Below are 57,671 nucleotides of genomic sequence, written 5' to 3'. Positions count from 1 at the left end.
AATGGCCACCGAAATAGGCAGCCATTCACCAAAGCATATATTGTCAAAAAAAATTATAATCCTGACAAAAAGGCCATAGTATCTACCCCGTCTGCATAGTCATCTAATTGGGGGTGCTGGGCAGCCCCAAATGGGGTATAGCCTTCCCCCACCACGCATTGCAGGTCTTCATTGACCGCCAGCAACGCCTGTAGTACGGTGGGGTCGTCGTAATATTGGTAATGTAGGACGCTCACTGCGGAGAACACACTTTCCTGCTCTTGTAGCAGGAGGGAACCACTACTCATATAAGGCGTGTTATTGAGCAGTAGCAGCGCCAGATTATAATCGTAATTGTTTTTGTATTTATGCAGCTCGCTCAGGTCGTTAAAGCGCTGGAGCGACTGGATCAGTGGCTCAAAGTGGTAGCCGCGTGGTACATAGATCTTAGTAACGTTGCGGCAGCCCAGGCCAAAATATTGGAGTATATCGTCGGAGAGCAGCTCTAGCTCCTGTACCGTTTCACGGCCCGTGAGTACGGCCACGGAAGTGCGGTTGCGGCGGATGATGTGGGGGTACCTGCCAAAGTAATAATGGAAATACCGCGAAGAATTATTGCTACCGGTGGCAATGTATGCGTCGCAGTCTTTCAGCATCTCCGCCACGGTAGTCTGGCCGGCCAGCGTAGGATACCATTCCTCCATTTTACTTAGGATATGGGGCAGCAGGATATTGTCTTTAGCCGACAGTTTAATGCGCACCCGGTGGCCGCTCACAAAGCCGCAGAGCCAGTCGTGGAAACTCACCAGCGGAATATTCCCTGCAGCCACGATGCCCACCGTTTTTGGGGTCTTCGTTTCCGGGTAAGGTGCCAGCCAGGGCTCCAGTTTATGGGCCTGGAGAAAATATCGGCAGATGTTTTGTATAGCAAGGTTGGTGAAAGCTGGCGTGAACCAGCCGTTGGCTTGTCCTGCGCGAATTTTAACTGCTTGCAACTCCGTATCGTCGCTGGCCAGGTATTGGCCCAGGTGTACGAGGGCGGCTATTTTTTGTGATCGGTCCATTAAACGTGTTAAAAATTCAATTTTTTTAAAGAGAGATATTCTATTTTTGTTGCAAAATTATGGCTTACTACCTTAAACAAAAAAGTTTATATCATGGCAATTAAGATAACCGATGAATGCATAAATTGTGGTGCTTGTGAACCAGAATGCCCGAATAATGCAATTTATGAAGGTGGCGTAGAGTGGGCCATTGCAGATGGAACCAGCGTAAAAGGCGCTTTTACTCTTATGGACGGCTCTACCATAGATGCTAGCCAACGCAATGCCCCTATCGCAGTAGATTCTTATTATATCGTTCCCAATAAATGTACTGAATGCCAGGGCTTTCATGAAGAACCCCAGTGTGCAGCCGTTTGCCCGGTAGATTGCTGCGTACCCGATGAAATGTACGTAGAAACCGTAGAAGGCCTGCTGGAAAAGAAAGCACACCTGCATATTTAACCACTGTATTTTTAGGAAGCATCGTATGAGAGGTCCGGCCACTGCGCCGGACCTTGTTTTATATAGTAGGGCAAGGTGGGCGTGCTGCCTGTTGTTTTGTTTAGTACATGTTATAAACCAGCCATGTATATGCCAAACAGTACTTGTATATTGTACCTGAAATTAAATTAACTTTACCCGCTCATAAAGGGATATGAAAAAGATTGCAATCGTAGCCGGTGGTTATTCCGGCGAATATGAAATTTCCATACAAAGCGCGGCTACCATTGCCAAACAACTGGATGCTACCCGGTACCAGCCTTATACTATCGTTATCGGCCATCGTAACTGGGCTTATACCGCCCCGGATGGTAAGGTGTATGAAGTGGATAAGAACGATTTTTCCCTCCCACTGCCCACGGGTAAGGTTACCTTTGACGCTGTGTTCATCGGCATTCACGGCACGCCTGGAGAAGATGGCCGCTTACAAGGCTATTTCGATATGCTGGGTATTCCTTACACCGGCAGCGGTAGTGTGTCTTCCGCTATTACTTTTAACAAGGCTTATTGTAATAAAATTGTGCGCGACCTGGGCATTGTACACATTGCCAAATCGGTACACGCCCTGTATGATCAACCCGAAACCTGGGCCAACTTACTGGATGTACTGCACCTCCCGGTATTTGTAAAACCGGCAGAAGGCGGCAGCAGCGTAGGCATGTCTAAAGTAAAAACGGCGGAAGAACTGCCCGCAGCACTGGAAAAGGCTTTCCGGGAGGATAAGCAGGTGCTGGTAGAAGAATTTGTAAAAGGCCGGGAGCTTACTATAGGCCTGTACCGGGGGGCAGACGGCGTGCTGCATCCGTTGCCCATCACCGAAATCGTTACCACCAAAGAATTTTTTGATTACGAGGCCAAATATACCCCTGGCAAATCCCAGGAAATCACCCCCGCCCAAACCTCCGCAGCGGTAACCTCCCTGGTGCAGCGCACGGCGATGGCTTTGTATAATAAACTCAATTGTAAAGGTATTGTGCGCGTAGACTTTATTTATGAAACGCACAGCGATCAATTATTTTTCCTGGAGATCAATACCATGCCAGGCCAATCAGAAAACAGCATTGTGCCGCAACAGGTGCGGGCCGCCGGTCTTACGCTGACCGAATTTTACGGCATAGTATTGGAAGCGTGCATGAAAAAATAAAACAGGTTTCATTTCATTACTCACCATAAGACTTTGCCGTGTTTGAATTTATTACCAAACGCTCTTTTTTTATTAACGTATTGGCCGCTATTGTGCTGATCGTTGTGTTGGGGGCTATTTTCTTTGCCACTTTGGGCATCATTACGCATCATGGCAAAACTATTACGGTGCCGGATATCCGGGGTAAAAACGTAAAGGAGGCCACCGAAATCCTGGGCAAAGCTGGTTTTGAAGCCACCGTACGCGATTCTATCTATGCCGATACCATCCCGGCCCTGTCTGTATACGACCAGGCCCCGGAAGGTGGTGCGGTGGAAAAAGTAGGCCGTACTGTGTATCTCACCATCAATAAAACGATCGCTCCCATGGTGCAGATGCCTGAATTGGTAGGCCTCACCTTTCGCAGTGCGCAGATGACGCTGGAAAGCCGCCGGCTTAAAGTGGGCGATACCAGCTACCAGCCAGATTTTGCCACCAATACCGTATTGAAACAGGTGCTGGGCGGCAAGCCCGTGAAAGCAGGTACAGAAGTGCCGGAAGGCAGTGCTATCTCCCTGGTACTGAGCAGCGGTACGGGCAATACGGAAAATCCTGTTCCAGACCTTACCGGCCTTAGTTTTGCAGAAGCCCGCGACGCCCTTACCGCCAGCAACCTGGGAATTGGTACCGTGCTGACCATGGGCGAGATATCCGATACTGCTGCGGCCTTTGTGGTGCGCCAGTCGCCCACCCGGGTAAATGCCCAGGGCGATATCAATACCGTGCGAGCCGGCGAAACCATTGATCTGTGGCTGAGCGCTGTGAAACCCAGCGCAGACAGTGTGCATCCCTGATGAAAAAATCTAACAAGCGGCTCTTATTGCAGGTGATGCAAAATGCTTACATTCGATGTCTGAAAATTGTTAAAAAGAACCACTATGCAAAATATTACTGCTGAAGAGCTGAAGGCCCGCCTTGATAATGGCGAAATCTTGCACATTATAGATGTGCGCGAACCGCATGAACACGAAGATTTCAACATTGGTGGCCTGCTGCTCCCTCTGGGCGATATCCGATCCTTGCAAACAGACCCGATTGATGATCTGAAGGAAGAAGAAGTAATCGTGTATTGCCGCAGCGGTAACCGCAGCGGACAAGCTTGCATGGTACTAGACAGCCTGGGTTTTACCAATACCAAAAACCTGGTAGGGGGTATGCTTAACTGGGAATCTGTGTACGGTCGCTAAAATTCGTTTATAGGATGCTGAAAGGGTGCCAGGGTCAAATTGCCCGGCGCCTTTTTTTATTTAGCGGAGGCAGACTAACAGACAGAGAAAAACAAAGGGAAACGCCGCCACCCCGAGGGCCAGCCAACAGGCGGTGTTGAATAGCAAAGATGTTGGGTACCGGAAGTATTTATTAAGAAAGCCATTGATCAGCCATATCAATACGATCATGTTTAGCAGGAAGATCAGGTCAAAGGTGAAGGATAAAGCCAGGTGCAGGTGATCGGCAAAGCTGCTGGGTGCCGCGTGTTGAGGGCCGCCCCAGCTCCATGTTACAAGGGCCAGCAGTACCTCCAGGGCCAGGTAACTCAGCAGGATTTTATGAACCGTTTTAACAGCAGGGAAGGAGAGGGTTTTCACGGGCGGTATTTTTAGGAGAGGATACGCAGCAGAAACAGCATCAGTACAGTGGGTAGCAACATGCAGAAAATAGCAAGCATGAAGCAGGTGCGGAAGGTGGGTACGTCTATCATCTTGCGCACTCGCAGTATTACAAATACACCAGCCAGCGATACACCCAAGATAGAAAAGACGGAGACGAAGGTTTCCCCAAGACCCCAATAAGACTGGTTGTAGCTGATGAACAGAAAATAACATACCACCAGCAGGGCTATCTCCAATAAGAAGTAGTAACCCATTATTCTTTTATAGTTCATGCCCGTATCAACTAAAATTCGCTGCGCAATATACTGTATTCTGCTTTTTAGTCAAAGCTGCATGCAGTAGTATCAGCGTTCAAAAAAACCGGCGCTACCGCCTACCCAGTTGTCTTGCGCGTTAAAATTTACCCCGATCATAGCGCTTTTACTAAGGCGCACCAAGCTATGAACCAGCGTGGGCCTGGGGTCGGCGTCGGGCCAGGCATACATAAGCCGCACCTCACATTTGGCAGGGCCGGTGGGGGTTTCTACGGCAGGGGCGTACTCTACTTTGCGCTGCAATATCCATTGCGTAGGATTTTCGATGGAGGCGATGTGCGCCGGTGTTACGTTAATGATAACACCCTGGCCGGCGTAGCTGAAAAGCGGTTTCAATACATAGTTTTCCAGGTCGGTGGGCAGGGTGGTTACCGTGTGCAGAAAACGGCTTTCCGGGATGTAAGTATGGTACAGCAGGGGCAGCGTGTATTTGCTGATGCGGTAAAACCAGTTGGGATGCGGTGCCCATGTTACGTCCAGCGGGCCAAAAAGATCGGGAATATGACCCAGGTTGAATTTTTGTTTTTCAAGGTCTTCAAAAATTACGCGGTTGTAGATGCGTTTCACCTGGGTTTTCACACCATCGCGCAGGTAAAATAAGGACCTGCCTTCCTGGATAAGATCCGATACGCATACGGGGCGGATACCTAACTGATTTTCAGTAGCATAGAAATCCACCAGCGTTTTTTGTTGCAGGGGTTGTACTTCCAGTAATATTACGTGTTCCGGAGCATGTCCGGCCAGGAAAGTATGTTGTAGAAAATCATAATAACGGCGCTGGTCCCAGCCGGCAGGGAAATTATCTGTGCTGGCAGGTATATCAAAATGGCGGCGAAACTGCCGGCCCAGTAGTTCCTGGAAAGCAAAGAGGCTGGGAAAGCCCTGTAATTCTATCAGCTGTGGTTCCAGCATACCCTGTTGGTTCTGGCATACGGCAAAATCAATGATCACGCAGTGGGCATGATCGTTTTCATTGGCCACCCGCAAATCCGCCGGGATAGCGGCTTCGGTGCGTTCTTTAAAATCCGGCTGAAGGATTACGTCAATGATATGATTGGCGGCATCCAGCATTTTTTCGCGTAGTATGGTGGGGATGAATACCGGCGTTTCGGCCACGCGGAAGGGCGGTGTGGTGCGGCCTTCCGCCGCGATGTCCGCTAAAAAGGCTGCGTATTTTGCGGCGGTAAACTGTGCATTATAAGCGGTTCTATATGGCGGGATCATGGGCGTGGTTTATAAGGGGTGAAGAAGATGCAATATCTTTAGCTTATGCTCTCCTGGGCAAATACTTCGTCCAGGAAGGCCGGGATAAAGTGATCGTGGGTGAACATGATCTTGTCTGGATCATTCAGCTGTTCTATCATGCTTTCATATTTTTCGGCACCGTGTTCTTTCACTACCTGCCAGCGCTTTTCGGGTTGCAGCAAGTGTTTGCGCATACCGGCGGCATCGGCTTCTGGATGAAACTGGGTACCCAGGAAATGCTCGTTAAAGCGAATGGCCATGGTGGCGCGTTCCAGTTGCACGTGGGGACGATCCTTTTCCAGTGCCAGCACTTGTGCGCCGTGCGCCGTCAGTTGTGCCGCATTGATCTCCACCACCTGCCAACTGCGGCTGTCTACAATATAAAATGGATCGGGCAGGGATTGGAAGATAGGCGCTGCCTGCCCGGCTGCCGTTTTATGTACGGGAAATACGCCAAAGGCCGGAGAACGGCGCAGGCATACTTTGCCCAGGTTCCAGCGCCGGCATAGCAACTGGAAAGAGTGGCAGATGGCCAGCATTTTCTTAGGTATAGCAGCGGTTTCATTGTAGGTTAGCAGCGCATCTACCAGGGCAAAATATTTTTGCTCCCACTCACTGCCTTCGCTGTCCAGGGGGCTACCCGGGCCTCCAGTGGATATATACAGGTCAAAAGAAAGGTCTGCCATTTCATGGCGTGTGCGCACCTCAAATTCCTGTGTTTCCAGGCGAATGCCCTGCCGTGTTCCATATTGTTGTAATACCTCACGGATACAGCGCATGCCTTCATTGGCCACGCCCTCATACATGTCTAAAATTGCTACACGTTTTACACTACTCATATGTTAAATTATACCGGGTGGCCGGTACAAAAGCAAGGTGGTGCGATGCGGCATCCAGCCTTAATTGTACGCAACGGTTTGTTCCCGGTTTTATACTTTATTCATTTTCCGTACGGGTACCTTACTCCCTTTTAAAACGGCTCTAAAAATTTTGCCTGGATAAGATCTACCACATCAATTAAGCTTCCGTTGCGGTTATAGGTGGCCAGTTGCGCATCGGCGCCAGTGCCTTGTGCCAGGATGTTGCGAGTATTTTCTACAATAGCACGGCTGCCCAGGTCGTCTACCACATCGTCAATAAAATCCAGCAGTTCATAAATGAGGGCGCGGGCATTCACTTCCATTTCTTTGCCAAAGTCTATCAGGTTGCCATCCAGTCCGTAACGGGAGGCCCTCCACTTGTTTTCGTTTACCAGCGCGCGGTTGTAGATAATAAAGTTCAGGTTTTGCATGCGCAGCTTGTAAATTTTGGCGCATACAGCCTGGAATAGTGCGGTGAGGGTAATGGTTTCCCGTATGGTAAGCGGTACATCGCAGATGCGGAATTCAATGGTATCGAAGAAAGGATGTACGCGGAGGTCCCACCAGATTTTCTTGGCATTGTCAATACAGTTGGTTTTGATCAGCAACTTAATGTAGTTGTCGTATTCTTCAATGCTTTCGAAATAGTCGGGAATGCCGGTGCGGGGAAATTTATCGAATACTTTGGTGCGGAAAGATTTGAAGCCGGTGTTGCGGCCTTCCCAGAAGGGGCTGTTTGTACTCAGTGCAAATACATGTGGCAGAAAATAACGCACGGAATTGGCAATGTGCAGGGCCATTTTCCGGCTTTCCATGCCCACGTGTACGTGCAGTCCGAAGATCAGGTTAGAGCGGGCGGCGTCCTGCATTTCATTTACAATTTCGAAATAGCGGGGATGGTCGGTGATCAGTTGTTTCTCCCATTTCGAAAAGGGGTGAGTGCCGCTGGCGCCAATGCCGAAGCCCAGATCGCCTGCAATATGGGCAATGGTATGGCGCAGCAGGGTAATGTCTTTGAGGGCTTCTTCAATGTTGGCGCAAATGTGAGTGCCTACTTCCACTACGGCCTGGTGCATTTCGGCTTTTACCTGGTCTTTGATGATCTTGTGGGCATGTTCCACGATAGCCTGCTCGTGAGAGCGTAGCTCGCGGGTGTGTGGGTCCAGTACCATATATTCTTCCTCTATGCCGAGGGTGAAATTTTTAGACATGTTGCTTAGATGAATTTCCAATAATCAATTCTCAACATCAATGCATACAGCGGGTGCGGAACTGGAATTTCGTGGTGCAAAGTACGTTGATCGGGTGGCATTTTCCAAGCAACAGTTTTCCTGGGAACCAACACTGCGCACAGCGGGTGAGGTACAACAAAAGAACCGGTGTAATGCGCTTACCCCACGTACCATAGCAAAACGGAAACTGCCATGCAGGTATGCCCCGTTTTAAAACCGGTTACTTTTTCTTTTTAGGGGGAGTGGCCGATTTGGCCGGTTTTTCTGCTGGAGTAGCTGCCGCTTTTTTGGCAGTGGTAGTAGTTTTCTTTGGGGCCGCTGCTTTTTTGCCCGGTTTGGCCGGCAGTTCCACAGCCTCTATGGGCTTGTCTTCCGAATGTTTAGCAGAGGGGGTAGCGCCATTAGCCCCGGCTGTTTTTAAGGGGCCTTTGGCGGGGGCTTCAGTAGCCAATGGGGTGCGGCCCACGGCATCGCGCAGGTAGTGACCCCAGGTCAGGTTGTCCTGTCCGGGCTTCTGGGCCTTGGCGCGGGCAATGGCATATTGGGCCACCGTTTCCACTACCCAATCGAAATTTTCCTGGCCAACGGAATGCACATCCGCATCCGGTGCGGGGTTGCAGAAGTCAATGGCGTAGGGAATACCATTGCGTACCGCAAACTCTACGGTATTAAAATCGTACCCAAGGTATTGATTGAGTTTAATAGCGTATTCCTCTATTTTGGCCAGCAGTGCAGCGTCTACATCATAATTAGCATTGTAGCGTTGGGCGGGCTCGTTGCGCGGGTCGTAGTGCATAATGCGTACATATTCTCCCCCAATCACGTATACGCGGAAATAACTATCGTAGATAATTTCTTCCTGTAGCATCATGACGAGCTGGCCGGTTTCTTTATGTTTATCGTAAAAGTCTTGTTGGTCCCAGAGCTTGTACACATTGCGCCAGCCACCGCCGGCAAAGGGTTTCATATATGCGGGAAAACCCACGTATTTAAAAATATGATCCCAGTTAAAAGGATATACCAGGTTGCGGAACGATTCGTGTTTGGTATCCACAGGCAGCTCAAAAGAGGGCAGCAGGGCGGTTTTGGGAATGGGTACGCCCAGTTTTATGGCCAGGGCGTTGTTAAAGAATTTTTCATCGGCGCTCCACCAGAATGGATTATTGATGACCGCCGCTCCACTCAGGGCGGCGTTTTTGAGGAAGGAGCGGTAAAACGGTACATCCTGTGAAATGCGGTCTATAATCACCGCATAACCTGCATCCTCACCCTGGATGACGCGGTCTATCTGCACCAGTTCCGCCGTGATGCCGGTGGCATGTTTACTATTGATCTTCTCCACCAGCGCCTGGGGGAAAGTGTTTTCCTGTCCGAAGAGGATACCGATTTTTTTCATGAGCTGAATTTAAATCCATTAAAGTGACATAAAGGAATTTGTTTACAAAGGCAGGGGAATAGCAATAGGCACCTAAAGTGGGTAGTTATAATCCCATTTAAGCATCACATGAGCGATAAATAATGGGGCAACTGCACCTTCCACAAGGGCCAGTCATGACGGGCTTGTGGCCGTATGTCCAGCCAGTGCTGAATATGTTTGGCCGACAGAATGCGTGAAAAGTTTTCGTTATCCTGCAGGCAGATGTCGTACTCACCAGTACCCAGTATAATGCCCATTTCCCACAGCGCCGGATCATTATTATTGGGTACAAAATCCACGGGGTTATTGTAAAACACGTTATCATCGTAGTAGCCGTCCATGCGGAAGCGGATGTCGAATACCCCGCTCAGGCTAAAGAGGTAAGACACCGCAGCTGGATAACGAAAAGCAAAGTTGGCCGCATGGTAGCCCCCAAAACTGCAACCTGCCACAGCAATGCGTTCGTAGCTGGTTTCCTGGCGGATGCGGGGCAGTAATTCTTCGTACAGCATAGCGTTATAACGGGTATGGTTATACGCTCTTTCTACAGGCGCTATTTGTTTGTTATACCAGCTCCATGCGTCTACACTATCCGGGCAATATACTTTTACCAGGCCGTTGTCGATAAACCAGGCAATGGCATCTATGAGTCCCTGGTCTTTGCTTTCATAATATTTCCCCATGGAAGTGGGGAAGAGGATTAACGGGTAGCCGCGATCGCCGTACACCAGCATGTCTATTTGCCGGTTCAGCGAGGGAGCATACCATTGGACATAATTTTCGATCACCGGCGTGTGTTTTTATAAATATACGCAGAAATGGGCGCGTTGTCAACAGGTAATTGCTGCCTTTATGTATGTAGAAAAAGGGCCGGATTTCCAGCAATGGTGATAGGTATACGGGGCTGGGCTGGGGCTTTTTTTTGTAAATTGCGCTCTATGAAAATAATGTCCGCGCGCCATACGCTCCATACTGGCCGCTTGCAGCGCGAGGTTGTCATAGATTGTTATTATGCTGCCGATACTACCGGCCCGGTGCAGTTACTTTTGCTCAATGATGGCCAGCATGCCACAACGCTGGACCTAGCGGCGAAGCTGGCCAAACAAATTGCAGGAAAACCTATACTGATAGCTGCCATTCATGCCGGTCCACAACGTTTACAAGAATACGGAACGGCCCGGCTGGTGAACGAGCGGGGACAGGGACTCAAGGCCACCGCCTATACCCGTTTTGTGATCCGGGAGCTGCTGCCTTTCCTGGAGCAGCAATATGCCGCCATGCAGTTTACCCAAAAAGCCTTCGGAGGTTTTTCCCTGGGAGGGCTTTCTGCGCTGGATATTGTATGGCAGCATCCCAGCGTTTTCCAGATTGCCGGCGTATTCTCCGGCGCGCTGTGGTGGCGCAGCCGGGCATTGGATGCGGGCTACAACGAAGCTACAGACCGTATTATGCATAAGCTAGTGTCGGGAAAAGGCTTCCAACCCGGTCTTCGCTTTTTTTTCGCATGCGGTACGGAAGAAGAAACCGCCGACCGGAATCACAATGGCATTATCGATGTGATCGATGATACCCAGGATATGGTTCGCATCCTCACGGGGTTGGGATATAAAGATGTGCGCTACCTGGAGATAGCTGGCGGCCGCCATGACGAGGCCACCTGGGGCCAGGGGTTGGATGCCTTCCTGGACTGGTTGTAAAAAATGCTATCATCGAAACGGGCAAGCCATGAGAGGCTTGCCCGTTTTAATAAAATACGCACAAAAAAACCGGGCCTTGCGACCCGGTTTTTTAATTAAAATGGTTTCCAATTATTAGAAGGAATACCGCAACCCAATCTGCATGTTGTAGCGGGAGTTAAAGTTAGAATAAGTCCACGGTTTGTTGGTGTACTTGTTCAAACCATACTGCGGGTTAAAGGTAAATAACGGATGGTTAGGATCTGTCCACAACTGACCGGTTTTGTTCGTAGCCACATTCAGCGGAGTGAACTCCTGGTTGCTAGCGTAGTAAGAATGGCCCCAATCTTTGTTCAGGAGTGCGCTGATATTAAACACATCGAGTGAGAGGCTGATGGTGTGGGTCTTGGCAATCCTGAACTCTTCCACCACCTTAAAGTCGAAGTGGTTTTCCCAAGGCAGGCGGGCGCCATTACGTTCGGTATTTTTACCCACATGGTCTTTCAGGTAGGAGGAGGCGTTTACATATTTCATCCAGGCATCATACTGCTGCTGTGCAGTCAGCGAATTACCACTGCCTATATTGTAAGAAGGCACAAAAGAATTGACGCTGCTAGGTACAAACAGCAGGTCGGAGCCAGCGGAAGCAGCTACAGATACTGAATTGGCAGTGCGGGTAGAACCATCGTCGCCGTTCAGATCTCCATACAGTACCCAGGATACCACCTGGCCAGAAATACCAGTGTATACCAGGCTAAGGTTGGTAGAAAACTTACCATATGTGAATTTCTTGCTCACAAAAGCCAGTACACGGGAACCCATATCGTAGTTGCTGTGCTCAAGATCCAGGTTGTTATTACCGTTTACGTTGTAAGCGTAGCGGTAGTTAGAAAAAGCTTGGGAAGATGTACCATCGTTCAGGGAATAACCGTGGCCAAAGCTGTAAGACGCACGGCCGTACCAGCCATGGCTAAAGCTTTTTTGCAGCACTGCACTCAAGTTATAGCTGTAGCCTTTGGTAGTATTGCCTAACAGCACTACGTTGCCAAAAGTGGGATCTACTTTGGCACCATAGAAAGGACGGGTCAGCCCTTCGGTAGTAACGGTACCGGAAGAAGGCGCCAGGTTGATATCTTTATACAGGATGTCCTGGATGGTTTTGGTAAAGATACCTTCGATGGTACCTACGAAACCATAAGGCAGTTTCTGGTCGATTGCCAGGTTGGCCCGGAAAGTACGGGGGTATTTAAAATTATGAGCCGTAACGTCTATTTCAGTGGCAGGTGGCACCGTGCCAGCAGCGGGTTTGGGCTGGTAAGGATGGGTAGGATCAAAAATGATCTGGGCATTTTGTGCAGCACTTTGGTTATAGTTAATGCTGCTGGATGCATACCCTGTCTGAGAATATTGGTTGGATATCCATACCAGCGGCACGCGGCCCGTGAAGATACCTACACCGCCCCGAAGTTGGGTAGTACCTTTGCCAGTTACATCCCAGTTAAAACCGATGCGCGGCGACAACAGTATGGTGGTTTTAGGTACTTTATTGGTGGCTACGTTATAAGAGGAAGCCAAAGTAGAACTGTTGAAGTACGGGTTGTCATCCGGTTTGTTGAAGAACACCGGTAGATCTGCCCGCAGACCGTAGGTTATCTTCAGGTTTTCGGAAATGCCAAATGCATCTTGCGCATACAGGCCAAACTGTGCCATGTGAACTTTTGCGATGGCCAGGTCGCCGTCGCCTTTATTAGAGTACTTGGTAACATAACTGTTTACACTACCAATGGCATTTGTTTCAAAATCCGCGATGGAATTATAAGTATAGCTGCCCAATACACCGGGCAGGAAGGTATTTTTGGTATTGTAAAACTGATTATCCGTACCGATGGTGATATTGTGCTTACCGGCATAGATGGTAAAGTTGTCGGTAACGGTGAAGTTATCCTGGCTCAAGGCATTGGCCTGGGAGTTGGTTTCTGTACCTAAATTATAGGTGGCACCGCCGTCGGAAATTTTAACCGAAGGGAAGGGAGAGCCTGGCGTAGCGCGGCTATCGCGGGTAGCGTTGTAAGTGAGGCGGGCTACGTTGGCAAATTTGCTGGAAATGGTGGAGTTCAGTTCCACCACGGTAGAGTTGTTGGTACTTTTAAACTTATAGCCATTGTTATAATAGCTCATGCTGCTGGTACCATCGCTGATCACGTTGCTCCAGCCTTTCAGGAAAGCATGACGTACAGTGAGTTTGTTTTTTTCGTTGATGTTCCAGTCTACACGGGCAAATATGGCATTAGACTGGCGCTCGGTGTTGATACCATTGTAAGCGCCGGGATCGTATCCGTACGTTTTCTTGACGAAATCGCTCAGGGCCTCAATCTTGCTTACGTCCATCGTGTTGGTAGCGGAAGCGCCGGGCTGGTTGTCGATGGGAGCGGAGCGTCTTTCGCCTTCTATGTTAATGAAGTAGAACAGTTTGTTTTTGATGATGGCACCGCCTACGCGTGCACCTACGGTCCAGTCGTGGAAGTCGCCATATTTGGAGCGGGTATCGGGGCTTTTACCTACGAAAGACTGGTTCTGGTTAAAGCCATATACGGAACCGTGTGTTTCATTGGAGCCAGAACGGGTTACGGCATTGATACCTCCCCCGGTGAAACCGCTCATGGTAACGTCGTAAGGCGAAAGTACTACCTGTACCTGCTCGATGGCGTCCAGGGGAATAGGGTTCAGACCAGCCTGACCACCATTGGTGCCGCTGCTGGCCAAACCAAATACGTCTGTCGCATTTGCACCGTCCACAGAGAACTGGTTGTATTTATTACTTTGGTTAGCGAAAGAAAGACCTGCGGTGGTACCATCTGCGTTAGAGCGAACCTGTGCCTGGGGGGTAAGACGGGCAAAATCGTTCACATTACGGGTGATGGTAGGCAGGGTTTGCAACTGCTGCTGGGAAACGTAGGTAGAAGTACCTTGCCTTTCCGGGCTGATCGCCGCATTTTTCTGGTAAACAATTTCTACTTCATTGAGGGATTTTGAATTGTCTTCCAATACAACATTGAGTTTGCCTGGTTCTCCCAATTGCAGGGAAATGTTGTCGTAAGAACGGCTCACATAACCGATATAGGTAATGTCGATTTTGTAAGGGCCGCCCACTTTCATGTTGGCAATGTTAAAACGGCCATCGTTTTGGGTAATGGTTCCGTACACTGTACCAGAGGGAACATGTACTGCCTTTACCGTAGCGCCGATGAGGGACTGGCCCTTGTTGTCTTTTACGGTACCAGTGAGACTACTTGTGGTGGCTTGGGCATAAACGGCGATGGTGGCAAAGGCCAACGCCAAGGTGAACAAAAGTTTCCTTATTCTCATAAGTGCTACATGATTTGATGACGCGGCAAAGATGCTAAAAACCTTTGTCATAATTTTAACAGGATATTAACAAATAGTTAAGACATCCTTAAAAATTTTACAGTTTAAGTAAGAATTATAGGTTTATTAAAGCTTGTATTAGAAAATTAAATAAAAAATGAAGAGGAAAGGTTAAAATTTGAGTTTTTCAAATTAAAAAATATTATATAGCAAAAAATTTATATTTGATTAAATGCCCTCGTTGGTCAAAATGTGTGATTTTAATGGGGGCAAAGGTGAACTATCCGGGAGGGTAGTGACTCATTTTTAACCGTTTGAATGTAGTAACTTTGACATTCAAACATTAAGTTTTAGTGGAGGAATGTTATATGCTGGATTCAATTGCATTGGCCATAGAAGATATAAAACAGGGCAAACTGGTAATCGTTGTAGATGATGAAGACCGGGAAAATGAAGGCGATTTTATTACCGCCGCCCGGAATGTAACACCAGAAGTTATTAATTTCATGAGCCGCCATGGTCGCGGCCTTATCTGCGCCCCGCTTTCTGAAGAGCGTTGCGAGGAGCTGAACTTACAACCCATGGTGGTGGATAATACGGCGTTGCACCAAACGCCTTTCACCGTATCGGTAGATTTGTTGGGGCACGGGTGTACCACCGGTATTTCGGCCTCCGACCGTGCCAAAACGGTACAGGCACTTATAAACCCTGATACCAAACCCGAAGAACTGGGCAAACCAGGCCACATCTTCCCGCTCAAAGCGCAAAAAGGTGGCGTAATACGGCGTTCCGGTCATACAGAAGCTACGGTAGACCTGGCCCGCCTGGCCGGTTTTGAGCCTGCCGGCGTGCTGGTGGAGATTATGAATGAAGATGGTTCCATGGCCCGCCTGCCGGAACTGATAGAAATCGCTAAAAAATTTGACCTGAAGCTAATTTCAATAAAAGATCTTATTGCTTATCGCTTGCAACAGGAAAGCCTGATCGAAGAGGAAGTGAATGTACATATGCCCACCAAATACGGCGACTTTGAATTGTATGCCTTTAAACAAAAGGACAGTGGCGAAATCCACATGGCCCTTAAAAAAGGTGACTGGAAAGAAGGCGACCCTGTGCTGGTGCGTGTACACTCGTCCTGCTTCACCGGAGACATCCTGCATTCTATGCGTTGCGACTGCGGAGAACAATTGCAGGCCGCTATGCAGATGGTGGAAAAAGAAGGGCAGGGACTTATTTTATATATGAACCAGGAAGGTCGTGGTATTGGACTCATGAATAAATTGAAAGCCTACAAGCTTCAGGAACAGGGCCGTGACACGGTGGAGGCCAACCTGGAACTGGGTTTTAAAAACGATGAGCGCGATTACGGTGTGGGCGCTCAGATATTGCGTAAGATGAAAGTGACTAAAATTCGCCTCATGACCAATAATCCGCGCAAACGGGTAGGCTTGAGTGGTTATGGCCTGGAAATCGTGGAGAATGTGCCCATTGAAATCCATCCGAATGTACACAATGCATTTTACCTGCAAACCAAGCGCGATAAGCTGGGACACGAAATTTTAAAAGGCACACTGTAAGCGTGTTTGCGATAATTTATCCGCAAGGCCGTTCCGAAAGGAGCGGCCTTTTTTAATGTTTGCGGAGCAAGGATGTTAGTTTTTCTTAGCACCACCACTGGTATCGATGATGTGGCGCGATTGCTCCTGCTTTACGCGCAGGGAATCTTGCTGGTGAAGCTGGCGGCGGTTGTAAAACAGCTCACGGAAACGATTGTACTCACGGATATAGGACAGGCCCAAACCGGCCTTGGTACGGTTGGCCAGGTAGTACACATCGTAATCACTTTTACTGAAGGCATTCACGCGGATGCGCCCATCGGCGGTAAGCAGGTATTCTAAGCGGAAGTCGCCGGCAAAGCGGTTGGAACTAGCTGTAGTAGCGGTTTTACCCCAATCATAGTCCCCACCCACGTAGATGCGGAAGCGGTTATTAAACAGGTTGCTGCTAATGCCTGCGCTTACCTGGTTACGGTCGTTGTTGCTATTGTCTACATTGGTAACATTATAAGCCCGGTAGTTCAGGTTAATGCCAATGCCATTGCTTTTGGTGAGGTTGCCAGTAATATTATTCAGGATAGCGGAGGCCTGTGCAGAGAGGGCCTGGCCCACGCTGTTCTTGCCGGTTACGCCTACGTTTACGGCAGAGGCCACTCCGGTGCCTGATTCTTCAGGGATGAACTGGTTGGCCAGTAGCAGGCCATACATTTGCAGCAGGGCTTTATTCTGGTCGCGGTTTATTTCGGCCAGTTTAGCGGCCACGCCGCTTTCGTAGGATACGCTGCCTACATCGGGCAGTTCAATTTTGTAATCGATATTAGGTTGCAGCAGCTCCCCGCGCAGGGTGAGGATGATGTCTACTTTTTCGGTACGCGTGGCCAGCTTGTCGGTGGCGGCAGTGCCAGGGGCCGACAGGTTATAGAGGCTCACTTTGGGCAGGGAGTAGCGGGCCGTAATATTCATACGGGCCGCATCAGGATCTCCGTTCCAGATGAGGGTACTATTTTTCTCAATATCAAACTTCCAACTGGTGAGGCGCTGGAAGGTAAAGTTGTAAGATCCGTTGTTAATGAGGTAATTGCCATATATGCTGAAATCACCATCCAGCGAGGCGTTGATGTTTAACTGGCCAGTGCCGTTGGCTGATATTACATCGCCGGTGCTGGCGTCCAGGATCACATCTACCTGTGCATCAGGATTGGCGGCGATCTCCAGTTTCACGTTCAGCTTTACGTTGTCTTTTTTCTTTTCCACTTTTACATCGTGGCCATATTGTTTGAAGGTAATGAAGTCGTATTTACCAATATCCTTACTCTCCGACATGGGCAGGTAAATATGGGTGCCGCTTTGGGGCCGTTCCACTACCCTTAATAACAAGTTGTTCATAGGGCCGGAAAAATATACTTTGCCACTGGCGGTAACGTCGCCATAGTACAGGTCATTATCGGCGGAGGTGGTATTGAGGAGAACAAATTTATTGGTACTGATGTCGAAATCGAAATTCAGTTTAGCAAAATGATCATGGGAAATGTATCCATTGCCCTGAGCAGTATTGTTGTTCTTATCCACCAAGGTGAATTTACCAAACTCGATCAGGTTATCGTCCATGTTAATACTCAGGTGGGGGATATGATAATACGTACCCAGGTAGGGTACTTTAACACCAATACTATCTACCGTAAGCTGTCCGGTAACGGAGGGCTGCGCGGTGGTGCCGCCCACTTTTAATTGACCATTGGCAATACCGGAAATGTTGGTTACATAATCGCTGATATAATGTTCCAGTAACCCTATGGAGGTGCCATCCAGGTCTATAGTGCCTTCCAATTTGTTATGAGCGCTGGAGAGGCCTGCGCTGCCATGTATGGCAAAACTGCGCAGCGGGTTGTCGGAGTGCAGGTCCACCGAAAGGTCCTGGTTATCGTGGCGGTAGTTGGCCTCCAGCACCAGTTTGCCAATAGAGTCATTGTCTACCCGGAATTGCTGGGCAGATATATTTGCCTGTGCATCCAGGTTGGCCGAAAGTTCACTGATATTGATATCGCCAGATACAATACCTTCTATGCGGGTATTCAGTGCCTCTACTGGAACGGCGTCGCCCAGGTTCAGGTTGTCCAAGCGTATATTCACGTGGGTGTCTTCCGGATTGTTTTCATTGGTAGCAATTACAATACTTTGATCATTGCGGGAAATACGCAGGTTTTTGATCGTAAGGAAATGTTTAGTCCAATAAATTTCATTGCCGGGTGTAATGTTCCACTGGCGGTCGTTGAAGGTGAAGTTGCTATTCAGGAAATTTATATGCGCCCCACCCTGCACGGTGATCACCTTGGCATAAAAGCCGTCCATGCTACTGCTGTCGGTGGCATTGAGGTCTATTTTTAAATAAGAGGTATCCTTGTGAGAACTGGCCAGGATAAGGGGGTGCTGGAACAATACATTGTTTTTATTTAACACCGTACCGATGCTGGTGCTGATGTTAATATGATCCAGGTTTCCGGTACTGCGCAAATGCAGGTCGGTGATGCCGTAATTGTCGTAACTGGCGCTTGGTATTTCTACGTCCAGTTTTACATCGCCCCCCTGCTGTTCGGTATTCAATGCTCCTGAAATAGTAGCGCCATTGAAGCCATGGGTGTGGGTATCGAAGGCGCGGATCAGTTTTTCCACCTGGCCAAATTCGAATGCAAAACGAAAGTCCTGGTGGATATCATTAATGTCGGGGGCCAGAAAATAGTTGGGGTAATATTTATACAGCAGCATCTGGAACGTTTGCGGTAGCTGGCGCAGGCTATAGTTGCCTTGGATGAAGCCATTCACTTCGTTGCCTTGAAGGCGCAGTGTCTTTATATTATTGCTGTCGCGGGAGGTGCGTATGGAGAGCGAGTCAAACTCTACGCGGCTTTTGTTTTTAAAGAGCGACACATCGTACACGCGTGCGGTGCCTTCGAAATCGTCGATATTGCCCCCGGCAAAATCCAGGGCCACCTGGGCCTGTAGGGAAATGGAGTCTTGGGTAAAATGCAGGGCTTTGAGATCGCTTTTGCGGATGTCGGAGTTAAATTTAAAGGAGGGCTTTTCTCCATTAAAGTCTATGGTGCCGGCAAAGTCCATGTCCAAATTTGGATCATTTACCGTTACCGATCCATTGAAAAACTTTCTGCTTAGGTCTCCCTTGGTGGTGATATTACTATAGGTATACCCGTAGAGGGTTATACGCTGTATATCGGCCTCCACCGAAGATTTCAAGGTAGAGAAATTAAAGCCGTTGCCATTTACTTTGGCGTTCATAGACACGGCATCCAGGTTAGGGATGTCCAGCAGCGCGCCTATATTAAAATTGTCCGTAGTAATATTCCCGGAGTACACGGGCACAGCGCTGGCGGTTTTGAAGTTAATATCTGAATTAAAATTGCCCAGGTTGGTATTAAATTTCCCATAGGCCACAAAGTCGTAAAAGAAACCTGTGAAACTGCCTGCGAAGGTAAGGTTACTGATGCGGTCCAGGCGCACATTGTCTACGTTATTGAGGTCAGGCGCATATTGTTTGATGTCGTTGCCATTGGTAGTCAGTGCGGAGATCTGTGCATCGATAAAGGTTTCGCTGGTATTGGGCAAGCCGCGTAGCTGTACATTGGCTTTCAGGTGGGTAGGGCCCGATTCCAGGTCCAGGTTTTTGCCGGAAAGGTTAGACACGGAACCTTTTACCTCACCATTTACTTTAAAATCCTTTTTCCAGGAGCCCAGCGCCGGTGCAAAATAAGCGATATCGTCGGAGGCAATATGGGCATCGCGAAAGTTGGCCTTCATCATGATAGAATCTACATAATAGCTCATATCATCCAGGCTGTTGTACTGCATGGTGTAGTAATCGCGGATGCGGCTACGGTTCGTTTGCAGGTCCAGGTGTTTAAACTCCATTTCTACGGGCGACATTTTCCAACGGCAGGTGAGTTTCTTCACAATGAAGCCGCTGCGTTCTTTGGTATCCAGGCGCATATCGGCCAGGATGCTGTCTTTCACCACTTCTCCATTGGTAAGGGAGAGGTTTATGCTGTTAAAGCGGATATGATTGGGTGCAAAGTAATCATGAAGTATGGCGGACGAATCTTCGAGGTCGTCCAGGCCAAAAAGTCCATCTTTTATTTGGAGGGATTTAAATACCACCGACCAATCGGTTTCATTCCAGCGCAGGGTGGGATGGGCCGGTTTTATAGTAGTATCGTTGAGTACCTGCTGCGGAGGCAGTGCATCGCGGTGGCGCAGGGGAGAGGAGGGATAATCGGTAATGATGAAGTTAAATTTATCCAACAGCACCTGCTGCAAGTCCAGGTGATGTTTGGCCAGGTCCAGGTTGCGGGCATCTGCATAAATGCGGGCAGCGGAGATCACCCAGTTTTCCCCGGTCCATTCATCGATTTGATGAATACGGATATTGCGCAGGTTCAGTTGCTTGAAATCGAGATCCACCCCTCCGCTGGTACTGGTGTCGGGATGGGGATTGGCAAAGGCGTCCAATAGGAATGCATAGTTCCACTGGTTGCTTTTAGGGGAGCGGTGCAGGTTGATATAACCATCGTCTATACCTACATACTTGATCACCGGTCGCTTCTGGAAAAAAAACCAATCGGTAATGCGTACGTTCAGCGAGCCGGCGTAGAGCAAGGTATCTTTATTGCGGTCTTCCAGCAACACGCCTTCCAGTTTCATGCGGTTGAACAGGGAAATATCCACATTTTTTACTTCCACCCGGGTTTTGAGTTGGGAAGAAAGGCGGTCTGTGGCTTCTTTTATGAGAAAGTTCTGTACAAAGGGAAGATTGATAAGAATAGCCACCATTACCAGTAAGGCTACGAAACTTAGCAGAACAATCCTCGATATTTTACGAAATTTTCTCAGTGATGATGGGTTTAGTTGGCAAAGATCAGTTTTCAGGGAGCAAATCCCAAATGAAATCCTGTGTCTTGAGGTTAAACGGTGGCGGGGCCGGGTATATTTTAGAATACGGGTGTTAAAGTATAGCCATCATTGCGTAGCAGTGCCAGCAGGCCATGGGGGGTAAGGAGGTGGTAGGCACCACAGGCAATGAATACGGGTTGTGCATGCATAGCCTTTTCTATCACGGGCATCCAGTGTTGGTTGCGCTTGATGGTGAGTAATTGCAATGCTGCGGCATCGGCCTTATTTTCCTGAGCAATGGCCATCATCGAGTCCAGCCGTTGGGCAAGGTAGGCGGTGCGCAGGCGTGCAAAGTTTGCACGGGCTTTGGCGGGATCGCGCACCACTTCCAGTATACCGCTGAGTTGCACACTGTCCGGAACCTCATCTATGGTACTCATTTCTTCGGCCACTGTTTCCAGGCCCAGTACTGGATGGCCTTTGGGCTTTACATAATTCATGAGCGCCATTTCAAGACTTCCCTGGGTTTTGCAGGGCAGCAGGTGCATGGTGAGTACCGCGGTAGGCGTAAAAAGCTTAAATTTTTCATAAGCGTCGAGGCTGGTGTGTAAGCTGTCTTTAAAATAGGCGGCGGTGAGCGCGAAATCTCCGGGGGTGAATAATTTTTTCAGGGAATATCCCTCGCCGCCCAGCAGGTGTTGCTGCATTTCCCCTACCATGGCGGGGTCGTCCATTTTCAGTTCCAGGTAAAGGGCCTGGGTGCTATCCAGGGCATGCATTACGGCGGGAGATAAGTTAAGGTCTTCCTGGCATAACACGTGCATGGTGCCAAACAGATAAGAAGGTTGGGAGAGACCATGACCGCTTATTTTCCAGAGCAGGGCGTTGTTTTCTTGTTGTTGGGAGAATGCAGGTAGGGTAAAGAGCAGGAAGGCAATCAGGTTATATTTTATCATGGGGTTATCAGTGGTCTGATTTTTTTGTTAATAAAATAAACTGGAAATCTTCTGATTGCACTTTCATATCAAAATGATCGGCGTCCAGTCGGGTGATGGTCACGAGGTGTTCCGATTTGCGAGAGCCATTGCTGGCAGTGATAGAAATTACCTTATCTCCGCTAAGCAGCGTATAGCGGCCAGAATCGGGTTTGTTATTGATGGTGGCAATAAATAAATGATTATCCAGAAACTGGTAATAGGCGTTGCTATAGTAGCCGCTTTTAAATTCCTTGGCTTGGTTTACCTGGGTAATATTGTAAGCGTCTTCCGGTGGCACCTGCACATCGTACACCCTCCATTTTTTGTGTTGCAGCATTTCATCGGTATGGTTGCAGGCGGTAAGCAATAGCGTGGCGCAAGTGGCCAGCAGGAGCCGGTATGGATTCATGCTACGGATAAATTTTAATAGCTGTAAATATATCAATTATTTTTTTGCGCCATCTTATCATTAAAAGCCTGAGACTGGCCTTCTCCTTTGGGGATAGACAGGCTTTGCCACTTCTCACCGGTTAGCATCTTACCGAGGTACACGATCTGGCCTACGTGATACGGGTAGTGGGAGAGCTGGCGGTTTAGGGCATCTATTACAGTGTGGGGTTCCTGGCGGATGTATATGATTTTTTCAAAGTCTTCGGGCTGCAGGTGGTCGATGGCTTGGAAAAGGCAGTCCCAGCCTTTGTTCCAATATTCCAACATACTGGCTTTACTTACCGTGGTATCGGGCTTAAATTCTTCATCGCGGTTGCGAAAAGGTTTTTCGCCGTCGGTAGTGAGAAAATCGGTGAAGCGCGACAGCATATTGCCCGCCATATGCCGGACGATAATGAAAATACTATTGGGATCGCCCGCTGGCTGCCAGTGGATATGAATTTCATCCAGTTGCGCAAAGGTATGCTCACCAAGGTTTTTGTAAATAAGCAAGCGTTTTTTTAGACTGTCTTTATACAGCGAGGCAAGTGTAGACATGGGTGGAATTTTAATGAAAAGCTTTCCTTAATAATAGGTATTAAAGTTACTGCCCAAAAGTATTTCCTAAAAGTGATTTTTATCACGCTTTATTGCTGGCAGACAAAATGTTGGTACCAGCAGAGGCTATGAGCACTGCGGGCATTATACCGGAAGCGACGGTTCAAGAATCTTCCAATTTAGCACAACCGCGTACTATGGCAGATGACCGTCAGTTTTATGTAACTTACTGGATCTACCCACTGTCGCACTGTTACGATGCTGTTCCGAAAAGCGAAATGGTTTTTAGATTGTTGCAGGTACATAAGAAAGTGGGAGATAAGGATCATCCTATGGAAGCTAGTACTATAAACCCCTCTAGTAATAACAAATGTAAGCGCTTTGCAAATCCAGTAGGGGGAAACGTAGGTATAGAAACCACAACTCCAACGTATAACTTACATGTTAAATGGTACATTAGGAGTAGTTGCAGCAGCAGTTTTGAGCAGTACCCTGAGGGTTTCAGGGAATGTTACTACTGGTGGAACATTAACACTAGGATCTATCCCAGCTTTAGCGTAACATAGGAATCGGGAATGCGGCCCCAACGATGAAATTAGACGTAACTGGTTCCATTCAGGCCACCTCCCTGGCACAAATCACTGCCCCTAATCAAACGGTTCCTCACGCAGCAATCTATGCCAACGTGGCCAATGGCCGATTCGCTGCAAAAGCAGGCGTAACGATCCCCAATGATACAAAATGTGTGACCACAACCGAAGTGAAAACCTTGGTTTGGCTACAGGAAAGTTATTTGCCCGCCACCGATAACCAGTTACCCATGTGGCAACAATTGGTACCTTATTTTACGAATACTATACAGATCAAATCTTTTCGGAAAACCTGCAGCAGCGGCTACACGGGTAACTTTGTATTAGATACTATTGTAGCCGGTATTTATGTTGATTCAACACAAGCACTCGCCGATAGTATAGCTTACGAGGCCCTGCTGGCGGATGGCCCTGTTAATGCCAATAATAAAGGCACTTGCACGATGAGCTGTTCGGAGGAAGGTTACAAAATGATTGATGAGATATGTACCTTGGGTACGAAGATCTGGACGGGTCGGCAGAGGATAAGCAACTTATGGTATTGTACCTATTATTATAGTTGGCCGGATGGCACCCAAAGTGCTACGTACACCACATCAGGAGCTATTTCGCCTTGTCCACCGCCCATGGAATAGCCGCAACCTGCACATCGAAGAATTACATTCCTTATCTTCACCCTAAACAACCAACAACTTTAATGCGCAGGCTCTTCTTCATTGCCTGTCTCTTGGCGGCCCTTGGCGCCCGGGGGCAGGCCTCCACGCTCCAATCGCCGCAACAATTTCTCGGCTACACGCTGGGTACCCAATATACGCCGTATTACAAAGTAGAGGCCTACTTCCGTTATATGGCTGCCAATGCGCCCAATGTACATCTTCAGCAATATGGTACCACCTACGAAAACAGGCCCCTGCTGCTAGCCATCGTATCTTCGCCGGATAACATGCAGCACCTGGATGACATCCGTCGTCAAAATCTGGCTGTGGCCAATGCACAAGGCAGCTTCAGCGAAAACGCACCCGTGATCGTGTGGCTTAGTTATAACGTACATGGTAACGAGGCCTCCTCCACGGAAGCTTCCATGCAAACTTTATATGAGCTGGTAAATCCCCGCAACGCCCGCACCAAACAATGGCTGCAAAACACCGTGGTGCTTATAGATCCCTGCCTGAACCCGGATGGGAGGGAGCGTTATGTAAACTTTTACAATCCGCTTCGCCGCAAACAGCCTGATCCCCTCCGCACTACCCGCGAACACCAGGAACCTTGGCCTGGTGGACGACCCAATCATTATTACTTCGATCTGAACCGTGATTGGGCCTGGCAGTCTCAGAAAGAGTCACAGCAGCGCCTTGCCGTTTATAATGAATGGATGCCTGCAGTGCATGTAGACTTTCATGAGCAATCCGTAGAAGGCCCTTATTATTTTGCCCCTGCTGCAGAACCCATGCATGAAGTGATTACGCCCTGGCAACGCAGCTTCCAGGTAACCATCGGGAAGAACAATGCGAAATATTTTGATGAACAGGGGTGGTTGTACTATACCAAAGAACGGTACGATCTTTTTTATCCCAGTTACGGCGATACCTATCCGCTGTACAACGGTGCCATTGGCATGACCTACGAACAGGCGGGGGGCAGCTTTTCCGGCCTGGCCGTGCTGCAACGGGATGGCGATACCCTGACCCTCACAGACCGGGTGGCACATCACTTCACCACCGGGATGTCTACCATCGAAGTAGCATCACAACAGGCAAAACAGGTGAATGATGCCTTCCATACATTTTTTGAAGAGGCCAGTCAGCACCCCAAAAGTGAATACAAAGCGTATGTGGTAAAGGCCGATGGCAATCCAGAAAAATTGCATAACCTGGCTGCCATGTTACAGGCCAATCATATTCTGGTAGGATATGGAGCCACCACCAGCACCGCCACTGGCTACAATTATTTCACCGGCAAAACAGCCGCTTTCAATATTGCCAAAGAAGATCTCGTGATCAGCGCCTTCCAGCCCCGTTCCACGATGCTGCAAGTATTATTCGAACCCAATTCCCACCTCACCGATTCTGTGACCTACGATATTACTGCCTGGGCTATGCCTTTTGCATATGGGCTTACGGCTTATGCATTAAAAACGCCACTCAAATCCGCCGCAGGGACTATTCCCGCCCGCAAATATCAGCACCTCGCTGCCAGTCATCCATACGCTTACCTGGCCAAATGGAACAGTATAAAAGACGTAAAATTCCTGGCAGGCCTGCTGCAAAAACATATTAAAGTAAGATATGCTGAAACGCCCTTCAGTGCGGGCGGTAAAACATATTCCGCAGGAACGCTCATTATTACCCGCAACGGCAATGCTGTTCCCGCTTTCGACACCAGCGTAACCTCCCTGGCAGAACAAATGCAGCTAGACCTCGACACTACCACCACCGGTTTCGTAGACAAAGGTTCCGATTTTGGCTCCAGCAAGAATCATTACATTAAGCCACCCCGGGTGGTCATGCTTTCTGGCAGCGATGCTTCTTCGCTCCGGGTGGGAGAGGTATGGCATTATTTTGAGCAGCAGATCGATTACCCCATTTCCATTGTGAATGAAGAAGACCTGGGCGACCTGGATTGGGAGGAAATGGATGTACTCATTCTGCCTGGTGGCAACTATCCTATGCTGGCAGGCAAAGCAGTAAGCGAGCGGCTACGCAACTGGGTAAGCGCCGGTGGCCGACTGATAGCCATAGGTAGCGCAGCCGCAGATCTTAGCGAATCCGGCGATTGGGGATTCCATCTCAAACACGAACCAGAACCGCTCCACCCAGATCCTTACCAGGCATTGAAACCGTATGCCAACCGGGAAAGGGAGGAAATTAAACAAAGTATTCCCGGCGCCATCTACCGGGTTTACCTGGATAATACCCATCCATTGGCCTTTGGCTATGGCAACGATTATTACACCCTAAAACTCACCGATGTTCTTTTTGATTTTACAAACAACGGCTGGAACGTAGGTTATCTTAAAAAAGATAGTTATCAAACTGGTTTCGTTGGCGTAAATACCAAAACGCACTTGCAAGACGGCCTGGTTATGGGCGTAAAAGACATCGGCAACGGCTCACTCATCGTCCTTGCAGACGATCCCATTTTTCGTGGTTTCTGGGAAAACGGTAAGCTTCTCTTAGCCAACGCCATATTTCTCGTAGGCCAGTAATCCTAAAAATTATAGCTAGCCGCACCAGTTCATTTATTAATATGTTGGCCGGCCCCCACCAAGAAGCCGGCCCTATTTATGACTATATTAAATGCCATCCATTACATTCGCTTTATACTGCATCCTACATCTTCCCCTTGATGATCTGTCACGGTTTTGCCAGTGGATATAGCTTCCAGTGCATGTTGTAAATAATGCACCTTCACCTGAGCGGCATTGCCCGGATTATCGTCAATCCCTCCCTTATACACGAGTTTGCTTTCTCTGTCGAAAAGATAACAATCCGGCGTATGATCCGCACCAAAAGCATCGGCCAGGTGTGAGTTTTGGTCTACAGCGTAGTACCAGGAAAAACCCTGTTCCCGGGCATAAATTTTCATATACTCTAGCGATTCATTGGATTGACGTTCCGCCTCATTAGAATTTAATAATACCACGCCTATCTGGTGGGCCTGGGCGAAACGACACACGGCATTGGTGCGGGCCTGGTTACGTAATACATAAGGGCAGATGTTGCTGGTAAACATCACCAGCAGGCCGTTTGCGCCCATGGCTTTATGAAGGGTGAGTTCCTGACCGGAGATTTCGCACAGTGGCTCATCTGCGTTGGGAAGAATAGCGCCCGTTTGCAACGCTTCTGTCCCGCGCCGGAAATCCAGGAAGATTGCTGAACCTAACAGCAAACCGACGGCAAGTGTTTTCATAGTAATAGGTTTTATAAAGGGTAACAATTACTATTGTAAAAATATGCTATTTGAATAATATATTAAAAAACTAAATATATTTTGTGAATATTAAATATTAAAATAACAGATTAATTAATTGATGGTGAAGGTATTATGAAAAATAATCCAAGAGGGTTTATACTTGAGGCAAGGACTGCCCTTTTGCTTTAGCGGAGTTTCGCATTTCCTTTAGTACCCGGATAGCCGCATTCAATTCAAAGCCAACTAGTAGCACAAAAGAGTTTAGGAATATATACAGCATTAGGATCATAATGGTCCCAACAGACCCGTAGATTTTATTGTAATTGTTGAAATGGTTCACATACCAGGAGAACCCAACGGTTACCAATATCATAAATACTGTAGCGAGCACCGCGCCTGGTGTCAGGTAGCGCCAGCGCTTTTCTACGGAAGGCCCGAAATGGTACAATATGGCGATAATGGAAAAGAACAGCAATACAATTATGCTCCAGCGCGCCACATTGAGCGTGGCCCTTACCTTCAGGTTGCTAATGCCCAGGTATTCCATTACATATCGTAATAAGGCGCCCTGCATGACCAATAACGCCAGAACAATGATAAACAGTAGCACCAAAAAGCAGGTAAGCCGCAACGCCATGAGCCGATTTTGATACCATTTGCGCTGCGTAAAACCTGGAAGATCTTTGGAAAAAGAGATAATAATGCCCATCACGGCATTAGATGAATAAAAGAATCCCACTATAAAGGAGATTGATAGCAACCCGTTATGATGGGTATACATGAAATCATGGATCACACCCTGCACAATTTTGAACGTGTTATAGTTGGGTGTAATATCCGCCGCGAGTTCGTACAGCGATTTTTCCAGGTTATGCATGGGTACAAAGGGTACCAAAGTAAAAAGGAAGATACTGAAGGGGGGGATAGACATCAGAAAGTTAAACGAAATGGCCGCCGCCCGACTGTTCAGGCTGCGGTTGCGCGTTTGGGTGCCGAAAAATTGCAGTGTTTCATACAGGGAGCTACCCTCGAAACCACGCAGGTAAAGACCCTGCGCAGTGCGCTTCATCCACCGCACCGGGCGGGCACTGCGTATGAGGTAACCAAGTTTAGTCATATTATTGCGAACGGGCGCGCTCTATCCGTTTAAAGCAACAAATGTAATAAATAATTGATTATCCAATCGTTAAGCTAAATTATTGCGATTTTTTTTCAAAGCAAATAAGCCGTATTATTTAAAAGTGCCTTTAAAGTCCCCGTGCATCCAGGGCGGCATGGTATTTCCGGGCGTTTTGCAAATGTTCTTCGTAAGTGGCTGCAAAAGCATGGTGGCCCGGCATATCAGCCCTTGCGCAAAAATATAAATAATCAGTATTGGGCGTATTTAGCACCGCATCGAGTGTTTTTACAGATGGTGTGCAAATAGGGCCTGGCGGCAATCCCTTATAGATGTAAGTGTTGTAGGGCGAATCAAAATGTGTGTGTACTGATAAAATACGGCGGAGGGCAAAGTTTTGAAGCCCAAATTTTACCGTTGGATCTGCCTGCAGGAGCATGCCTTTCCGGTAGCGGTTCAGGTATACACTGGCAATCAGTGGCTTTTCATCATTGGCATTGGTTTCTTCTTCCACGATAGCGCCCAAGATGGTTACCTCGTTTTCACTGAGGTTTAAGGCGCTGGCCTTGGCTTTTCGCTCATCGGTCCAAAAAGCATTGCGGGCTTTTTCAAATTTCTCGAATACTGTTTCGGCACTGGTGTTCCAGTAAAATTCGTAAGTATTGGGCAGAATGGCGCACATAACAGTATTGGTATCCAATCCAAATTGCCGCAGGTACACAGGATCATGTAGTATGGCACGCAAGGCAGCAGAATCTGCCTCCAGGTTCATGGAAACTTTGCGGACAAAGTCGTTTTCAGTACGCAGTTTATTAACGACCAATGTTACCGGCGATTGATGCCCGGAGCGCAATAGTTTTACAATGTCGAAGTTGCTCATCCCCCGGGTTACCTGATACCGGCCGGCCTTTACCCGGTTGGGATAATCCAGTTGCTTGGCTACCCAGTCGAAGCTTTTTTCATTACGGATGATATCCTGTTCCCGCAGCCCAGTCAGTACGTCGGTGTAATGGCTGCCGGTACGGATATAAAAATATTTTTTATCGACAAAGGTGCGGGTATTGGGCCCAAACACCCGGTAAGCGAAGTATACGGCTATCCCGGCCACTAGGCTGCAAAAAATTAATATGCTTCTCCTGATCCAGATCTTCCGGATGTTATCTTTCTTTTTCTGCTTGCTGACTTGCTTCGCCATTACGATTCTAAAAATTGGTGAATGCCTGTTGATGCTTTTTTGTTAATATACAACGCAAATGAATGTCATTTATTTTAAATGCATGGTGAAGACAATATTTTTATAATATGCTGATTATTAAATTTTTATAACAATTTAATTCGTATTTAATGGTATATTATTTTGACCATTTATTACTCATAAGCATTGCATCCCCAAAAAAAAGCCTCGCGTTTAACGGCGAGGCGATATTCAATAATTTTAATAAATAATTTTATTTTGAAGGCTGCTGCTGTGGCACTGGCTGGCTAGCTGGCCTTGTAGCGGGTGTGGTGCCCGGCATAACTGGGGCAGCAGGTGCACTCTTTGTGGTCGGAATGAAGGGCTGATTCTGAGAAGATGTTGTTCCACTTCCTGCAAAGAAATAGGAGGTAAGGCAAAGCACCAAAATAATAGCGGAAAGTATCCAGGTACCTTTTTCGAGTACGTCGGTCGTCTGCCGAACACCCATTACCTGATTGCCAAAACCACCCAGGTTACCGGCCAGACCACCACCTTTGGGGTTCTGTATCAATACGAAGAAACCCAATAGCACGGAGGCCAGCACGATTAATATTCCAAATACAATTAACATAAAGTGCTACTTATTAATATCTGATTGTAATTCGTTGATCTTTTGCGCAAAATAAGCGCTTTTGCCCGGATTAAGCAAACTTAATTTTTTATATATCTGAATAGCTTTCTGGTGTTGACGTTGCTTGGCCCAGATCTCCGCCAGGGTCTCCGATACGATGTCGTCGTCGAGGGTGATAGACCGAAGTGCCATCTTTTCTACGCGCTCGGAAATGCCTGATTCTTCCTCTTCCTCGTATAAGCGGTGCAACTGCTCGTGGTACCAGTCTTTTTTGTTTTTTTCGGCAAAGCTATCCTTCATGGTACGTAGCCAGTTGGTAAAGCTTTTCATTTCATGCTGGCCTTTTTCACTCATTGTTTCGGCCTCCTGTGGTTCTTGCAGCTTTTTATAAGCAAAATAATCATCGGTATACAGGGGCTGGAAGGTGAGGTCGGTTTCTTCCGGCATTTCCAGCGGGTAAATTTTGATCGGACCATCTTCGTAGGTATCCGCTTCCGGAACTACTGTAGCATGGTCTGCGGCAGGTTGCGGCACAGTTTCCCCTGCCGTATCCTCTCCATTTGCCTGCTGCTGCTGCGGAGGTAGCCAGGTGGTAATGAGGGATGGGGCTGCTTCCTCACTTTCGGCTGGTAAGGATGAAGGTACGGGCAGTTGATCGTTAATGACGTCGGAAACCAGTTGGATGTCTGCTTTGTTAATTGGTTCAGCGGGAGCTGCCTGCGCTGCAGGTTCTTCAGGCCATACCCCATTAGAAGCTGCGCTGGGTTGGGGGGCGGAAAAGGCTGGTGTTTCGTTTTCAGCGGTCTCGTTTTCATCATCCCAGGTACTGGCCTCGCCCGCAAGCGTGCCTTCCGGATAGGGAGGTATATCGTCTTCGGCAGTCTGCGTGGACAAGATGCCAGCTTCCTCAGTAAAATTTTCCTTAACAGTTGCTGGCGGCTCATGATGCGTCAATGAACTAATTTCCGACGCAGATGCTGCTACAGAAAATGCTGGCTGTTCTTTATCCGTCCTTAAGCTTTCCTTCGCTGCAATATCTGCTGCGGAAAATGCTGGCTGGGTATCTTGACCGGCCTCTATGATAGGCGTATCGTATGTGGTTTCGGGTTCATGTTGCACATTAATGCCAGCAAATGCAGGTGTTTCCTGTATAAAATCCGGTAATGACTGCAATTCCCCGGCAGCCACTTCCAAAGTGGATTCCAGGCCTTGCTGATTTTCCGTTTGCACAGCTGCTTCAATGGCGCCGGCTTCCAGGGTAGCCCTGAAGGTACCTTCGTTTTCCTGACTTACTTCGCCAATTACCGGTTCTTGAGGGTAAGTGGGCAAAGAGGCCATGTCGCCGTTTTCCAGCGTGGCGTCTATGGTTTCAGGGGAATCGGTATTTTGATCTGCCAGTGCGCCGGCAGCCGAAAAAGCGCCCGATTCCAACGTGTCTTTAAGACTGTCTGTATCGTTTTCTGTTACGGAAAATCTATTTTTAATGGCTTCCAGTTCATCCTGAAAACGGTGTACGTTGAAGTTTTGCAGGTGAGCGGCATCTTCCGCCATTTCTGACTGGTCGGTAGCGCCTTCTTCGGCAGTATCTTCCGATGCCAGCAGGCTTTGCCGGAAAGATTCCATGCGGATATGAAAATCACTGGGGGCATCCTCCGCTGTGGGAGTTTTCTCAGGTGAGGTTATCAGTTCGGTTTTATCAATGGCCGGTTCTTCAACAGGCAAAATAATTGCAATAGCGGATTCGGATGATTCTCGGGCTATTTGTTCTGCCAATTGCTGACGAAAGGCCTCCATTTCTTCATGAAAGGATAACCGCTGTTTTTCCGGCTCCGTTGCTTCGATGTGGGGCGGGGCAGTATCTTGTGGCAGGGTTATCATGTCTGGCGCGCTGATACTAGTATCATCAACGGTATTATCTGTAATGGGTGCCGCTGGCAGCGTAATTTCTTCAATCGAAGGAAATGGCCCTGCACTGTTTATTTCGTCGGTTGCCACATGGGGTAGTTCATCTGTTGTGGTACCCTTGTCTGTAGAAACGAATGGCGTTGCTTCCGCTATCATGCCGTCGTGGGTGGTATTATGCGTAGCCTCGTCCGGCACAATACCAGCACTCGCGGTAAGGTCGCCGCCGTATTGCACCTCTGGCACCGGGGCCAGATCGGGCGGAGATTGAATAAACTGGTAGAAATAATGAGGGGTATTGGTGTACAACAATGCCTTAATCACCGCCTCATGTTGGAGGTCGCTACTGCGTTGGTAGGCTCTTTTGGCCAACAGTACACGGGCTGCGGTGAAAAATGGGTAGTCGGTAACCAGCTTTTCCAGCTCCCACTGCGTCACTTTCTCCAGGCCTGGTTCCTTAAAAATATGTTGAATGATCCTTTCTACGGTCATACGTTAAATATAAATATTTTATTACCAGTTGGCAAAAGCACGGTTGAAAATGTCGTCCACCATCTGTGGCACAATGGTCTCGTCCAGCAATCCATTCTCCACTTCAGATGGCAGTTTACTGGCAGGAAAATCTGCCGAGCGGCTGAATGACTGCTGGTAGCCCTTTTTATCGCCCACTCTTTTGACAAAGGTAATGCTGATGGTCACGGTAAGGCGGGAAGTGGCGGCCTGCTCTACCTGGGTAACAGCGGCGTTGGTAAAGGTATACCCACTGATATAGCCCTTAAATTCGTAATCGGCATTCGGTTCATTTACCTGGGTAAGCTTGGTTTGGGAGGTGATCTTGGTTTTTAATGCCTCCGTCACTTTCTGGCTCAACAATGGATTGTTCAGCGGCGCGCGGTTTTCAATGAAAGTTACATTTACCGTTTTGGCCTCTGCGTCAATACTGGCGCCGGAAATAGAATATTTTACGCTGCAGCCGCCAAACAGCATCACCACGGCCACCAGGCCTATCAATCGTTTCATCCTGCCCATTTAATTTCGTGTAAAGGTATTTAAAAAAAGATGTATTGTTAATGAATAGATTATTAGAACGTTAGTTACTAATCTGCTACTCTGCAATATTATATTCTTTTAGTTTGCGGTAAAGGGTACGCTCGGATATTCCAAGATCGGATGCGGCGTCTTTGCGTTTACCCTTGTGTTTCTTGAGGGCTTTTATGATCAGTTCCTTCTCTTTGTCGGCAATGGAAAGGGTTTCTTCCACTTCTTCATGATGATCTATGGCAGTATGATCGCCCTGCAAAATGATGGGCTGCATAGGCTGCGACACGTTCAGGGCAGGCTGCAAATTATTGTTCTCTGCGGGCTGATAGCTATGCAGCACGGGATTGTCCTGGAAGTTGCTGTTGTGCGCCAGGTTTGGATTCTGCAGTACGTCGAAGAACATCTTTTTGAGTTCCGTTACATCTTTTTTCATGTCGAAAAAGAGTTTGTAAAGGATATCGCGTTCATTAGAAAAATCGCTGTTGCTACTATTACCGGCCGAGGGGGCTAGCATGGGCAGCCGGTTGGTCGCAGCCTGCTCTGGTAGGAAGCGACGCAGCTCTTGTGCATTCACCAATTTATTTTCTGAAAGTACAGAAATCTGCTCTGCCATATTTTTAAGCTCCCGCACGTTACCGCGCCAGGGATAGCTTACCAGTATCTGCCTGGCTTCATCGTCTAGCTGGATAGAGGGTGTTTTATATCTTTCTGCAAAGTCTACACAGAATTTACGGAATAGCATTGGGATGTCTTCCTTGCGGTCGCGCAGGGCAGGTACACGGATAGGCACCGTGTTCAGGCGGTAATAAAGGTCTTCCCGAAACTTACCATCTTGCGTAAATTCCAGCAGCTCGCGGTTGGTGGCTGCGATCACGCGCACATCTGTTTTCTGCACTTTGGAAGAGCCTACGCGAATGAATTCACCGGTTTCTAATACCCGCAGCAAACGGGCCTGAGTGCCCAGGGGCATTTCACCAATTTCATCGAGGAAAATAGTGCCGCCGCTCACGGTTTCAAAATATCCTTTACGGCTGTCTACCGCGCCGGTAAACGAGCCTTTTTCATGTCCAAATAACTCAGAATCGATGGTGCCTTCAGGAATAGCGCCACAGTTCACCGCAATAAAGGGATGATGTTTGCGAGCGCTGAGTGCGTGAATAACCTGGGAAAATACTTCTTTACCAACTCCGCTTTCACCATTTATAAGTACCGTGAGGTCGGTGTTGGCCACCTGCACAGCTACTTGAAGGGCGTAGTTAAGCGCAGGGCTATTGCCGATAATGCCGAATCTGTTTTTTATTGCTTGTAAGTCCATTGTCCTGCTGTTTGTGTGTGTTGAATAAATCAGGCTTTTACTTTGCTGCTCCGTGTGGGCGCTTTACAGCGCCGTGGCGGATTCCGCGATCAAGGTACCGGCGGTGCAATCAGTCACGGTAACGTGCACGTATTGTCCTTTCTGGAGATTACCTTTCGGGAATATCACTACTTTATTTTGATCATTGCGGCCATACAAATGCTCGCTGGAGCGCTTGGAAGTGCCTTCTATCAGCACTTTAAAGCTTTTGCCTACGTCTTTGCGCATGCTGTCCAGCGTGTGCTGGCGGTGCAGTGCTACTACTTCGGCCAGGCGTTGCTTTTTCAATGTTTCCGGAATATCATCCTGGTAGCGACGGGCCGCCAGAGTGCCAGGGCGCTCGGAGTAAAAATACATGTAGGCAAGATCGTATTTGGCGTATTGCATCAGGCTGAGTGTATCAGCATGGTCGGCATCTGTTTCAGTACAGAAACCGGTAATGATGTCGGTGGATAGTCCGCAGTCGGGTAATATTTCGCGGATGCGGTCTACTTTTTTGATGTACCACTCGCGCGTGTATGTGCGGTTCATCAATTGCAATATTCGGCTACTACCGCTTTGCAAGGGCAGGTGTATATAATTGCAGATATTTTCATATTTGGCCATGGTGAATAGTACTTCATCCGTAATGTCTTTCGGATGGGAGGTACTGAAACGCACCCGGAGCAGAGGATCTATCTCGGCCACGCTGGCCAGCAGCTGGGCAAAAGTTACAGGTTCGGTAATACCAGGCACACTGTCGGATGGCATCCAGTGGTAAGAATCTACATTTTGTCCCAGGAGGGTAACCTCCCGGAAGCCGCGCTCAAAGAGATCTCGGGCCTCGGCCACTATGGAAGCCGCATCGCGACTGCGTTCCCTGCCACGGGTAAAGGGTACTACGCAAAAGGTGCACATATTATTGCAGCCCCGCATAATCGATACATAACCACTCACACCATTACTGTCCAGGCGAATGGGGCTGATGTCCCCATAGGTTTCTTCCCGGCTTAGTAGCACATTCACGGCTTTCTGTCCAGTGTTGGCTTCTTCAATCAGGCCGGGTAGGGTGCGGTAGGCATCGGGGCCTACTACCATATCCACCAACTTTTCTTCTACCAGCAGTTTATCCTTCAGGCGTTCGGCCATACAGCCCAATACTCCCACGAGCATACCGGGTTTGGCTTTTTTTAATTTACGGAATTCTGTGAGTCGCTTGCGTACCGTTTGTTCCGCCTTCTCCCTAATGGAGCAGGTATTCAGGAGAATAAGGTCGGCCTCTTCTACATTACGGGTAGCGCCAAACCCTTCTCCCTGAAGGATGGATGCAACAATCTCACTATCGTTAAAGTTCATGGCGCAGCCATAACTTTCAATATAAAAGTTTTTCTGAAAGGGCGAGGTGCTTTCTTCATGAGGGGCATAGGCTTCACCCTGCCGGGTTTCATCATGCGCCTTTACAACAGTTTCTAACATTGGCCAGCCATTGAATTTAGGAGGGCAAAAATACGTTTTTTTAATAGAATAATGACAGATTGGCAGGGAATAAACCCTATTTTATGGGGTAGAAGTTATCCGCCCAGCCCAGTAGCTGGGAGATAGCTGCTGGTGGCCTGTTCAAGACAGGGGTAGCTCATTTTGGTAGCAACTTAATATGCATGCTGGTAAATAGGGCAAGGAATTTTCAGTATAGTATGCTAAAAAAATTAGTATTTTAGACTTGTTAAAGTAAATGGATATGGTTGAATTGGAAGATATACGCATCGGCAATTATTTTGCACACCAGCAAAAAGTGATCACGATCAGCGCGGAACATTATCAGCGGATTTCTATCCTGGCTGCCGAACTGGAACCTTTACGTTTAATTCCCCAGAAATTTTTTAGCCTGGGATTTGGAACGATCAGGGCGCAGGACTTTAATGGGTTTACTAAGTCCTGCAATAATGTGGAGGTGTTCCTGCGCGCCGCCCCGCAGCAACGCTGGACCTTGCAAGTGGGCAATACCCTAAGGGTGCGCTCAATAGAGCATGTGCATGAATTGCAGAATGTATGGTACTGGCTATTTGGTGAGTCATTGAAACGGGCCAGGGATTAGGGGGAAGCGCGGTATAGTTGCTGCACGCTTTTATAGATATTATTGGTTTGTTGCTCTTGTAATGCCGGTGGCATGGCAGTTGCCACAATATCCGCAAGCTACATTCATGGTTTATGATGTAATTTGTTAATATATTGTCAAGGCTTATTGTACGCAATATTAATTATGCTGGGCAATGCCTTTATTGGCTTCCAGCAACGGTTTGTTTACAGCTGTAGGTGCATTACCTTTTAGTGCATATGGCCGGTTAAATACTTCCTGCGATACCTTAAAATGACCTGCCAGCTTCCGGACCATATCTTTAGACAAACCCCGCCGGTAGTTTAAAATATCTGATAACAGACTTTTACTAATTCCGAGCAATGCTACCAGGTCTACGGATCGGAGGTTGTTTTCTTGCATGAGATAGCGCAGGATTTCAATGGGGCCTGCATGGGAAAAGCTATTGTGGGCTTCGTCCCATTTTTCAATGAGCAGGGTAATCAGCTCAATGGTATCTTGCTGCACGGGTGTTTTTTTCTTGATCATCACCAGCGCTTCCAGTTGCGTACAGTAATCATTGTACTGCGCCTCTGTTTTAATTACGGTAAAGGGTAATTTATCCATGATGAAATGTTTTTAAAAATTGCTCACGGTATATTGCAACCGATCGTTACATAATCGCGTATAGGCCGCATGGGTGCCTATCCAGCACACAAAAAGATGTGTTTCCTGCTGCCCAAATACATAGTGGCAAATCATGCGGTAATGGTTACCTCCTATATTAAAAACTACCTTATCCGTGCCATTGCCCAGCAAATCTGCACTGCCAAAGGTGGCCAGGATATCCGAAGGCTGTTCCCAACGTACAGATTTTATAATGGTAAGCCACCACATAAAAGCCGGCCTGCTAGCTGCATTATTCCGGGTAAAGTTTTCGATGGTCTGCTTCTTGACCAAGTGTACTTTCATTGTTTTCTCATTTCAAAGTTACTATTTAGTTCTCGGTTTGCGAACTTTTTCCCCATTTTTTTTTTTCTATACCCAGAGAAAGGTGAGCACTTTACATTTTCTGCTGGGCCCCATGTATTATATTTCCAGGTTGCTGCGGGGTGTACGGAAAATGTAAGAGGGGTTAAGGTATGTTTTCATAAGGGTCTGTTTTGAATTGGTTAAAAGGTCAATGGGTACCGATATTGGAAGTCTAACAACCGGAAAATAATTAATCATTCCAAAGCATTTCTTAATTATTTGTTAATGATGGGAAATAATAGTGCCATGGCTTGTTCTAAAGAGCTGTATTGCTTGAAGGAATAAATGCAGGAATTAATTTCAATTTTGTAATATTGTGCCATGCGGGAATAGCTCAGTTGGTAGAGCATCAGTTTCCCAAACTGAAGGCCGCGGGTTCGAGCCCCGTTTCCCGCTCTTATAATTGATGTCTTATTAATCTTTTATACATTTTTTAGCCATTCCCTTGGTTAATGTTTGTTAATTATTATACAATTCCGTTCCACTTTAGTAAGTACCGATAGCACCATGAAAAAACTAGTTATTTTTATTGGAATATTATTGCTTACCCCATTGATTGCAGGGCTGTACGGCATTTTGCATGATTAATTTACCTACACGGCGAGTCCTGAATATTTCACAAGGTTTAAGTTTATTCAATTTAATTTGCTGGATCAGGTAGATGTGTCACAACGCTTGCTGGTGGCCGATGTGGGGTTTCGTGCTACCTGGTGGGTGGGATGTTATTGGTGCGGTACAAGGTATAACAGGCCTTATGCAATATAGCTATCAGGCTATGATTAAGGCAATGGTGCGCGGTATTAGCATTAATCTGATTACTGCTGTAGTAGTTGGGCTGATAGGGCTAGGCGTTGGTTATTTTTATCTTTCAAAAAGAGGCGTTAGCTGGCACTTGCCGGATGGCTTGATGAGCAAACGTAATTTTATTGCCGTTGGGTCTATGCACAATTTCAGTGATCTGGGCGGCGCTATTGGCACTTTGCTAGGAGTAGGTTACCAGGTAAAATATTGGTGGGAGCAAGAGAAGCAAAGGAAAATAGCCCGGAAAATGAATTAATTCAACTTGCCAGCACATAAAAAAGCCCGTGCACCAGCCAAGGTACACGAACTACTATTTTTAGGGTGGAAGGATTATAATGCTTGCTGTAATCTCGTTTTTAACCAGCTTTCTCCCAACGGTATAAGCCAGTTGTTTTCTAATTCGGCCTTGGTTTGTACGGTATTGTTCAGATAAACGGTTTCCGGGGTAATCTTGCCCTTTTCCAATGCATACAGCAATTGTACCATGGGCAGTAATTGCACTTTGCCCTCTACCAGAAAGCCCAGCAGCAGGCGGTCAAATAAATTTACGTCGTACTGACGTTCTATGCTTTTGATAATGCGTACGGAGCTGTCGGTGCTGCATCCGCTTACGCCAGCCTGACTTTCATCTGCCAGGATTACAATTACCTGGTTGAAAAACAGCGTTCCCCATCCCTTCACCTGGTCGCCATGTGAAAGCCACTGCGAAGTAAATTGGTGCAGTTGCTCATTGATCTCCTTTGATTCCTGTTCGCTAAACGGGCGATTGCTCTGATATATCCATACCCGTGACTGTGGATGGAAGTCTGCGGGTAGTTGTTGTTGAATAGTTGCCATATGGTAAAGATACGAAAGATGAAAATCTGCCGTACCTGCTTTTTTCCGGGCCGGCTAAATCTATGAAAAGTACAGGTAAGGCCTTAGGCCATATCCTGGGCAATTAATTCGGCAATATCCAACACTTTCACACTGTCTTCCTGGCCCTGTTCTTTTACGCCGTCGGTGAGCATGGTCATGCAGAAGGGGCAATTAGAGGCGATCACGCTGGCGCCGGTGGCTACCGCTTCTGCCCCCCGTGCAAAGTTGATGCGGGTGCTGCCTTTTTCTTCCTCTTTGAACATCTGTGCGCCGCCTGCGCCACAGCAAAGGCCATTGCTCCGGCAGCGTTTCATTTCGATCAGTTCTGCATCGAGCAACTGTAGCACCTGGCGTGGCGCTTCGTAAATGTTATTGGCGCGACCCAGGTAACAGGAGTCGTGATAGGTGATTTTTTTGCCTTTGAAATCACCGGCTTCTTTCATTTTTATGCGGCCCGCGTCCAGCAGTTGCTGCAGATAGGTGGCATGGTGAATAACCTCGTAGTGGCCGCCTAGAGGTGGATATTCATTTTTCAGCGTATTAAAGCAATGAGGACAGGCTGTTACAATCTTTTTCACGCCATAGCCATTCAACACCTGGATGTTGTTGTAAGCCATCATCTGAAACAGAAACTCGTTGCCGGCGCGCCGTGCGGGGTCGCCGGTACAGCTTTCTTCTTTGCCAAGGATGGCGAAGGATATGGATAATTTATCGAGAATACTGGCAAAGGCCCGCGTGATCTTTTGTGCCCGCTGATCGAAACTGCCGGCACAGCCTACCCAGAATAACACTTCCGGTGTTTCGCCGTTGGCCATGTATTCGGCCATAGTTTTTATCTGCATAATCAAACATCATTAAAGGTGAAAAAGGGCGTTGCCTGCAATCATTCCAGGTTAAGCATTAGCCATGTATCCAGGCATCCCGGTCGTCGGGACTGAATTTCCAGGGGGCCATGTTGTTTTCAATATTGCTGAACATCCCGTTCCATTCGGCCGGGGCGCTGCTTTCCTCCATCACCAGGTGACGGCGCAGTTGTGAAATAATATGAAGGGGATTAATGCTCACCGGGCATTCCTGCACGCAGGCGTTGCAGGTAGTGCAGGCCCGCAACGCTTCTTCGCTGATGTAATCGCGCAGCAGGGACTTACCATCGTCCTGAAAACTACCGTGCTGGTGAATGTTTTTACCCACCGCCACTAGCCGGTCGCGTGTATCCATCATGATTTTGCGGGGGGATAGTTTTTTGCCGGTAATGTTGGCCGGGCAGGCTGCCGAGCAGCGGCCGCATTCGGTGCAGCTGTAAGCATCCAGCAGGTTTTTCCAGGTGAGGTCAAATACATCTTTGGCCCCGAATTTGGGTGGAGTGGCATCGCCTGCAGGAGCGGCGGCTGCCAGGCTGGGATCCATCATGAGCTGAACTTCATGTTGTACCGAAGGCATATTTTCCATGGTACCCTTGGGGTTCAGGTCGGCGTAATAAGCATTAGGAAAAGCTAAAATGATGTGCAGGTGTTTGGAATAAGGCAAGTAATTCAGAAATGCCAGCACCCCAATAATGTGCAGCCACCAGGCGCTGCGTTCTATAGCCACCAGCAAACCGGTAGACAGGCCTTCGAATATAGCGGTGAAATTACCAGATACCAGGAAATTCCCTGTGGCGGCATAGTGTTCCAAGCCCCGCGTTTGCAATACCTGGTCGGCGGTGTTCATGGTGAGGAACAGTGTCATGAGTACGATCTCGGTGATCAGGATAGTATTGGCGTCGCTGCGGGGCCAGCCATCAAGGTCGTGGCTGCGCAAACGGGGGATCTTCTTCACGTTCCGGCGGAGGAGAAATGCCGCACAACCCACGATCACTAGCACAGCCAATACTTCAAAAGCCCCGATCAGCCAGGGATATAGCCTGCCCAGCAGGGGCACAAACAGGCGATGTTTACCCAATAGCCCATCCAGCACAATCTCCAGGATCTCCAGGTTAATGAGGATAAAACCTGTATACACGAAAAGATGAAGCACTGCCACCAGTGGTTTGCGAAACATTTTCTTTTGGCCGAGTGCCAGCAGGAGCACGTTGCGCCAGCGTTGTCCGGGATGATCGGTAAGGTTTGCATCGCGCCCCAGCAGGATGTTGCGCCGGATTTGCCGCGCCTGGCGGGCAAACAGGAATACGGCCACTGCAAACAGAAGGAGGAAAACAAGTACCTGTACCATGTACATAGATTAGATTTGACGATCGAATATAATGTATTTTAGCTATGCAACTGCCGTGCTGGTGTAAAGCAGGGCTACGTGGAATGATGCGTAACAATGTGTGCAATTTATGTATTTTTACCCCTCGTAAAATCAAGGCTATGAGTACCCGCAATATAATTTTACAACAGGATAGCATCGACAAGAAGCTCGAACGGATTGCCTATGAAATCTATGAACAGAATAGTGAAGAGCAAGCACTGATCCTGGTGGGCATCTGGGACCGGGGCCTAATCATCACCCACCGTATTGCCAAACTGCTACGCAAGATTACCCCATTTCAGATTGAGGTAATTGAACTGCGCATAGACAAGCAATATCCTAGCGAGGTGACCCTTTCGGACACACCGGATTTCGATGATAAAGTAGTAATCCTGATAGACGATGTAGCTAATTCGGGCCGCACGATGTTATATGCCTTGAAACCCTTCCTGGCTTATCACCCCCGTAAGATACAGACTGCGGTACTGGTAGACCGTAAGCATAAATCCTTCCCGCTGTCGGTAGATTTCGTAGGCTACTCGCTGGCAACTACACGGCAGGATATGGTGATGGTAGATGTGGAAGGCGAAGAAATACGCAGCGCCTATCTTGTTTAAAAATAAATGGGATGCAGTTTAAATGTTCCGTGGCTGTTAATTTCCAGTGTAGGGGCGGGAAATTTCAGCATATTCAGTAATTGTAAGGCGATTTTAAAACCTTTGTGCCGGGTATGGATTTTAGTGAAGTCTATGTCTGGTGACAGGTAAAATTGCCTTATCCGATGCACGTTGCTATAGTCGTGATATATGCCGTTAATGTCTGTCCAGGTGTTGTCTTCTGCATTGTACATCCGGTCTGCGCCATATCCCGCAGCAACATTCAGCCAGGCCGGCCAATGACTGTTTGTTGCAAATGCCTTTACATTTACTGAAACCCAATAGGTTTGCGCATTATAATCCTTCAGGGTGCGCTGAAAAAAATTACTACCATAAATATTGTTCGCATGCCGGGCCACCACTGGGTCGTGATACTGCATGGTATGAGAGGAGAATTTTAATTGGATGCGTTGCTCATTCCATAAAAGTTCCTGGCTAATCATGGCACCTGCGCCCAGCACATTGGCAGTCATATCGCTGGGGGAAAAGCCCCAGTTGGTGGAAAAGCCGTCCATGACTTCTATCAGGGTTTGGAAAGCAAGGGCGCTCAGTCCGCCTATCCATATTTGTTGCTTGCGGGGAATGCCCGTCCAGCGCCAGGCTTCGCGGCTATATTTAGCTTCCAGGTAGGCGCTGTATACATGTCCACCTTTATCCATGCCCAGCCACTCATCTTCATCATTGAAGAAATGAAACTTACTCCGGGGATACCCCTTGTACCATACCTGGTCTAATGCCGCCAGGGTACCTCCATACACCGCCAATGAAAATCCACTTACCGCCACCACCCGCGTACGCACCGTAGTATCCGGCAGCTCCCAGAAGGACAACCGCTGGGCATGCAACGGCAATTGCAGCAGCAGGCACAAATAAAGAAGCCGGTGTTTCAAGCGGAACAAAATGTTAGGCAATGCGGTTTGTACAATACGTGATCTATGATGAACACAGGTGTTCAATAAGCAATGGTAATGGTATAAATAAGAGCTAAATTACAGGTATTTATCTTAATCATATTTAATTAAAAAGCGGCCATAAAGCCGCTTTTTAATTAAGGTGCCGGTTGTGATGCCGTAGTATTTTATTTCAATTTCATGTCTTCGATAATGCCTTTGATGCGTTTTTCAATCTGGGCATCCACTGCATCGAACTGGTCGGGGGCAGAGAGGGTTTCGTGTACGCTGAAATAAAATTTAATTTTTGGCTCAGTGCCGGAGGGGCGGGCAGATATCTTGCTGCCGTCTTCCAGTAGGAATTGCAGTACGTTAGACTTTGGTAGCACAATAGGTTCGGTGGCGCCGGTTTTCAGGTCTTTTATTTGCTGCAACTGATAGTCGAAAATACGGGCCACTCGCACACCGTCTATGGTGGAAGGCGGATTTTCGCGATAGCCGCGCATCATATCGTCTATTTCGGCCACCCCGTTCATACCTTTCTTGGTGAGGGAGATGAGGTGTTCCTTGTAGAAGCCGTATTTTACATACAGGTCTATCAGTTGTTCAAAAACGGTTTTACCCTGCGACTTAATGTAGGCTGTCATTTCGCAGATCATGGCCACAGAAGCTACAGCATCTTTATCGCGTACATTGTCGCCGATCATATAACCGTAAGATTCTTCTCCGCCGCAAATGAATTTCTCCGTTGGTTCTTTTTTACGGATCAGTTCTGCAATCCATTTAAAGCCCGTGAGGACATTGTAGCAATTGATATTGTTCTTCGCCGCAAATACATCGATCAGGTCGGAGGTTACAACGGTTTTGCAAACGAAGTCTGTTTTTTTGGCCAGGCCTTTAGCTTTGCGGCCTTCGATGATGTAATTAAACAGCAGCACGGCGGTTTGGTTGCCATTAAGCAGGGTCCATACACCTTTATTGTTTTTAACGGCTATGCCTACACGGTCTGCATCGGGATCTGTACCCAGCAAAATATCGGCATCCAGTTCTTTTGCTTTTTTGAGGCCGATGCTCATGGTTTCGGCTTCTTCAGGATTAGGATAACCTACGGTGGGGAAGTCGCCATCAGGTTTGGCCTGCTCTTCCACGATGTGTACGTTGGTGAAGCCAAAACGTTGTAAAGCCTGCGGCACCAGGGTGATTCCACTGCCGTGGATGGGCGTGTACACGATTTTGAGGGCGTGTTGTTTTTCAATGATATCAGGATATATGCTCAGGCCTTTCACCATGGAGAGGTAGGCATCGTCTATTTCTTTTCCGATGAGGGTAATATTGGCTTCATTGCCGGTCCACTTCACTTCGTCCACAGAGGCGATCTTTTCTACTTCGCGGATCACGTTTTTATCGTGGGGCGGAATTAGTTGAGCGCCATCATCCCAGTAAGCTTTGTAACCATTGTATTCCCGTGGGTTGTGAGAAGCAGTGAGTACAATACCGCCCTGGCAGCCCAGGTGGCGGATGGTGAAGCTCAGTTCCGGTGTAGGACGCAGGCTTTCAAAGAGGAATACTTTAATGCCGTTGGCGGCCATCACATGGGCTGCAGTTTCGGCGAAGAAGCGGCTGTTATTACGGCTATCGTGGGCAATGGCTATTTTTACATCTCCGCTAGTAAAGGTTTGGTTCAGGTAGTTGGCAAAACCCTGGGTGGCCATGCCAACGGTGTATTTATTCATCCGGTTGGTACCCACGCCCATTATACCGCGCAGGCCCCCGGTGCCAAATTCCAGGTTGCGGTAAAATGCATCGGTAAGCTCTTCGGGATGCTGCTGCTGGAGATCTTTGATGGCGGCCACTGTATCTGCGTCGTAGTTACCATTTAACCACTGGTCTACTTTGCTTTGAATATTTATATCCATAACACTAGAATTTATAAATCCTTGTAAAGTAAGTAACACCGGGGGTAAATTCCAAATTTACCCCATTCTTTCCGGGATTTAGGGGTTTCAAAGGCAATGCCCTGCTTCTGCCCTGGGCGGATGTGGAAATCTGGCTGTGGAAATCGTTTCTTGTGTTCGCAAGCCCCGAATCCGTAATTTTGCAAATATGAACAGGGAATACCAAAGGGATTATATCGACGATTACAAACAAAAAGGCTTACGTAAACAACTGGTGGATAGCATCCGGCAAAAAGGCATTACTGCCGAAAATGTGCTGCAAGCAATCAACAATATTCCCCGGCATTTTTTCCTGGACACCGCCTTTGAAAGTATTGCTTATGAAGACAGGGCCTTTCCGATTGGGGAGGGCCAAACCATTTCCCAGCCATATACGGTGGCTTACCAATCGCAGCTGCTCGATATAAAACCATTCGAGAAGGTCTTGGAAATTGGCACTGGCAGCGCGTACCAAAGTTGTGTGCTGGGAGAGCTGAAGGCCAATGTGTATACCATAGAGCGCCAGAAAAAACTATTCGACCTGGTAAAGAAATTTCCTTTTAAAGCCCGTTACCCTACCCTGCGTTTTTTTTATGGTGATGGGTATGAAGGCCTACCTACCTACGGCCCTTTTGATAAGATTCTCGTTACTGCCGCCGCCCCGGAAATTCCGGAGAAGTTATTGCAACAGTTGAAAACAGGCGGTAAAATGGTGATACCTGTAGGAGAAAAAGAGGTGCAGCGCATGCTGCGGCTTACGAAGATCAGCGCAACGGAATTTGATCAGGAGATCTTCGCAGATTTTTCTTTTGTGCCAATGTTGGCGGGAAAGAATTTTTAAGCAAGCTAATCAAAACAAAATTGCTGCCTTTAAGGCGCTCAGGCAGCAATAAACAGCATGAATATTATTTTTTAAGCCTTACTGCCCATGCGGTAAGGCTTTTGTTTTTCTATTCCATAGCTTCCATCAGTGGGGCTGTCGCATATATAACCATATTAGGGAATTAGCAACAAGTGTTTACGTAAGCTAAGTCCACATCCAGCTATTTAAATGACAGCCTTGTAGGTTATCCAGTTGAATTGTTTTTTAGAACGTCTGCATCTGATCGTCGGCTGGCTGGTTGTTTGTTTTTTTGCGCTTAAAGAGATTGTTATCAAACTTTCCGAAACGGTAGGCAAAGGTGAGCTTTACGATGCGGGACTCACGCTTACGCATATAATCCTGCTCAAACTGTGGCGTAACCTGGTTCAGTTGATACTGCCGGGTATTGAACACGTCGGAGAGGGCCAGGGTGAGGGAGGCCGCCTTGTTCTTTAGGAAGTCTTTTTTTATGGCTGCATCTAGTCCGCTGAATCCTTTGATTTTACCCTGTGCAGAAGATAGTGCGAGGTTCATACCTCCGCCACCTCCACCACCACCACGGCCCCCGCCACCACCGCCACCACCACCGGATCCGCCACCACCGCCGCTAGGCAGTGATACCGAGGGTGCCTGGTAAGTACCATTGAGTTGAAGGGTAAAATTAGCCGGCAGTTTTGTTTCAGAGTTAATCTTAGCCATCCAGCTAAAACCATTGTTGGTATAACTTTGATCCCCTGATTTTACGGTTAGGTTGGTCTGGTACAGGTTTACGTTGGTGGTAATGTCCCAGCCACGCAAAATGGTATTTTTCATTGTTAGCTCGGCACCATAAGAATTATCCTTATCGGCGTTGACGTACTGCGTAAGCAAGGTGTCTTTACCAATAGCATCGCTCACGGTGGTAATCAGGTCCGTGGTGTTGCGGTAGTAAAACGTTGCCAGGAAGTTGCTGTTTTTCCAATTTTTCACATAAGAAAACTCGAAGCTGTTGGTGTATTCTGGTTTCAGGTTCGGATTACCCTCCCGCTGGTTTTGCGGATCGCTATAGTCGCGGTAGGGAATGAGCTGGAAGAAGTTAGGGCGTGTTACCCGTCGGCTATAGTTCAGTTGCAATTCCTGGTCGTGGGCCAGTTTCTGGCTCAGGAAAAGACTGGGGAATAGGCCCGGCTTGGATTTCGTGGGTTTAAAGTGTTCGTTGGCACTAGGTATTTGCCCGGAGTATACATATTGTTCGCCGCGCAAGCCTACCTGGTAACCAAAATTGCCCGCTGTGTTGGCGAAGTTCAGGTAACCGGCGTAAATCTGTTCGTTGTATTTATAATCATTGCTCAGCGTGGGATTAAACACGCTGTTGTGAGAGGTGGTGTCAATATCAAACACATTGTAAGTGCTGCTAAAGTCCCGCAAGGTCGTTTTTAGACCTGCTTCCAGCTTACCATTTTTCCCAATGGGATTGGTATAATCAGTTTGTATGGTAACGAAGGTAGTCTTGCCCTTGGTGTTATTATCCTGGTACACGGGTTGGCCCTGGTTGTTGCCCAAGGGATCTTGCGCCTGCGTTATAAAATTTCCGTCGCGGTGCAGGTTAGAGATGTTGTAGTTCACATCTGCCGTTAGTTCCTGGTTGGGTTTTGCGAAGGTGTGCTTATAGTTCAATGCCGTGGTATAGTTACGGAACGACATATCGGTATTAGTAATGCGGTCGCTCAAGCCGGTAGTGGATTTGTCATCGTCCAGGAAAGTACTGAGCAGGTTGTCGTAGTTGTTGAAATTACCAGCTACGATATTTTGCGATAGGGAAATGGTGTTCCGGTTGTCGATGGTGTAATCTGCCCCGAAGCGGCCAAATTGAAACAGTGGTTTGCTTTTGTTGCGATCGTCCTGATTTAGATAGTTCAGGGTGGAAGTACTGTCTGCAAAGTTAGTTCTTTTCGTGTGTCCGTAACCGGTAGTATGGTTGGCATTCACGGTATAGTTGGCGAATACATTCCATTTGCCCTGGCGTACGGCGATGTTGCCGCCGGCGTTGTACTTGTTCCCGTTGGCAATGCTGGCGTTTACCGATCCATTAATCCCTGCTTTTTTATTTTTTTTCAGCACGATGTTAAGAATACCAGACATGCCTTCGGCGTCGTATTTGGCGCTGGGGTTGGTAACCAATTCCACGCTTTCAATGGCGTCTGCGGGTATTTGGTCCAGCGTAAGGGTGGAGGGCTTGCCGTCTACGAAGATATTGGGCGATGCATTGCGCACGGTTACGTTGCCGTCGATGTCCACATTCACGGAAGGCACATTTTTGAGTACGTCGGTAGCCGTGCCGCCTACGCTCACGAGGTTGCGGTCTACGTTGAACACTTTTTTATCGATGCCCATCTGGAAAGCGCTTTTCTGTCCGGTCACTTCCACTTCTGCCAGGGCTTTCACATTGGGATTCATTTTAATGTTGCCCAGGTCTTGCTCGGCGGTTTGGCTGGTAATCAGTATTTTTTTCTGGAGCGTATTATAGCCCATAAAATTAATGCGCACCAGGTAGGCGCCCAATGGCAGGTTCACGAGGCTAAAGTCGCCATTGGTTTGGGAGAGCATGCCGGTTACAACGGTGCTGTCTTTGGTCCGCAGCAGTGCTACGGAGCTGTAGGGAACGGGTTTGCCGGTAGTGGCATCTATCAATTTACCGTAAACATGCCCAATAGCCGGGCCGCTGGGGTGTTGTGTGCCGTTGGGCTGTTGGCCGGTACCGGTGGGCTTGTTGGCAGGTACCTGTGCCTGTACATTCATCTGAGCCGTGGCTAATACGATTGCCGCCAGCGCTAACCATTTTTTCATCGCTTGTATTAATTAACTCCTAACTGTTTTAAAATTGAACAAAGCTAAGGGGTGGGGTTGCCGTACACTGGTTCATTTTGATAAAAGGGAATTAAGCCTTCCACAACTTGTAAAAATAAGCGCTGAAAGGTCTTAACAGTAATTAACAAAACGACCGTCCCATAAGCCATGCAAAGCTATGCCGGCAAAGCTTACCCGCAATTAAAAGGGCATTAAAAAGCCTGGTTTTTAACGATAAATAACACTTCTGTTGGGATAGTAGTGCGGAAAACATGTTGTATAGGAAGGCAAAAATCTACGCCAGTACAATCGCCAACTGTACTATGCCGATCACGAAGCCAATGCCGGCGCCCAGCCATAACAGGGCTTGCAAGGGTTTGCGCAGGCGTGCATGGAGGGCGGCTTCCAGCTCGGTAGCTGAGAGGGTGCTGATCCTGGTAGCGACCATTTGCTGGATATTAATATCGCGTTCCAGGTTGTTTACATATTGGCCAATGAGTAGGGGAAACAGGTGGTGAAGCTCTTCTACCAACACGCCTTTTATCTGGCTAACCGTACTATCGCCGATGAACATGGACAATACCGGCATGGCCTTAGGCAGTTTTTCGCGCAGAAAGGTATCGAGATGGCTTTCTACAACGGGCATAATAGCTTTTATTTGTTCGGGATCGGTGAGTTTGGTCCGGATGGCGTCGAAGGAAAAGAGCTGGGTGGCTACGGTATCACCCAGTAGCTGTGCCCATTGCTGCTGGTATTTTGGGAAAATGCCCTGCAGTTTAATAAAGCCCAGGTTCACGGGCCGCAGGGGGCGAAATAATAAACGGATGGTGGCCCAGTTGGTAAACCAGCCAATGAAAGCGCCTAATAATGGAATGAAATACAAATACATAAGCTCCAAAGATAGGGCAGGTTTGCAAAAAATCCTTGGGCATGGGCTGGCTGCGCATAAAAAAAGCCGGCCATACAGGGAGATGACCGGCTGTAGATATGGGGGGCCTTTAGATGGCTTGGTTGTTTATTTGGGCCTGGCGGTGGCCGGGCAGGCACCAGGATATGCTGGCTGTTTATTGGTAAGCGTTGAGTAATACCATGGTTTTGCCAAGGTAAGAGAGGAAAGTCATTTCCAGGTAAAAACAAAAAAGCCTCTCAGCTACTGAGAGGCTTTCTGGGTGGATGAGGGGGCTCGAACCCCCGACCCTTAGAACCACAATCTAATGCTCTAACCAACTGAGCTACAACCACCATGTTGTGTTTTGCGGAGTGCAAAGATAAGAGAATTCCTTTCAGCATTCCAAACATTTCATCAGAATTTACTTCAAAAATAACCGGATGAGACCGGCGCTTTCGACGGAAGCCGCGCCCGCTGCGCTGTTTGAGCGGAAAATTTGTTTAAATTTGTACTCTACTAACTAGCCCGGCATGTACGCATGCTGGGCTTTTTTTGTCTGGTAATGACCGGGCAGCTAACCCAGGATAAGTGAGTAGATACTATAATAATGCACAAAACTATGGATCAACTGAAGTTAAAACTGAAAGCGTATTATCAGCGGTACCAGCAACTGGACGCAAAAACCAAACCGGCAGCGGGGCAGGGAGATAAGGAGGAAGTGGCCGATATGGAACATGATATCCTATCTCAATTTGGCTTGCCGGCATCTAAAAGATTTGTGCAGATACTGCACGACTTTGTAACCCATCGCCAGTTCAATGAGCAACTGGTGGATTATGTGAGCAAGAAGTTGAAAACCGCCGCCAGTAAATATTTGCTGGCCCCGGTATTATCAGATGTAGAGCAGCTATCCCATGCCCACGACCAGAAACGCAGCGCCTACGACGTGCTGCCGGAGCTGGGTTTTCCAACGAATGAGTACAGCCTGTACCTGGTGGGCGAATTGCTTTACAAGCGTAACATGAGCGCCTCCGATATCCTGGATGAGCTGCAAAAAGTGCAGCACTTTGACGATTGGGAAGACTTGCTGCTGTTGAGTAAAATCAATAATTACAAGGAGGATGCATTGTATGCTAAACTGAAGAAACACCACCTGCGCTTCCTGAACGAATTCGTGCAATATGTGCGTAAACAAGCCTTAGCTGCCGCCAGCCACAAGCGCCTTACCCCCGCAGAAGAAGGATATGCGCCCAACTATCGCACCGTTACCAAGGTACTGGTGGAGGATATTGTGTTTGACCAGGACACCACGCCTAGCATTTTTGGGAAAGTACGCATCAACGGGCGGCTCACCCGGGTGACCATTGGCCTGGAATTTTCCGAGCTAAACCAGCTCCTTATGACCAGCGACGAACTGGGGGTAGAGATCAGTAGCCTGATTAAAAAGAAATTGAGCAGCCCCGCTGTGGAAAAGCCTTTGGTAATTGACGTACGCGCCCAGTTTGGCCAGGAACTGAAACTGGACAACTGCTACCTGGAGGTATATAAACCCCAGCACCGCGACAGCAAGCATAAATGGGTGGAAGACAAAGACCCGTTTTATTTCGTAGACAAGATCCTGTCTAAAAAGGAGTTCGACAAGCGGAGCAAGGAAGTAGAGGTGAAGCAGAAAATCCAGGAGTGCCTGGAGTTGATTGGAGGTTCTTACGTGTACTACCAGCGCTTGCGCCGCCTGGACATTACGGAAGATGAAGCAAAATTGAGAGCAGGGCTGGGCGATGAGTTGTTGTTTAAATTATCTTATTTTTTAAATAAGTTGAAAGAGTAAGGTGAAACGCTTTTTTTACAAATGGCCGGTACGAAGATAATGCATCTGCTACCGGCTTTTTTGTGCCGCCTATTCATGGCGTTACGCTTTAACCTAGGCGTATGATAGGCTTTGAGTAGGGGTACGGTGGGAGAAGGGTAGGCGGGAGGCTGGTCGGTTAACTCGATGTTAACGGCCCCTGCTATTCCTGAAAACTGGGGGTAATGAATTAGATTTGAATACGTTAGAAAATAATGGTTATGGCCAGGATTGCAGCTACTTCCCACGTTATTAAAGCCTTGATGGCCGCGCATCCCGACTTATGTTTTTACAAGATGAGTGGTGCTTGGCAGGTGCGGCGCAGGCACAGCCTTACTGCGCGCCGGGTAGCCAATGATCCGGCTTTTCTGTTCACGCGGTTGTACGCAGGCATTTTAGGGCAGGCATCTGGCCTGGCAGCCAGCGTGTTGCAAGGTATTCCAAAGACACAACGGGGAAAAGGCATCACTAAGCGCATGGATAGCATGGCTTGCAAGGCATTGAAAGCCGGGCAATTGCCGGCCTCGGTGATGCTGCAGTTGGAGCAGGCGTTTTTGCCGGCCACACCCAAAGCGGATGCAATGGCTGCTCAACCCCTGAAAGTACAGGACCCTGCTAAGGCCTGTAATGCTACTTCCTCGCTTCCTTCATTTGCCATAATACTCCATCCCCGCAGGGACTGCCCCGGTGCACCGGCGGTGCTGGCGTAGTGTTCCCTGCCGGAAGCATGGATGCCGGGCTGGTTTCGGACAGCAGCAGGCGTAAGGTTGGGTGATGCACTGCAATACATGGTGGTTTTACTTTCCGGGTGGCAATGGATTTAATAATTCTTCCAGTGAATATAATTACAAGCAATGTTTAGAGGTCCAATAGATCAGCAACGATTGATGAAGATATTTTCAAATCATACGGACAGGCAGTTATTTATTAGTCATTACGATTTTTCAGCAACAGACCGGCATAATCGGTTTTATAAAAGTTTCGTAGATGATCACTGCCTTGCTGAAAATACGGATATGCTGATCGCCGTTATGGAGCTGTCTATGAAAATGGACTATTTTAAGGAGGAACTGGTAAACCAGGCCTGGTCAGTATATGAGACGAAGAAATTTTTTTTCAGGCTTAATTTTTTAGACTATCTCTTCTTTTTTAAAAATAAAATTGATGCTGCCTTATACCTTGAAATAAATGAGGCTATTTTTACTAATTCATTGAATGTAGAGGTAACCTTTCAGGCAGCTATTAACCTGTATGATCTGACCCGGTATTATGCGCCCTATTTATATATATCCCTGAAAAGAGCCTGCCGGAGCTCTGATTATTATATTTTTTATAAGATTGTTCAATTTTTGGAAGAAGAAAAGGGATTGAATGATCATGCAATTGTATTGGTATATGTAAAAGAACTGCTTAACGATGCCTGTTTAATTTTGCCGGGAAATCATAGGCTTTCGCTGATGAAAAGACTGGAGCAATTGGGGTGAGGAGAGCACCTTTTAAGTTGTCCAGATCAGAACAGATCTATATTCTGGGAATCTTTTTATCAGACCATATGCTTGGGTAACATACCAGTCCTTTTCTATTAATGCATCCGTTATGCCTAATTCAAGGGTAACTTCTTCAATAAGGGACTTGTCTGGTATTGAGTTTATAATTGATCGAAGCTGCTTTAAAGCTAATAATGAAAACCTGGCTTACTATACCTACATGTAAAGAAAGTTTTAATTATTATATTGGTAGGAAAATAAATTGGAATAACACTTTCTTCTTATACCCATAGCTGATTTATGAAAATTAAATTTTTGATTATATTTTGCTTTATGGCCATAGTTATTTGGCAACCTGCAAGATCTCAGACTGTACTGTTTTCTACGTTCTTTCAACTTGTTAATGTCCATGATCACCAAGGTGAACCATTTAAGTTGGAGGGCTGGATATTTGTGGAGCGTCTAAGTTCAAACGCAGGAGTTACCCTGATGGCACTGAGCATGATGGATGGTAAGCAGCTGGCCACATCAACGGGCAAACTTACGATGGAAGGTTTTAAAACGGGGGAGTGGAATAAGGTCGTTATATTGGGCAAAATCGACAAACATGCAAATCAACTTGCTATTGGAGCATTATTTTCAGGGAAGGCTAAATTTTTCTTTGATGATTTAAAATTATCGATAAAGGGGCAAGAAATTACCATCAAAAACGGCGAGTTTGAAGACTCGGTTATTTCTCCCTGGCAGGCCAATAATCTTCCAAAAGAAGCAAATATTAAAGTAATAAATCAGCCAATACACGCTGGAAAACAGGCACTCTGTATTGACATGTCAAATATCGCTACATCCAGTTATGGAAATAACAGTGAGGCAGGAAAATATGCAAACATTAACGGAAACAAAATCTATTATGAAGTCTATGGTGATGGACAGCCATTACTCATGCTGCACGGTGCATTAGAATCCATCGTCTCCTTTGAAAAACAAATACCGTTCTTTGCAAAATCGTTTAAGGTTATTGCCGTTGACACGCGGGGGCATGGAAACTCAACTGCCGACAGCATGAAGCTAAGCTACGAACTGTATGCAGACGATGTTTATAAGTTGCTAAATGAACTCAATATTGACAGTGCCTATATTTTAGGCTGGAGCGACGGTGGAAATACTGGTTTAATACTCGCAATGCAGCATCCGGGAAAAGTAAAGAAACTGGCAGTAATGGGCGCTGTTTTGTTTAACAATAACACTTCCATATTTGATTGGGTCAACAAAGCTATTAAAGATCAAATAAAAACTTTGGAGAAGAAGAATGATCCTAGCCAAGATTTCGAATGGAGGGTAAAGCATTGCCTGCTTACAGAGCCTAATATTATGCCATCCTCGCTGAAAGCTATTAAATGCCCTGTACTGGTTATGGCAGGAGAACATGATGTAGTGAAGGAAGGACACACCAAATTAATAGCCAACAGTATTCCATCTTCAAAAATGGTTATTTTTGAAAAGGCCTCACACCAAGCACCTGTTGAAATTCCAGATAAATTTAATCATACTGTATTGAGATTTTTCCAGGAATAATATTGGATGTGTGCCTTCTTTATTATTGCGAAATCCGTTTAAGTAAAGGCTTTAATACTATGCATTTTTTTATTGCTTGCACCAATAAAAAGAAAATTTATAAATAAGAAAGCCGTTCAATGAGCAGCTTTTGGTATGCAATTAATAAAAAAATAATCCTATTTTTTTATTTGATTTTATTTCACTCATTGTACTGTTTTTCTAACCAGAAACCTGAGTAATAATGGTTCCTTTAAAATAAAGAAAACGAAAAACAAATAGTAATTTTCAATACTACTTAGATCTGGTAATAAACCTGATTTGTATATGTAATTATTATAAAGTACTTGTATAAATACAGCCATAAAATAGGATGAAAGATCGTATAACCATGCAATGAACCAGAATTTATAATCTCCCCCCTGACTTAGCCAACCCTCTACAGCTAAGTATCCCTCCGGCAAAGTACCGAACTTCTAAAAAGAGATCATACTAGCTTTGCTGTAAAAATAAAATGAAAAAAGAAGAGGTTCCTTCCGAAGTGATGTATAACCACATTCGTTTGTGGCAGCAAAGAGGTCAAAGCCAAAAAACTTATTGTCAGCAAGCGGGTATAGCCTATCATGTTTTCCATTATTGGTACCACAAATACCGCCATGGGCAGCCCACCGGAAACAGTTTTATACAGCTATCAACAAGCACAGTGGCGAGTAGTGCTTTCGCAGAATGTTACCTATCCAATGGTGTCTGTATTGTCCTGCATCAACCAGTGCATGCCGATTACATTAAAACGCTGGCAGGTTAATCATGTTACACCTATCAGTCAACTGTCGTTATTTTCTTTACCAGGGTAATGCAGATATGCGCAAAGGATTTGATTCCCTTAGCGGCATCGTTACCATCCAACTGCAAGGAAACGTGTTGAGCGGCGATGTGTTTGTTTTTTTTATCGCCGTAAAAACCAGATTAAACTTTTGCTCGAAGCAGCCCAGCGGAGCGCTATGTTATACTCGCTGTTAGGCACCTGCAAACTACATCGGATCAATCCTTTTGAATGGATGAAGGATGTGTTGCAAAGAATAGGGACATACCCTGTAAATCAAATCAGCAACTTATTGCCCAATCATTGGAGGCCTAGTAACTTATAAATGGGTGGTTCGCCGGAGGGGTACGTTACAGTGCATTTTGTAAGCATGCATTCGTTGAATGCACACCATTAAAAGAAAGCATTGCGAAAAAAAATATTTACGAAAGGCTATATTACCAGCCGGCATGATGGCTGCTTAAAAAAAGGTGAAAAATAGCTGGGCAGATCGAATTAATTACTTCTTAAAATAAGCATTCTTGTCTGGGCCCATGGTGAGCTGGCCGGCAATGAAGCCTATTGATGGATCGAAGGTGGCGCCGTGCCCGCCTACGGATGCTACGAATAACTTAACACTGGAGGCATGTCGGCGCGCCATCATGTAAGCGTCCTTTTATAGGAACAACTTTATCTTAATATAAATTCAAATTTTTGGACATGTCCACTCTTAATCATATCAATTTCATGCTGAATCAAGTCCTCTAAAGAATCCGCAACAACATTGCGTTCCCATGATTCATTTTGCAATTCTACAATTTGTCCATACTTACCTTTATCAGATGGATCTGTATCATATAGCAGGTAATCGCCATCTCTACTAGAAGCAAAGGGTATCCAATGAGGATTGGTATAGTTGCTCAAGTTTAGTTTGTCATCTATTTTTACAGGAATATCGTTTTCCCTCTCATCAATTTCCTGAAGATCCATCACTTCATTCCATTCATTCGGAATTTCATGAAATGAAAGGAGATAATAAATACAGTCATTTACTGTGAAGCTAAATACAGATGTAACCGGATCATATTTTACATTATGAATGCTATAAAAACAAATAAGTTCCTGCGGAATCTTAATGTCATCCTCTAGTGAGCAGCATTGAATATCATCATTCAAAATACCCGACATTAAATTAAAGTACTTATTCTTTTTTGGAACAATTTGTTCAGTCGTATAAATCCAATTTTCCCACAGTGATTTTAGCTGTATATATTGCTCATTTATTGTTAAAATATCAACCGCGCCAGGATCGAAAGTTTTTGGATCAGTTATTTTAGTTGTTACAGTGTCCATTGTATCACCATTAAAGATCTCATATCGTTCATCTTTCGATATAAATCCATTTATGAACTCCTGGTTTTCTTTTAAAATTTTCTTTTTTAGTTGAGTGAAGTATTTTATTGCCTCCTTGTACATATTTGTATTTGTAATTGACACGGCATACACTGTACTTTCATATCCATCTTCATCCTGTGTCCGGAGTTGCACCGTGTCTTGCCCGGACTCGTTTTGGAGTATGTCCAAATGATAAAAAACATATTTTTCTGCCTCATGGTTGAAGGGTAATGTTTTTATAATACAAATTCTTGGACAGCCATGTGCTTTGTTATCCTGCTGCCGAAACTGTATCATAATATTTCCGACATATAACGAATGCTCATCTTCGTTATAATAATCACTGTATTTTGACTTTACAATGGGAAGGGCCAAAATCTGGTTAATTTCTTGGACAGTTACCTGTTCCGAAAACTGTTGCTGATAATATTCTGCTGCAGAAAATGCTTGTAAAAGATATTTCCAGCCAGCTTCTATAAAATCCTTTACAATCTTGGAACTATGCTTAAAATCCAGGATGTGCCAATCCTTATCCTCTCCTATTAATGATTGATGTGCAATAGCCCTTTTTATATTTTCCTCATGCGAGAAATAGAATATCATCACAGCGTATTCCTCTTTATAAGTTAAGTAAATATTGGTAGAGAAGGGTTTATTTGGCTGTGCCCGCACACGGATATAAGTGCTTTCATTCCGAAATTCAAGCTCTTTTAAATTTGAGTTAGGTCCACCAAAAAGAGAAAACAACCGTGAAGTACGAAAGCGATCCAGGTTGATGTCTGTAAGATACTCATCCTCAAAAATAAATGGAATGGTATCCCCGGGATGCACTTTAATTTCACCCAGCAATACTGGTAGGTTTTCTTCCAGACGATTGAATAATTTTGCTGTATTTATCCAATTTTTATAACTGTAAATGTCTTCCTCTACTTCATCTTCCTGCAAAAGACATTCTTCCAGAAATGCCGTTTGCATAAGCTCCCGT

General features: G+C 47.0%; 51 protein-coding genes and 2 tRNA genes (1 of these 53 cut by a window edge). 20 read left to right on the top strand and 33 right to left on the bottom strand.

Going from position 1 to position 57,671, the window contains the following annotated elements; all coding sequences use genetic code 11:
- Nucleotides 1-53: 53 nt before the first annotated feature.
- Nucleotides 54-1,043 carry an acyl-CoA reductase gene (locus tag GA0116948_RS13745; RefSeq protein WP_089713210.1) on the bottom strand — a complete coding sequence of 330 codons (990 nt, stop codon included), beginning with the start codon at nt 1,041-1,043 and terminating at the stop codon, nt 54-56.
- Nucleotides 1,044-1,136: 93 nt separating this feature from the next.
- On the opposite strand from GA0116948_RS13745, the gene GA0116948_RS13740 reads away from it, so the two are divergent.
- From GA0116948_RS13740 to GA0116948_RS13725, 4 genes are all read left to right on the top strand, one after another.
- On the top strand, nt 1,137-1,484 hold the full coding sequence (locus GA0116948_RS13740) for a 4Fe-4S dicluster domain-containing protein (RefSeq protein ID WP_089713209.1): 348 nt from the start codon (nt 1,137-1,139) through the stop codon (nt 1,482-1,484).
- A gap of 193 nt (nt 1,485-1,677) precedes the next feature.
- Nucleotides 1,678-2,667 carry a D-alanine--D-alanine ligase gene (locus GA0116948_RS13735; RefSeq protein WP_089713207.1) on the top strand — a complete coding sequence of 330 codons (990 nt, stop codon included), beginning with the start codon at nt 1,678-1,680 and terminating at the stop codon, nt 2,665-2,667.
- Between the two features lie 38 nt (nt 2,668-2,705).
- Nucleotides 2,706-3,500, top strand: a complete 795-nt coding sequence (locus GA0116948_RS13730; RefSeq protein ID WP_089713206.1) for a PASTA domain-containing protein — start codon at nt 2,706-2,708, stop codon at nt 3,498-3,500.
- 84 nt (nt 3,501-3,584) lie between these two features.
- The gene (locus GA0116948_RS13725; RefSeq protein WP_089713204.1) at nt 3,585-3,893 is read left to right on the top strand and encodes a rhodanese-like domain-containing protein; all 309 of its coding nucleotides are present in this window, start codon (nt 3,585-3,587) and stop codon (nt 3,891-3,893) included.
- Between the two features lie 60 nt (nt 3,894-3,953).
- On the opposite strand, the gene GA0116948_RS13720 is transcribed toward GA0116948_RS13725, so the two are convergent.
- The 7 genes from GA0116948_RS13720 to GA0116948_RS13685 form a co-directional block, all read right to left on the bottom strand.
- Nucleotides 3,954-4,292: a hypothetical protein gene (locus tag GA0116948_RS13720; RefSeq protein ID WP_089713202.1), complete on the bottom strand. Its 339-nt coding sequence runs from the start codon at nt 4,290-4,292 to the stop codon at nt 3,954-3,956.
- 11 nt (nt 4,293-4,303) lie between these two features.
- Nucleotides 4,304-4,588, bottom strand: a complete 285-nt coding sequence (locus GA0116948_RS13715) for a hypothetical protein (RefSeq protein ID WP_123891809.1) — start codon at nt 4,586-4,588, stop codon at nt 4,304-4,306.
- Between the two features lie 72 nt (nt 4,589-4,660).
- On the bottom strand, nt 4,661-5,854 hold the full coding sequence (locus tag GA0116948_RS13710; RefSeq protein WP_089713198.1) for a hypothetical protein: 1,194 nt from the start codon (nt 5,852-5,854) through the stop codon (nt 4,661-4,663).
- 38 nt (nt 5,855-5,892) lie between these two features.
- Entirely contained in the window at nt 5,893-6,714 is an 822-nt protein-coding gene (locus GA0116948_RS13705; RefSeq protein ID WP_089713196.1) for a type 1 glutamine amidotransferase, read from the bottom strand.
- 131 nt (nt 6,715-6,845) lie between these two features.
- The gene (locus GA0116948_RS13700) at nt 6,846-7,946 is read right to left on the bottom strand and encodes a carboxylate-amine ligase (RefSeq protein WP_089713194.1); all 1,101 of its coding nucleotides are present in this window, start codon (nt 7,944-7,946) and stop codon (nt 6,846-6,848) included.
- A 241-nt stretch (nt 7,947-8,187) separates the two neighbouring features.
- Complete coding sequence (locus tag GA0116948_RS13690) at nt 8,188-9,363, bottom strand: ATP-grasp domain-containing protein (RefSeq protein WP_089713190.1); 1,176 nt, start codon at nt 9,361-9,363, stop codon at nt 8,188-8,190.
- Between the two features lie 104 nt (nt 9,364-9,467).
- Nucleotides 9,468-10,172, bottom strand: a complete 705-nt coding sequence (locus GA0116948_RS13685; protein ID WP_089713188.1) for an esterase family protein — start codon at nt 10,170-10,172, stop codon at nt 9,468-9,470.
- Between the two features lie 150 nt (nt 10,173-10,322).
- Here GA0116948_RS13685 and GA0116948_RS13680 point away from each other — a divergent pair, with 150 nt between their 5' ends.
- A complete protein-coding gene (locus GA0116948_RS13680; RefSeq protein ID WP_165798477.1) occupies nt 10,323-11,081 on the top strand; it encodes an alpha/beta hydrolase in 759 nt (252 codons plus the stop codon).
- Nucleotides 11,082-11,195: 114 nt separating this feature from the next.
- Here the strand turns inward: GA0116948_RS13680 and GA0116948_RS13675 are convergent, their stop codons facing one another.
- Complete coding sequence (locus GA0116948_RS13675) at nt 11,196-14,426, bottom strand: TonB-dependent receptor (RefSeq protein ID WP_165798476.1); 3,231 nt, start codon at nt 14,424-14,426, stop codon at nt 11,196-11,198.
- Nucleotides 14,427-14,779: 353 nt separating this feature from the next.
- Between GA0116948_RS13675 and GA0116948_RS13670 the strand changes: the two genes are divergently transcribed.
- Nucleotides 14,780-16,003, top strand: coding sequence for a bifunctional 3,4-dihydroxy-2-butanone-4-phosphate synthase/GTP cyclohydrolase II (locus GA0116948_RS13670; protein ID WP_317041919.1), 1,224 nt, complete (start codon nt 14,780-14,782; stop codon nt 16,001-16,003).
- Between the two features lie 75 nt (nt 16,004-16,078).
- Here GA0116948_RS13670 and GA0116948_RS13665 read toward each other — a convergent pair whose 3' ends face one another.
- The 4 genes from GA0116948_RS13665 to GA0116948_RS13650 all read right to left on the bottom strand — a co-directional run bounded on the left by GA0116948_RS13665 (nt 16,079) and on the right by GA0116948_RS13650 (nt 22,845).
- Nucleotides 16,079-20,821 (bottom strand): translocation/assembly module TamB domain-containing protein, encoded by a 4,743-nt coding sequence (locus tag GA0116948_RS13665; protein ID WP_089713180.1) that lies wholly within the window; start codon nt 20,819-20,821, stop codon nt 16,079-16,081.
- A 158-nt stretch (nt 20,822-20,979) separates the two neighbouring features.
- On the bottom strand, nt 20,980-21,837 hold the full coding sequence (locus tag GA0116948_RS13660) for a TraB/GumN family protein (RefSeq protein WP_089713178.1): 858 nt from the start codon (nt 21,835-21,837) through the stop codon (nt 20,980-20,982).
- A gap of 7 nt (nt 21,838-21,844) precedes the next feature.
- Nucleotides 21,845-22,267 carry a hypothetical protein gene (locus tag GA0116948_RS13655; RefSeq protein WP_089713176.1) on the bottom strand — a complete coding sequence of 141 codons (423 nt, stop codon included), beginning with the start codon at nt 22,265-22,267 and terminating at the stop codon, nt 21,845-21,847.
- A 32-nt stretch (nt 22,268-22,299) separates the two neighbouring features.
- Entirely contained in the window at nt 22,300-22,845 is a 546-nt protein-coding gene (locus tag GA0116948_RS13650) for a DUF1572 family protein (protein WP_089713174.1), read from the bottom strand.
- A 589-nt stretch (nt 22,846-23,434) separates the two neighbouring features.
- Between GA0116948_RS13650 and GA0116948_RS13640 the strand changes: the two genes are divergently transcribed.
- Nucleotides 23,435-24,070: a DUF5977 domain-containing protein gene (locus GA0116948_RS13640; protein ID WP_089713170.1), complete on the top strand. Its 636-nt coding sequence runs from the start codon at nt 23,435-23,437 to the stop codon at nt 24,068-24,070.
- A 62-nt stretch (nt 24,071-24,132) separates the two neighbouring features.
- A complete protein-coding gene (locus GA0116948_RS13635) occupies nt 24,133-26,640 on the top strand; it encodes a M14 family metallopeptidase (protein ID WP_089713168.1) in 2,508 nt (835 codons plus the stop codon).
- A 101-nt stretch (nt 26,641-26,741) separates the two neighbouring features.
- Here GA0116948_RS13635 and GA0116948_RS13630 read toward each other — a convergent pair whose 3' ends face one another.
- The 8 genes from GA0116948_RS13630 to miaB form a co-directional block, all read right to left on the bottom strand.
- Complete coding sequence (locus GA0116948_RS13630; RefSeq protein ID WP_089713166.1) at nt 26,742-27,344, bottom strand: redoxin family protein; 603 nt, start codon at nt 27,342-27,344, stop codon at nt 26,742-26,744.
- A 157-nt stretch (nt 27,345-27,501) separates the two neighbouring features.
- Nucleotides 27,502-28,464, bottom strand: a complete 963-nt coding sequence (locus GA0116948_RS13625) for a YihY/virulence factor BrkB family protein (RefSeq protein WP_089713165.1) — start codon at nt 28,462-28,464, stop codon at nt 27,502-27,504.
- A 130-nt stretch (nt 28,465-28,594) separates the two neighbouring features.
- Nucleotides 28,595-29,659, bottom strand: a complete 1,065-nt coding sequence (mltG, locus tag GA0116948_RS13620; protein ID WP_089713163.1) for an endolytic transglycosylase MltG — start codon at nt 29,657-29,659, stop codon at nt 28,595-28,597.
- Nucleotides 29,660-29,912: 253 nt separating this feature from the next.
- Nucleotides 29,913-30,272, bottom strand: a complete 360-nt coding sequence (gene secG, locus GA0116948_RS13615; protein ID WP_089713161.1) for a preprotein translocase subunit SecG — start codon at nt 30,270-30,272, stop codon at nt 29,913-29,915.
- A 6-nt stretch (nt 30,273-30,278) separates the two neighbouring features.
- Nucleotides 30,279-32,666, bottom strand: coding sequence for a prolipoprotein diacylglyceryl transferase (locus GA0116948_RS13610; RefSeq protein ID WP_089713159.1), 2,388 nt, complete (start codon nt 32,664-32,666; stop codon nt 30,279-30,281).
- A gap of 21 nt (nt 32,667-32,687) precedes the next feature.
- On the bottom strand, nt 32,688-33,194 hold the full coding sequence (lptE, locus tag GA0116948_RS13605; RefSeq protein WP_165798475.1) for an LPS assembly lipoprotein LptE: 507 nt from the start codon (nt 33,192-33,194) through the stop codon (nt 32,688-32,690).
- Nucleotides 33,195-33,279: 85 nt separating this feature from the next.
- Nucleotides 33,280-34,530 (bottom strand): sigma-54 interaction domain-containing protein, encoded by a 1,251-nt coding sequence (locus GA0116948_RS13600; protein ID WP_089713154.1) that lies wholly within the window; start codon nt 34,528-34,530, stop codon nt 33,280-33,282.
- Between the two features lie 63 nt (nt 34,531-34,593).
- Complete coding sequence (gene miaB / locus GA0116948_RS13595) at nt 34,594-36,024, bottom strand: tRNA (N6-isopentenyl adenosine(37)-C2)-methylthiotransferase MiaB (protein ID WP_089713152.1); 1,431 nt, start codon at nt 36,022-36,024, stop codon at nt 34,594-34,596.
- Nucleotides 36,025-36,286: 262 nt separating this feature from the next.
- On the opposite strand from miaB, the gene GA0116948_RS13590 reads away from it, so the two are divergent.
- Nucleotides 36,287-36,643, top strand: coding sequence for a hypothetical protein (locus GA0116948_RS13590; protein WP_123891808.1), 357 nt, complete (start codon nt 36,287-36,289; stop codon nt 36,641-36,643).
- Between the two features lie 159 nt (nt 36,644-36,802).
- On the opposite strand, the gene GA0116948_RS13585 is transcribed toward GA0116948_RS13590, so the two are convergent.
- Together GA0116948_RS13585 and GA0116948_RS13580 are read right to left on the bottom strand one after the other, a co-directional pair.
- Entirely contained in the window at nt 36,803-37,249 is a 447-nt protein-coding gene (locus GA0116948_RS13585) for a helix-turn-helix domain-containing protein (RefSeq protein ID WP_089713149.1), read from the bottom strand.
- 12 nt (nt 37,250-37,261) lie between these two features.
- Entirely contained in the window at nt 37,262-37,594 is a 333-nt protein-coding gene (locus GA0116948_RS13580; RefSeq protein WP_089713147.1) for a type II toxin-antitoxin system HigB family toxin, read from the bottom strand.
- Between the two features lie 383 nt (nt 37,595-37,977).
- Between GA0116948_RS13580 and GA0116948_RS13575 the strand changes: the two genes are divergently transcribed.
- A tRNA-Gly gene (locus tag GA0116948_RS13575) sits at nt 37,978-38,050 on the top strand.
- A 358-nt stretch (nt 38,051-38,408) separates the two neighbouring features.
- Nucleotides 38,409-38,711, top strand: a complete 303-nt coding sequence (locus GA0116948_RS13570; RefSeq protein ID WP_123891807.1) for a hypothetical protein — start codon at nt 38,409-38,411, stop codon at nt 38,709-38,711.
- Nucleotides 38,712-38,785: 74 nt separating this feature from the next.
- On the opposite strand, the gene GA0116948_RS13565 is transcribed toward GA0116948_RS13570, so the two are convergent.
- From GA0116948_RS13565 to GA0116948_RS13555, 3 genes are all read right to left on the bottom strand, one after another.
- Nucleotides 38,786-39,292, bottom strand: a complete 507-nt coding sequence (locus tag GA0116948_RS13565; RefSeq protein WP_089713143.1) for a hypothetical protein — start codon at nt 39,290-39,292, stop codon at nt 38,786-38,788.
- An 83-nt stretch (nt 39,293-39,375) separates the two neighbouring features.
- Nucleotides 39,376-40,155 (bottom strand): (Fe-S)-binding protein, encoded by a 780-nt coding sequence (locus GA0116948_RS13560; protein ID WP_089713141.1) that lies wholly within the window; start codon nt 40,153-40,155, stop codon nt 39,376-39,378.
- Between the two features lie 58 nt (nt 40,156-40,213).
- Complete coding sequence (locus tag GA0116948_RS13555) at nt 40,214-41,524, bottom strand: (Fe-S)-binding protein (RefSeq protein WP_240619208.1); 1,311 nt, start codon at nt 41,522-41,524, stop codon at nt 40,214-40,216.
- 140 nt (nt 41,525-41,664) lie between these two features.
- On the opposite strand from GA0116948_RS13555, the gene GA0116948_RS13550 reads away from it, so the two are divergent.
- Complete coding sequence (locus tag GA0116948_RS13550) at nt 41,665-42,162, top strand: phosphoribosyltransferase family protein (protein WP_089713137.1); 498 nt, start codon at nt 41,665-41,667, stop codon at nt 42,160-42,162.
- Here GA0116948_RS13550 and GA0116948_RS13545 read toward each other — a convergent pair.
- Together GA0116948_RS13545 and GA0116948_RS13540 are read right to left on the bottom strand one after the other, a co-directional pair.
- Nucleotides 42,159-43,091, bottom strand: a complete 933-nt coding sequence (locus tag GA0116948_RS13545) for a DUF2279 domain-containing protein (RefSeq protein ID WP_123891806.1) — start codon at nt 43,089-43,091, stop codon at nt 42,159-42,161. The genes GA0116948_RS13550 and GA0116948_RS13545 overlap by 4 nt on opposite strands.
- Before the next feature lie 188 nt (nt 43,092-43,279).
- Nucleotides 43,280-45,007 (bottom strand): phospho-sugar mutase, encoded by a 1,728-nt coding sequence (locus tag GA0116948_RS13540; protein WP_089713133.1) that lies wholly within the window; start codon nt 45,005-45,007, stop codon nt 43,280-43,282.
- A 187-nt stretch (nt 45,008-45,194) separates the two neighbouring features.
- Here GA0116948_RS13540 and GA0116948_RS13535 point away from each other — a divergent pair, with 187 nt between their 5' ends.
- The gene (locus GA0116948_RS13535; RefSeq protein ID WP_089713131.1) at nt 45,195-45,866 is read left to right on the top strand and encodes a protein-L-isoaspartate(D-aspartate) O-methyltransferase; all 672 of its coding nucleotides are present in this window, start codon (nt 45,195-45,197) and stop codon (nt 45,864-45,866) included.
- A gap of 246 nt (nt 45,867-46,112) precedes the next feature.
- On the opposite strand, the gene GA0116948_RS13530 is transcribed toward GA0116948_RS13535, so the two are convergent.
- The 3 genes from GA0116948_RS13530 to GA0116948_RS13520 all read right to left on the bottom strand — a co-directional run bounded on the left by GA0116948_RS13530 (nt 46,113) and on the right by GA0116948_RS13520 (nt 49,955).
- A complete protein-coding gene (locus tag GA0116948_RS13530; RefSeq protein ID WP_089713129.1) occupies nt 46,113-48,713 on the bottom strand; it encodes a TonB-dependent receptor domain-containing protein in 2,601 nt (866 codons plus the stop codon).
- Nucleotides 48,714-49,008: 295 nt separating this feature from the next.
- On the bottom strand, nt 49,009-49,602 hold the full coding sequence (locus GA0116948_RS13525; RefSeq protein WP_089713127.1) for a DUF445 domain-containing protein: 594 nt from the start codon (nt 49,600-49,602) through the stop codon (nt 49,009-49,011).
- 279 nt (nt 49,603-49,881) lie between these two features.
- Nucleotides 49,882-49,955: transfer RNA gene (locus GA0116948_RS13520), tRNA-His, on the bottom strand.
- Nucleotides 49,956-50,221: 266 nt separating this feature from the next.
- Here GA0116948_RS13520 and GA0116948_RS13515 point away from each other — a divergent pair.
- The 7 genes from GA0116948_RS13515 (at nt 50,222) to GA0116948_RS21790 (ending at nt 55,637) form a co-directional block, all read left to right on the top strand.
- On the top strand, nt 50,222-51,430 hold the full coding sequence (locus tag GA0116948_RS13515; RefSeq protein ID WP_123891805.1) for a hypothetical protein: 1,209 nt from the start codon (nt 50,222-50,224) through the stop codon (nt 51,428-51,430).
- 239 nt (nt 51,431-51,669) lie between these two features.
- Complete coding sequence (locus GA0116948_RS13510) at nt 51,670-52,158, top strand: hypothetical protein (RefSeq protein WP_089713122.1); 489 nt, start codon at nt 51,670-51,672, stop codon at nt 52,156-52,158.
- Nucleotides 52,159-52,302: 144 nt separating this feature from the next.
- On the top strand, nt 52,303-52,932 hold the full coding sequence (locus GA0116948_RS13505; protein ID WP_123891804.1) for a hypothetical protein: 630 nt from the start codon (nt 52,303-52,305) through the stop codon (nt 52,930-52,932).
- Between the two features lie 303 nt (nt 52,933-53,235).
- Entirely contained in the window at nt 53,236-54,510 is a 1,275-nt protein-coding gene (locus GA0116948_RS13500) for an alpha/beta fold hydrolase (protein ID WP_089713117.1), read from the top strand.
- A gap of 493 nt (nt 54,511-55,003) precedes the next feature.
- On the top strand, nt 55,004-55,294 hold the full coding sequence (gene tnpA, locus GA0116948_RS13490; RefSeq protein WP_089713111.1) for an IS66 family insertion sequence element accessory protein TnpA: 291 nt from the start codon (nt 55,004-55,006) through the stop codon (nt 55,292-55,294).
- 2 nt (nt 55,295-55,296) lie between these two features.
- Entirely contained in the window at nt 55,297-55,509 is a 213-nt protein-coding gene (gene tnpB, locus GA0116948_RS21795; RefSeq protein WP_089713108.1) for an IS66 family insertion sequence element accessory protein TnpB, read from the top strand.
- Nucleotides 55,491-55,637 carry a transposase domain-containing protein gene (locus GA0116948_RS21790; protein WP_089713105.1) on the top strand — a complete coding sequence of 49 codons (147 nt, stop codon included), beginning with the start codon at nt 55,491-55,493 and terminating at the stop codon, nt 55,635-55,637. Before tnpB ends, GA0116948_RS21790 begins: the two co-directional genes overlap by 19 nt.
- Before the next feature lie 174 nt (nt 55,638-55,811).
- On the opposite strand, the gene GA0116948_RS21290 is transcribed toward GA0116948_RS21790, so the two are convergent.
- Nucleotides 55,812-55,955, bottom strand: coding sequence for a hypothetical protein (locus GA0116948_RS21290; RefSeq protein ID WP_165798473.1), 144 nt, complete (start codon nt 55,953-55,955; stop codon nt 55,812-55,814).
- A 26-nt stretch (nt 55,956-55,981) separates the two neighbouring features.
- A protein-coding gene (locus GA0116948_RS13475; RefSeq protein ID WP_089713102.1) for an SMI1/KNR4 family protein crosses the window boundary here: on the bottom strand, nt 55,982-57,671 show its 3' portion. Its footprint extends 539 nt past the window's final position; 1,690 of the gene's 2,229 nt are visible here — the last part of the coding sequence; the start codon falls outside the window, past its right edge; it ends in the stop codon at nt 55,982-55,984.

Origin of the sequence: Chitinophaga costaii, assembly GCF_900094705.1 — a bacterium.
GTDB lineage: Bacteria > Bacteroidota > Bacteroidia > Chitinophagales > Chitinophagaceae > Chitinophaga > Chitinophaga costaii.
This window is presented reverse-complemented; position numbering and strand designations above follow the sequence as displayed.

Excerpts from the sequence above, each read along its gene's own strand:
- GA0116948_RS13665 (WP_089713180.1), bottom strand. The coding sequence starts at position 20,821 with ATGGTGGCTATTCTTATCAATCTTCCCTTTGTACAGAACTTTCTCATA.
- GA0116948_RS13735 (WP_089713207.1), top strand. The coding sequence starts at position 1,678 with ATGAAAAAGATTGCAATCGTAGCCGGTGGTTATTCCGGCGAATATGAA.
- GA0116948_RS13710 (WP_089713198.1), bottom strand. The coding sequence starts at position 5,854 with ATGATCCCGCCATATAGAACCGCTTATAATGCACAGTTTACCGCCGCA.
- tnpA (WP_089713111.1), top strand. The coding sequence starts at position 55,004 with ATGAAAAAAGAAGAGGTTCCTTCCGAAGTGATGTATAACCACATTCGT.
- GA0116948_RS13540 (WP_089713133.1), bottom strand. The coding sequence starts at position 45,007 with ATGGATATAAATATTCAAAGCAAAGTAGACCAGTGGTTAAATGGTAAC.
- mltG (WP_089713163.1), bottom strand. The coding sequence starts at position 29,659 with ATGGCGAAGCAAGTCAGCAAGCAGAAAAAGAAAGATAACATCCGGAAG.
- GA0116948_RS13590 (WP_123891808.1), top strand. The coding sequence starts at position 36,287 with ATGGTTGAATTGGAAGATATACGCATCGGCAATTATTTTGCACACCAG.
- GA0116948_RS13585 (WP_089713149.1), bottom strand. The coding sequence starts at position 37,249 with ATGGATAAATTACCCTTTACCGTAATTAAAACAGAGGCGCAGTACAAT.
- GA0116948_RS13565 (WP_089713143.1), bottom strand. The coding sequence starts at position 39,292 with ATGGCAACTATTCAACAACAACTACCCGCAGACTTCCATCCACAGTCA.
- GA0116948_RS13745 (WP_089713210.1), bottom strand. The coding sequence starts at position 1,043 with ATGGACCGATCACAAAAAATAGCCGCCCTCGTACACCTGGGCCAATAC.
- GA0116948_RS13625 (WP_089713165.1), bottom strand. The coding sequence starts at position 28,464 with ATGACTAAACTTGGTTACCTCATACGCAGTGCCCGCCCGGTGCGGTGG.
- GA0116948_RS13630 (WP_089713166.1), bottom strand. The coding sequence starts at position 27,344 with ATGAAAACACTTGCCGTCGGTTTGCTGTTAGGTTCAGCAATCTTCCTG.
- lptE (WP_165798475.1), bottom strand. The coding sequence starts at position 33,194 with ATGAAACGATTGATAGGCCTGGTGGCCGTGGTGATGCTGTTTGGCGGC.
- GA0116948_RS13505 (WP_123891804.1), top strand. The coding sequence starts at position 52,303 with ATGTTTAGAGGTCCAATAGATCAGCAACGATTGATGAAGATATTTTCA.
- GA0116948_RS13660 (WP_089713178.1), bottom strand. The coding sequence starts at position 21,837 with ATGATAAAATATAACCTGATTGCCTTCCTGCTCTTTACCCTACCTGCA.
- GA0116948_RS13580 (WP_089713147.1), bottom strand. The coding sequence starts at position 37,594 with ATGAAAGTACACTTGGTCAAGAAGCAGACCATCGAAAACTTTACCCGG.
- GA0116948_RS13680 (WP_165798477.1), top strand. The coding sequence starts at position 10,323 with ATGAAAATAATGTCCGCGCGCCATACGCTCCATACTGGCCGCTTGCAG.
- GA0116948_RS21790 (WP_089713105.1), top strand. The coding sequence starts at position 55,491 with ATGTTATACTCGCTGTTAGGCACCTGCAAACTACATCGGATCAATCCT.
- GA0116948_RS13500 (WP_089713117.1), top strand. The coding sequence starts at position 53,236 with ATGAAAATTAAATTTTTGATTATATTTTGCTTTATGGCCATAGTTATT.
- GA0116948_RS13550 (WP_089713137.1), top strand. The coding sequence starts at position 41,665 with ATGAGTACCCGCAATATAATTTTACAACAGGATAGCATCGACAAGAAG.
- GA0116948_RS13655 (WP_089713176.1), bottom strand. The coding sequence starts at position 22,267 with ATGAATCCATACCGGCTCCTGCTGGCCACTTGCGCCACGCTATTGCTT.
- GA0116948_RS13700 (WP_089713194.1), bottom strand. The coding sequence starts at position 7,946 with ATGTCTAAAAATTTCACCCTCGGCATAGAGGAAGAATATATGGTACTG.
- miaB (WP_089713152.1), bottom strand. The coding sequence starts at position 36,024 with ATGTTAGAAACTGTTGTAAAGGCGCATGATGAAACCCGGCAGGGTGAA.
- GA0116948_RS13510 (WP_089713122.1), top strand. The coding sequence starts at position 51,670 with ATGGCCAGGATTGCAGCTACTTCCCACGTTATTAAAGCCTTGATGGCC.
- GA0116948_RS13715 (WP_123891809.1), bottom strand. The coding sequence starts at position 4,588 with ATGAACTATAAAAGAATAATGGGTTACTACTTCTTATTGGAGATAGCC.
- GA0116948_RS13635 (WP_089713168.1), top strand. The coding sequence starts at position 24,133 with ATGCGCAGGCTCTTCTTCATTGCCTGTCTCTTGGCGGCCCTTGGCGCC.
- GA0116948_RS13560 (WP_089713141.1), bottom strand. The coding sequence starts at position 40,155 with ATGCAGATAAAAACTATGGCCGAATACATGGCCAACGGCGAAACACCG.
- GA0116948_RS13740 (WP_089713209.1), top strand. The coding sequence starts at position 1,137 with ATGGCAATTAAGATAACCGATGAATGCATAAATTGTGGTGCTTGTGAA.
- GA0116948_RS13525 (WP_089713127.1), bottom strand. The coding sequence starts at position 49,602 with ATGTATTTGTATTTCATTCCATTATTAGGCGCTTTCATTGGCTGGTTT.
- GA0116948_RS13650 (WP_089713174.1), bottom strand. The coding sequence starts at position 22,845 with ATGTCTACACTTGCCTCGCTGTATAAAGACAGTCTAAAAAAACGCTTG.
- GA0116948_RS13725 (WP_089713204.1), top strand. The coding sequence starts at position 3,585 with ATGCAAAATATTACTGCTGAAGAGCTGAAGGCCCGCCTTGATAATGGC.
- GA0116948_RS13610 (WP_089713159.1), bottom strand. The coding sequence starts at position 32,666 with ATGACCGTAGAAAGGATCATTCAACATATTTTTAAGGAACCAGGCCTG.
- GA0116948_RS13515 (WP_123891805.1), top strand. The coding sequence starts at position 50,222 with ATGGATCAACTGAAGTTAAAACTGAAAGCGTATTATCAGCGGTACCAG.
- GA0116948_RS13675 (WP_165798476.1), bottom strand. The coding sequence starts at position 14,426 with ATGAGAATAAGGAAACTTTTGTTCACCTTGGCGTTGGCCTTTGCCACC.
- secG (WP_089713161.1), bottom strand. The coding sequence starts at position 30,272 with ATGTTAATTGTATTTGGAATATTAATCGTGCTGGCCTCCGTGCTATTG.
- GA0116948_RS13705 (WP_089713196.1), bottom strand. The coding sequence starts at position 6,714 with ATGAGTAGTGTAAAACGTGTAGCAATTTTAGACATGTATGAGGGCGTG.
- GA0116948_RS13570 (WP_123891807.1), top strand. The coding sequence starts at position 38,409 with ATGCAATATAGCTATCAGGCTATGATTAAGGCAATGGTGCGCGGTATT.
- GA0116948_RS13530 (WP_089713129.1), bottom strand. The coding sequence starts at position 48,713 with ATGAAAAAATGGTTAGCGCTGGCGGCAATCGTATTAGCCACGGCTCAG.
- GA0116948_RS13555 (WP_240619208.1), bottom strand. The coding sequence starts at position 41,524 with ATGGTACAGGTACTTGTTTTCCTCCTTCTGTTTGCAGTGGCCGTATTC.
- GA0116948_RS13535 (WP_089713131.1), top strand. The coding sequence starts at position 45,195 with ATGAACAGGGAATACCAAAGGGATTATATCGACGATTACAAACAAAAA.
- tnpB (WP_089713108.1), top strand. The coding sequence starts at position 55,297 with ATGTTACACCTATCAGTCAACTGTCGTTATTTTCTTTACCAGGGTAAT.
- GA0116948_RS13600 (WP_089713154.1), bottom strand. The coding sequence starts at position 34,530 with ATGGACTTACAAGCAATAAAAAACAGATTCGGCATTATCGGCAATAGC.
- GA0116948_RS13640 (WP_089713170.1), top strand. The coding sequence starts at position 23,435 with ATGAAATTAGACGTAACTGGTTCCATTCAGGCCACCTCCCTGGCACAA.
- GA0116948_RS21290 (WP_165798473.1), bottom strand. The coding sequence starts at position 55,955 with ATGATGGCGCGCCGACATGCCTCCAGTGTTAAGTTATTCGTAGCATCC.
- GA0116948_RS13690 (WP_089713190.1), bottom strand. The coding sequence starts at position 9,363 with ATGAAAAAAATCGGTATCCTCTTCGGACAGGAAAACACTTTCCCCCAG.